Here is a 55,887-nt window from a genome sequence, read left to right on the forward strand (position 1 = left end):
CCCAGTCTGGGCACCCGCCTTCGCAGGTGAACAACTAGGCGGTGACGATTTCGGGTAGGATCGCATCGAGGAGTAAAGCGCCGGCTTCGGTAACCCGCAATCGCCCCGGCGTGTGGGCGATCAGGCCGAGCTCTTCGAGCCGCGCCACCGCCGCTAGATCCACCGGTACGGCGCCCGCGTTCAGCGCGGTGATCCGGTCCAGATCCACGCCTTCCGCCAATCGAAGCCCCATCAGCAAAGCCTCGGTCGCCCGCGTCGACGGCGTCAGCGGATCTTCGAGCTCCATCCCGTGGCCATTGCGCTCGATCGCGGCCAGCCAGTTCTCCGGCTTCTTCCGCCGCACCGTCGCCAGCCCGCCGCGGCGGCCATGCGCACCCGGCCCGATCCCGGCATAATCCTGGTACCGCCAGTAAGCGAGATTGTGGCGGCTCTCCGATCCCGGCCGCGCGTGGTTCGACGTCTCGTACGCCGGCAGCCCCGCCGCGGCGGTATCGGCCCGCGTCGCCTCGAACAGGTCGGCGGCCGAGTCGCCATCGGGGATCACGATCCGGCCTGCGAGCGCCTCGGTCGCGAACCGCGTGCCGGCCTCGATCGTCAGCTGATACAGCGACAGATGCTCCGTGCCCAGGCTCAGCGCGCGCGCGAGTTCCGCGCGCCAGTCGTCGAGCCGCTGGCCCGGCAGCGCATAGATCAGGTCGAAACTTACGCGTGGAAACACGCTCTGTGCCGTCGCCAGCGCGGCCTGTCCTTCGTTCACGTCATGCGCGCGGCCAAGGAACTTCAACGCCGCGTCATCGAGCGATTGCAGCCCCAGCGACACCCGGTTCACCCCCGCGCTTGCCAGATCGGCGAACCGTGCCGCTTCCACCGACGACGGGTTGGCCTCCAGCGTGATCTCGATGCCCTCGGCGAACCCCCACGCCTTCTCCGCCGCATCCAGCACCGCCGCGACGGTCGCCGGCGGCATCAGCGAGGGGGTGCCGCCGCCGAAGAAGATCGACTGCAGCTTCCGCCCGGGCAGCACGCGTGCTTCATGCTCCAGGTCGGTGATCAGCGCGGCGCGCCACGCGGCCTGGTCGACCTCGTCGCGGACGTGGCTGTTGAAGTCGCAATAGGGGCATTTCGACACGCAGAACGGCCAGTGGACGTAGAGTGCGAGATCCGAACCGGGGCTTGGTGTTTCGAAGACGGGCATTATCTGGCGCATATGGTCGCACGGGGCGGCCGAAGGAAGCGCAATGACGATACGGATGGGTTTGGCGGTCGCCGCGGCGTTGCTGGTTGCGGGATGCGCACAGGGGCCCGAGCGTGTCGTTGAACGTCGCGAGACCCAGGCGCCCGCGCCGCGCGGTGCCGCATTGCTCAAGACGGCGATGATGGACGGTCATAACGCCGCGCGTGCCGAGGTCGGCGTGCCGCCGCTGGTGTGGAGTGATACGCTGGCGACGACCGCGCGGGCCTATGCCGAGGAAATGACTCGGACGGGCAAGTTCGCGCATGCGCACCAGCCGCAGGACAATACGCGCGAGGGCGAGAATTTGTGGACGGGCACGCGCTATGCCTACACCTATGCCGAGATGATGGGGCATTGGGTCGCGGAAAAGCGCGATTTCATCAATGGCGTGACGCCCGACTTCAGCCGGACTGGCAAGTTCGAGGACGTCGCGCATTATACGCAGATCGTTTGGCGGAACTCGACGGCGGTCGGGTGTGCGATCGCGAGCAACAAGACCGACGATTATCTGGTGTGCCGGTACTCGCCACCGGGGAATGTGATCGGGCAGCGATCGTTCTGACTTCTGCCGGGGCGGCAACCGAACGGGCTCGATACCCGGCTATCTCCGTCATCTCGGTAACATCCGTCACCCCAGCTTTCGCTGGGATGACGGGGGCAGGGTGGGGTGACGGATGTTTGTGGGGTGTACGGTTGTTTACCCGTCAGAACACCGCGGCTTCGAGCAGTTTGAACGCCTCGTTGCGGTGGCTGATCGCGTTCTTCGTTTCGTGGGGGAGTTCGGCGTAGGTCTGGTCGTAGCCGAGCGGCACGAACACGGGGTCGTAACCGAACCCGACATTGCCACGCGGCGGCCAGGTCAGCGTCCCCTCGGCGCGGCCTTCGAACCATTCGACGTGACCATCGGGCCATGCGAGCGCGAGCACGCTGACGAAGTGTGCGCCACGGGTGACGTCAGGCCCTTTGGCGACAACCGCGTCCTCGACCTTCTGCATCGCCATCATCCAGTCGCGACCGTTCGGCGTTTCCGCCCAGTCGGCCGTGTAGACGCCCGGGTCGCCACCCAGCGCGTCGACGCACAACCCGCTATCGTCGGCGAGCGCGGGGTAGCCCGACAGGTCGGCGGCCGACCGCGCCTTCAGTTCTGCGTTCGCGAAGAAGGTCGTGCCCGTCTCGATCGGCTCCGGCAGGTCGAGTTCGGCGGCGGAGACGACTTCGAGCCCGCGGCCTTCCAGCAACGCGGCGATCTCGCGGACCTTGCCCTTGTTGTGGCTGGCGATGACCAGCTTGCCGGGCGCGAGCTTGCGGATCGCTTGCGGTTCCTTCCCCTCGGCGCTCACTTGGCGACCGCCTTGGCCTGGGCTGCGAAGATGTCCGTGCAACCGATCCGCGCGAGACGGAGCAAGCGCAACAGTGCTTCCTCGTCGTACGTCGCGCCCTCGGCGGTCGCCTGCGCCTCGGCGATGTTGCCGTTTTCGAGCAGCACGAAGTTCGCGTCCGCATCCGCACCCGAATCCTCGATATAGTCGAGGTCGAGCACCGGATTGCCCTGGTAGATGCCGCAGCTGATCGCCGCGACCTTCTGCGTCAGCGGGTCGGCGGTCAGCTTGCCGCTGGCGAGCAGGCCGTCGATCGCGAGCCGCAGCGCGACCCAGCCGCCCGAGATCGATGCGGTGCGCGTGCCGCCGTCCGCCTGGATCACGTCGCAATCGATCACGATTTGGCGCTCGCCGAGCAGCTTCAGGTCGACCACCGCGCGGAGCGAACGACCGATCAGCCGCTGGATTTCCTGCGTGCGGCCCGACTGCTTGCCCTTGGCGGCCTCGCGGTTGTTGCGCGTGTTGGTGGCGCGCGGGAGCATGCCATATTCGGCCGTCACCCATCCTTCGCCCTTGCCGCGCATGAACGGCGGCACCTTTTCCTCGACGCTGGCGGTGACGAGCACCTTGGTGTCGCCGAAGCCGATCAGGACGGAACCCTCGGCATGCTTGGTGAAGCGCGGCTCGATCGTGATCGCACGCATCTGGTCTGGGGCGCGGCCGGATGGGCGCATGATGTATTCCTAAAAGCGGGAGTGAGTGGTTGTGCGCTGCCTAGCCTTTCGTTTGGTCGCTCGCCAGCCTAGATCAAAGCGATGGCCACGCCCCCCGTCACCGAACTGACCGATCGTGCGCGCGACATTTTTCGCGCTGTCGTCGACAGCTATCTCGCCAGCGGCACGCCGGTCGGCTCGAAGACGATCGCACAGTTGACCGGCCTGAGCCTCTCGCCCGCCTCGATTCGGGGCGTCATGGGCGAGCTCGAAGGTCTCGGCTTGCTCGCCAGCCCGCACACCAGCGCGGGCCGCATGCCGACCGACCGCGGGCTACGGCTGTTCGTCGACGGCATGATGCAGGCGATGGAGCCGTCGTTCGAGGAGCGCCAGACGATCGAGGCGCGCGCCGGCGTCGGTGGTCCGGTCGAGGAGGCGCTCGCCGCGACCACGCTCGCGCTCTCCGGGCTTTCGGCGTGCGCGGGGCTGGTGATGGTGCCCAAGCGCGAACTGAAGCTGCGCCAGATCGCGTTCGTCGCGCTGTCGCCCGAGCAGGCGCTGGCGGTGCTGGTCAGCGAGGACGGCTCGGTCGAGAACCGTGTGATCGCGCTGCCCAAGGGCATGTCGGCGTCCGCGCTGATCGAGGCGGGGAATTACATGTCGGCGACTCTCGGCGGGCTGACGCTGGCGGATGCACGGACCCGGATCGAGCGCGAGCTGGCGGATGGGCAGGCGGCACTCGACGGCGCGGCGCGGACGTTGGTCGAGCGCGGCATCGCGGTGTGGAGCGAGGACGCGGATCGTCGCCCGGTGCTGATCGTGCGCGGGCAGGGGCGGCTGATCGATGCCGCCGCCGCCGCCGATCTGGACCGTGTGCGGGACCTGCTCGACGATCTCGAGGGAAAGCAGGAAGTCGCGTCGCTTTTGGACAGCGCGCGGGCGGGTGATTCGACGCGGATTTTTATCGGCGCGGAGACCAAATTGTTCGCGTTGTCAGGGTCTTCGGTCATCGCACGGCCGTTCCGCGGATTGGACGGTCGGGTGGTCGGCGTGGTCGGTGTCATCGGCCCGACGCGGTTGAACTATGCGCGCGTCGTGCCCATGGTGGATTTCACGGCTGCAACGCTCGCCCGGTTGATGGGTTGAGCCGGCCCAATTTATAGGGAAAACCATGTCCGACATCGACCAGAACACGCCTGCAGACCTGCGCGAAGAAACCGCTGAAGACTCGCCTGAGGTGGCTTCGAACGACCGCGTTGCCGAGCTCGAGAACCAGCTCGCCGAGGCAAAGCAGAACGTGCTCTACGCGCAGGCCGAGATCCAGAACGTCCGCCGCCGCGCCGAGAAGGAAGCGCAGGACGCGCGCGCCTACGCCGCCACGGCGTTCGCACGCGACGTGCTGTCGGTCGCTGACAACTTGTCGCGCGGCCTGTCGGCGATCCCGGCGGACCTGCGCGCCGACGAGAAGATGAAGGGGCTTGTTACCGGGCTCGAAGCGACCGGCCGCGAGCTGGAGAGCGTGTTCCAGCGCCACGGCATCACCAAGATCGCTGCGGAGGGCCAGATGCTCGATCCGAACAAGCACCAGGCGATGATGGAAATCCCGAGCGACCAACCTGCCGGGACGATCGTCCAGGAGATGCAGGTCGGCTACATGATCAAGGACCGCCTGCTGCGCCCCGCCATGGTCGGCGTCGCCAAGGCTGGGTGAGGTGCCGATCCCGGATCTTGGTCCGCGCCGTTCCGCCGAGGAGCGACTTCGCCTTGCGCGGGAGAAGTCCTTCATGCGGCGGATGGTCGAACGAGTCCGGAGACAGCGGCCTGGAGGCGAGGCCGACCAAGCCGCGCCAGTGACCCCCGACCGCCCGCTCGATTTGTCGGGCGGCGCGGCCGCGGCGCTGGAATTCGACGACTAGCTGAGGTTAGAAGGCGATCATGAACCAGAACCTCACCACCGATCGCCAGACCTTCGTCACGCATCTCGAATGCTCGATCACCGGCGAGCGGTATGAGGCGGACCAGCTTCACGGGCTGTCGCGCGCTGGGCGGCCGTTGCTGGTGCGCTATGATCTGGATGCGATTCGTTCGGGGATTTCCCGCGACACGATCGAGGCGCGGCCGACCGATCTGTGGCGCTGGCGCGAGCTGCTCCCGGTCCGGCATACATCCAACATCGTCAGCTTAGGCGAGATCGAGACGCCGCTCGTGCCGCTGACCAAGTCCGGCGGCCCCAACGTGCTGGTCAAGGACGAAGGCCGCCTCCCGACCGGATCGTTCAAGGCCCGCGGCCTCGTCATGGCCGTCGCGATGGCGAAGGAACTGGGCGTAAAGAAAATCGCGATGCCGACCAACGGCAATGCGGGCGCGGCGCTGGCCGCCTATGCGACGCGGTGCGGGATCGAGACGATCGTGTTCTGCCCGGACGATACCCCCGAGATCAACGTCCGCGAGATCGCGATGCAGGGCGCGCGGGTCTGGCGGGTCAACGGCCTGATCGACGATTGCGGCGCGATCGTCGGCAAGGGCGCGGCAGAGGGCCGCTGGTTCGATTTTTCGACGCTCAAGGAGCCCTATCGGATCGAGGGCAAGAAGACGATGGGGCTCGAACTCGCCGCGCAGTTCGGCTGGAAACTACCGGACGCGATTTTCTATCCGACCGGTGGCGGCACTGGCCTGATCGGGATGTGGAAGGCGTTCGACGAACTGGAAAAGCTTGGCTGGATCGGCTCGGAGCGCCCCAAGATGTTCGCGGTGCAGGCGAGCGGCTGCGCGCCGATCGTCCGCGCGTTCGAGGCCGGCGAGGAGCATGCCGAGCGCTGGGAAGATGCGAGCACCGTCGCCGCGGGGATTCGCGTGCCGAAGGCGGTCGGCGACTTCCTGATCCTCCGCGCCGTGCGGGAGTCGGGCGGGCAGGCGCTCGCAGTTGGCGATCCCGCAATCCTGAAGGCAGTAGATTCGGCGGCGAAGCAGGACGGGTTGCTGCTATGCCCCGAGGGTGGCGCGACGCTGGCGGCGTATCATCAGGCGCTGAACACTGGGTTGGTCGACGAGGACGACAAGGTCGTTCTTTTCAACTGCGCGACTGGGTTGAAATATCCGATGCCCGAGGCGCCGCAAGCGCTTGATAGAACACGACCTATCGATTTCGACACGCTGTAATCGGCGGATTTCTGCCGATCTGGTGGATCGCGATCTACCAGATCGGTGGTTGAAATTGATCCATGTTGACTGCAACGGGGCGCCCTTCTTTACAAAAAGGGTCCCTAATGCAGAAAATAGTCCAGGTCGTTTGCGTCGTGCTCATCGCGGCGGCGGTGATGTTCGGCGGGCGTTGGTACATGTACGTCGCACGCGGCTCGAGCCCGTATGACGAGGTCGGCATCGCGCTGAACGGCTATGCGCCGGGGCCGATGCGGGCGTGGGGCTGCCACAAGATGCAGGCGCGGTTCCCGGGGCAGCTGCCGCCTTATGGATGTGCCGGGGCGGACGGTCGTAGCTGGCTTTGACCAACCGTCATCCCCGCTTCGCTGGATGACGACGGGGGCGGAGGCAGTAGGTGGAACACAACCTTGAGTTCCTCCCCTGCAAGGGGAGGTGGCAGCGCGGAGCGCTGACGGAGGGGTGATCCGCTCTCGATAGGGCGATACCCCTCCGTCGCTTCGCGACACCTCCCCTTGCAGGGGAGGATCTAACAAAACGTCTCAGGCCGTCGCTAACGGCGTGAACGGCAACACCGTTTCGTACTGCTCGAGCGGCGGCGCGCCTGCCACTTTCGCCCCGGCCCGCAGCAGGAAAGCATGGCGCACGATCTCGCCCTGCTGCTCGATGCCGTAGCGATGCAGCGCGAGCCCCGGTCGGAATGCATAATCGTACCGACACCAGGGATGCCGCGCCAAGGGCAGGAACACGCCGCGCTGGTGCTGCCAGATGTGCGTCATCTCGTGGATGAATAGCCCCTGCAACGTCAGGTGAGCGTGCGCGAAATCGTCGCACCACAGGTCGCCCTTGGGGTGGAAGTGGATGCAGCCGCGCGGTGCCATCACCGTATCGCGCGGCTGAAAGAATGCCCATTTGCTCCGCGACAGGCTGACCCGAGAATAATCGATCGCACCCCCGAACACCGACGCCGCCAGCGCCGTTTCCCCCTCGGTCAGCCCGCGCTTCACTTGCCCGCAGGAGTCCCCGCCGCGACCACGTTCGCGTTGTCCAAGATCCGCGTCCCGTCTGCAAACGCAAACGTCAGCATCACGCGATCACCCGGCTTGATCCCCGAGTTCATGTCGAACAGCATCACGTGCCGCCCACCCGGTGCGAAGCTCACATCGGTGTTCGCCGGAATTTCGACTTTCGCGAGCGGGGTCATCGTCGACATGCCGCCCTTGTCCATCGTCTCGTGCATCTCAGACTTGATCGCGACGTCGGTCGTGGCCGAGATCAGCGTCGCCGGCGTAGGTCCCCCATGCACAGTAAAGTAAGCCGCAGCAGGCCGTCCGGTCACCGCGCCGAGCCGCACCCAGGCCCCGTCCACGGACAGTTCCTTCGGTTGCGAACACGACGCCAGTGCCATCGCGGCAACACCCAGTCCGAAAACGATACGCATAGGTTACCTTTCTCCGGGCCCGACCACTTGCGCATCCTATGACCGGTACAATCTTGCGGCAAGCGCGAGGCCACCTATATCGCGCCCATCATCAGAAAGGTTCCACTGCCGTAACGGGGTGGAACCGGTTTCGTATTTTCGTTTCAAGTGAGGGGCTAATCAGAACTCATGGCTAAAGTAATCGGTATCGATCTCGGCACGACCAACAGCTGCGTTTCCGTCATGGAAGGCGGCAAGCCCAAGGTCATCGAGAATTCCGAGGGCGCGCGCACCACGCCGTCGATCGTCGCGTTCGCCAAGGATGGCGAGCGACTGGTCGGCCAGCCGGCCAAGCGCCAGGCAGTGACGAACGGCGACAACACCATCTTCGCGGTGAAGCGCCTGATCGGCCGTCGCTTCGACGATCCGATCACCAAGAAGGACACCGAGCTGGTCCCGTACAAGATCTCGCGCGGGCCGAATGGCGACGCGTGGGTCTCGGCGGGCGGCAAGGATTACTCGCCGTCGCAGATCTCGGCGTTCACGCTGCAGAAGATGAAGGAAACCGCTGAGTCGTATCTCGGCGAGACGGTCACGCAGGCGGTCATTACCGTGCCGGCCTACTTCAACGACGCACAGCGCCAGGCGACCAAGGACGCCGGCCAGATCGCCGGTCTCGAAGTGCTGCGCATCATCAACGAGCCGACCGCGGCGGCGCTCGCCTACGGCCTCGACAAGCAGGACGGCAAGACGATCGCGGTCTACGATCTCGGCGGCGGCACGTTCGACATCTCGGTGCTCGAAATCGGCGACGGCGTGTTCGAGGTGAAGGCCACGAACGGCGACACGTTCCTTGGCGGTGAGGATTTCGACAACAAGATCGTCCAGTTCCTCGCCGACGAGTTCAAGAAGGCGGAGGGCATCGACCTCGCCAAGGACAAGCTCGCGCTGCAGCGTCTGAAGGAAGCCGCCGAGAAGGCGAAGATCGAGCTCAGCTCGGCACAGTCGACCGAGGTCAACCTGCCCTTCATCACCGCGGACCAGAACGGCCCGAAGCATCTGGTGAAGTCGATCACGCGCGCCGATTTGGAGCGGATGGTCGAGGACCTCGTCAAGCGTACGCTCGAGCCTTGCCGCAAGGCGCTGGCTGATGGCGGCCTGAAGCCCGAGGACATCTCGGAAGTCGTGCTCGTCGGCGGCATGACGCGCATGCCGCGCGTCCGTGAAGTCGTGAAGCAGTTCTTCGGCAAGGAGCCGCACACCGGCGTCAACCCGGACGAGGTCGTCGCGATGGGCGCCGCGATCCAGGCCGGCGTGCTGCAGGGCGACGTCAAGGACGTGCTGCTGCTCGACGTGACGCCGCTGTCGCTGGGCATCGAGACGCTGGGTGGCGTGTTCACCCGGATGATCGATCGCAACACGACGATCCCGACCAAGAAGTCGCAGACCTATTCGACCGCCGACGACAACCAGGGCGCGGTGACGATCCGCGTGTTCCAGGGCGAGCGCGAGATGGCGGCTGACAACAAGATGCTCGGCAATTTCGATCTCGTCGGCATCCCGCCCGCACCGCGCGGCGTGCCGCAGATCGAAGTCACGTTCGACATCGATGCCAACGGCCTCGTCAGCGTCTCGGCGAAGGACAAGGGCACCGGCAAGGAGCAGCAGATCCGCATCCAGGCGTCGGGTGGTCTTTCGGACAACGACATCGACCAGATGGTCCGCGACGCCGAGACCTTCGCCGAAGAGGACAAGAAGCGTCGTGCCGGCGCCGAGGCGAAGAACAACGCCGAGTCGCTGGTCCACACCACCGAGCGTCAGCTGGCGGACAACGGCGACAAGGTCGACGAGTCGCTGAAGACCGAGATCCAGGCTGCGATCGACGCGACCAAGGCTGCGGTCGAGAGCGGCGATGCGGACGCGATGACCGAGAAGAGCACCGCGCTCGCCCAGGTCGCGATGAAGCTCGGCCAGGCGATCTACGAGAAGCAGGCCCAGGCGGATGCTTCGCCCTCGGCCGATGGCGACGCGGCGAAGAAGGACGACGACGTCGTCGACGCCGAGTTCTCGGAAGTCGACGACAACCCGAAGGCGTAAAACCACTGCTCCCTCTCCCCGCTGGGGAGAGGGTCGGGGTGAGGGGCAGGCGCCTCGCAGAGAGCGCACGCTCGGCGAGCCGCCGCCCCTCATCCAACCCTCTCCCCGGAGGGGAGAGGGCTAAGAGGCACCGCAATGGCTACCCAGACAGACTATTACGAACTGCTCGAATGCGAGCGGACCGCGGATGCGGGGACGATCAAGTCGTCCTACCGCAAGCTCGCGATGAAATATCACCCGGACAAGAACGCCGGCTGCAAGGATTCCGAAGCGCAGTTCAAGGCAGTCAGTGAGGCTTACGAGTGCCTCAAGGACCCGCAGAAGCGCGCGGCCTATGATCGCTTCGGCCACGCCGCGTTCCAGAATGGCGGCGGTGGCGGTCACGGCGGTGGCGCGCAGGATTTCGGCGGCTTCAGCGACATCTTCGAGAGCGTCTTCGGCGAGTTCATGGGCGGCGCCCAGCGCGGCGGCGGTCGCTCGGCGGCCCGCCGCGGCGCGGATCTGCGCTACGACATGGAAGTCAGCCTGGAGGAAGCGTTCCACGGCAAGACGACCGAGATCACGGTTGACGTTTCCGCGATGTGCGACACGTGCGACGGCTCGGGCGCCAAGGCCGGTACGCGCGCGAAAACCTGCCAGCATTGCGGCGGTCATGGCAAAGTGCGTGCGCAGCAGGGCTTCTTCGTGGTCGAACGCGCCTGCCCGGTCTGCAATGGTGCGGGCGAAGTCATCGCCGATCCATGCCCCGATTGCCGTGGCGAAGGCCGTGTCGACAAGACCAAGACGCTGTCGATCAACGTCCCCCCCGGCGTCGACGAGGGCACGCGCATCCGCATGTCCGGCGAGGGCGAGGCGGGCGCCCGCGGCGCGCCGTCCGGCGACCTCTACATTTTCCTCCACGTTACCAAGCACAATCTGTTCGAACGTGAGGGCACGACGCTGTTCGCACGCGCGCCGATCAGCTTCACCGTCGCATCGCTCGGCGGGGCGCTGTCGATCCCCGGTCTCGACGGCCGCACTCACGAGGTGAAGATCCCCGCCGGCATCCAGTCGGGCAAGCAGCTCCGTCAGCGCGGCGCCGGCATGCCCGTCCTGCAAGGCCGCGGCTTCGGCGACCTCGTCGTCCAGATCGACGTCGAAACCCCCACGCGTCTCAGCAATCGCCAGAAGGAATTGCTCGAGATGTTCCGCGAGACGGAAACGGGCGACGAATGCCCGGCGAGCCAGGGCTTCTTCGCCAAGCTCAAGGGCGTGTTCGCCGGGGAATAAGCCGCACTACGATACCGAACAAAGGGGGGCGCAATGCTGGTATGTCTTTTCACCGCGATCGCATGTTGGCTGGTCATGGCCACCGCCCCCCAGACGCCGATCGGCAAGGCGATGCGCCGCATGCTGGTCGACCGTCCAGCGGAGCGCATGTTGCGTTTCTCTCGCGGCGACGCCGCCGTGATGTTCCTGCTGATGATGGCGGCCGCGATGGTCACGCTCGTCGGCGAAGGTGACGGTATCCGATTGCTCACCCTGGCCGCGCCCGACGTCGCGATCTGGATCACGACCTTTGAAATATCGGCCTATCTCGACATCGTCATGGCACTCGCCGCTACGGTCTCCAGTCTCCGTTTCCGTGGAGTTATGGCGCGGTATCTGGGAGTCTTCGGTCGACGCCCCGTGGCAAAAGCCCATAAGCGCGCGATCCGCTCGCGGAAAGCGCGGCCGACCATTGCCGATAACGACGATGACAGACACTGGTCTGCCGTCGCGGCCTGATCTTGGGCGGCATGAGTCCGATCTTGCCTGATCCGCAGCATCCGCCAGAATGAAAAGCGAACATCGAGGAATGACATGCGCGGACAGATTTTAGGTGTCGATCCCCGTACGGGCGAAGGGCTCGTCGCGGGGCAGGACGGACAACGCTATCGGTTCGCGCCGGAGGACTGGGCGCATCGCGGCGAACCGGCGATCGGCATCGAAGTCGATTTCGAAGCCGCCAACGACCGTGCGTTGAGCGTCTTCCCGATGCCGACCGCGCCGGGTCCACGTCGCGCCGTGCCGCCTGCCCCCGCCGTCCCGGCCAACGACCGCAACAAATACATCGCGGCGGTCATGGCATTCGTGATCGGCACGCTTGGTATCCACCGCTTTTATCTCGGTCGGACGGGCTCGGGGATCATCATGCTGGTGCTGAGCATCACGGTGATCGGACTGGTCATCAGCGCACCCTGGGCACTGATCGACATGATCCGGTATCTGATGATGTCAGACGAGGAATTTGCTGCTCGCTATCCGCGGACGCGGTAGCCGCCGTCGATCTGGTGAATTGAACTTCTTGTAGTCCTCCCCCGCAAGGGGGAGGTGGCTGGCTCTTGCCACACGGAGGGGGCGGCACGCGCAAACCTCTGTTCCGTGTCCTTTCCCTCCGTCACCTTCGGCGACACCTCCCCCTGGCGGGGGAGGATCGATTGGTCAGTTGCGATCGCGTTCCAGCTTCGTGACCTTGCCGTTCTGCGGGTCGACGTGGAACTCGTACTTGCCGCCGCGGTGCATCGCCTCGCCTTCCCAGTGGCCGTCGTCTGCCTCGATCTTCGTGACCTTGTAGCCGCGCTTGGCGAGCATCGTCGTCACCCGCGCACTGCTGATCCAGCCGCGGCCCGGTTGGTCGGCAAACGCGGGCGCGCTCGCCATCGCGGTCAGGGCGAAGGCGGCGGCGATCAGGATGGGTTTCGACATGATACGATCTCCTTGGTTAGGCGTGTTGAACGCAGGGAGATCGATTTTGTTCTAGGTCAACGACTTACGCAGGCAGATATACGCCGCGCGCAAACTCGGGCCCTAGCCGCGCCCCCTGGGAAGGGGGCGGGCGGGCCGATGGATCAGAAGGCGGTGATGACCACCCCGACCACCAGCGCTTGAGCCGCGATCGCCAGCATGGTGCTGGTCACGGTTTCGAACATGCGCATGGGTAGGTCTCCGATGCCGGAACAATATCCGGCAAGGGCGATGTATGCATAGTTGCGCGTTGTCGCAATTTTGTAACAGGTAATCGCAATTGCGTTGCGTGCAATCGCCGATCTAAACGGTGGGATTAAGCCGCGCCGAACACCCGCGCGAAGATCGTGTCGACGTGTTTCAGATGGTAGCCGAGGTCGAACTTGTCCTCCAGTTCGGCATCCGACAGCGTCACTTCCTGATCCGCCTTCAGCAACTCGAGCAGCGACAGCGCGCCATCTGAATCCCACACCTTCATCGCGTTGCGCTGCACCAGCCGATACGCGTCCTCGCGGCTCACCCCCGCCTGCGTCAATGCCAGCAGCACCCGCTGCGAATGGACGAGGCCGCCCATCTTGTTGAGATTCTTCAACATCCGCTCGGGATACACGACCAGCTTGTCCATCACCCCAGTCAACCGCGCGAGCGCGAAGTCGAGCGTGATCGTCGCGTCCGGGCCGATATAGCGCTCGACCGACGAATGCGAGATGTCGCGCTCATGCCACAGTGCGACGTTCTCCATCGCCGGCGTCACATACCCGCGGACCATCCGCGCGAGGCCGGTGAGGTTCTCGGTCAGCACCGGGTTGCGCTTGTGCGGCATCGCCGACGAACCCTTCTGGCCGGGCGAGAAGAACTCCTCCACCTCAAGCACTTCGGTGCGCTGCAGATGACGGACTTCGGTCGCGAGCCGCTCGATCGAGCTGGCGATTACGCCCAGCGTCGCAAAGAACATCGCATGGCGATCGCGCGGGATGACCTGCGTCGAGACGGGCTCGACCGACAGCCCGAGCTTGCCCGCGACATATTCCTCGACGAACGGATCGATGTTGGCGAACGTGCCGACCGCACCCGAGATCGCGCAGGTCGCGACATCCTCGCGCGCCGCCACCAGCCGCGCCCGGTTGCGCGCGAACTCGGCATGCGCCTGGGCGAGCTTCAGCCCGAACGTCACGGGTTCGGCGTGGATGCCGTGGCTGCGGCCGATCGTCGGCGTCATCTTGTGCTCGCGCGCACGGCGTTCGAGCACCACCAGCAACGCATCGAGATCGGCGATCAGGATGTCGCTCGCCTTGGCCAGCTGCACCGCGAGGCAGGTGTCGAGCACGTCCGACGAGGTCATGCCCTGGTGCATGAAGCGCGCTTCGGGGCCGACATGCTCGGCGACGTTGGTCAGGAACGCGATGACGTCGTGCTTGGTCTCGCGCTCGATCTCGTCGATCCGGTCGACCTCGAACGCGCCCTTTTCCCAGATCGCGGCGGCGGCTTCCTTGGGGACCACGCCCAGCTCGGCGAGCGCGTCGGTGGCGTGTGCCTCGATCTCGAACCAGATCTTGAAGCGCGCTTCGGGCGTCCAGATCGCGACCATGTCGGGGCGGGAATAGCGGGGGACCATGGGTTTCCTCGGGGCTGGTGAATGGCACGGTTCGTCGCGTGCTCCCCTCGGGAGACGCCTGCGGAGCGCCTAGCAGGCCATCGCCGGGGGTACAAACTGCAATGCGTTCGGCCTATATCCGCCTTCGACGGTCGATGTGTCGCAGTATCCGCTTAGTATCCCCGGGGCTGCTGCGGTGGTCGTCCAGTAACGATTTCGATTAGCCGATGGAGAATGGCAATGATCAAATATGCTCTGCTCGCAGGCGCGATGACGATTGCTGCGCCAGCGCTCGCGCAGTCCACCACGACATCGCCGCAGACTGCGCCGACGGCAACGACTGGCTCGGCCGATCCTTCGATGTCGCCCGCTCAGACCGCGCCCGGCCAGACGCCGCCCGCCCAATCTGCGCCGACCCAGTCGGGCCAGACCGCGCAGGCGACGCGGCCGGCTAGCGGCGATCAGGTCGCGCAGGTCATCGACACCGAATTCCCGACCTACGACAAGAATGGCGACGGCAAGCTCAGCACGGCCGAGTTCGGTGACTGGATGGTTGCCCTGAAGACCAAGACCGATCCGGCGACCCAGCCGGGCACGCCCGAGACGAAGAAGTGGGTCGCCGCGGCGTTCGCGCAGGCCGATACCGACAAGAACAAGTCGCTGTCCAAGCCGGAACTGACCAGCTTCCTGTCGCAGGGCTGATCTTCCACACTTTAGACACATAAAAGGCCGTCGGGTTCGCCCGGCGGCCTTTCGCATCCTTTCGCATATCGCGCTCAGATCGCGCCGGTTTGCATGATCGACAGGAAGCGCGCGCGGACATGGACTGCGGCGCGCGACATCAGACGCTGCATCCGGACATCGTAGAGATCGGCGGCATCATTGGTCCGCCGGTGTGCCATCGACCAGCCACCGAACTGACGTTCGGCGATCCGTTCGTTGTGCAGCAGGACGATGTCGTGGTGGCGATCGTCCTTCACGATCCGCGCGAACGTCGCCTCCACGCTCAGCGTCGACCCCTCGAACACCTGCAGGAAATGCACGCCGTCCGACCAGAGCAGGCCGGTTATGCCGTCGATCGCGTTGTTGTGGCGGGACTGTTCGAGGATCCCGGCCAGATCGCCCCGGTCGCCCTGTACCGTGCTCGAACTGAGATAGAGAATTTGGCGCATTGCGTCTCCGGTTCGTCACGGTAGCGAATCGATACACGGTTCGAGGCGGCGGGACGTTGCGCGAAATCAGCACCGGCGATGCACCTTTTGTTCGACGGTAATGCGGGTTGTTCGACGGTAATGCGGGAATGCGGGGGTGCTCAGATCAACCCTTGCGCGCGCAGGCTGACATGGCCGCTGGTGCCCATCACGATATGGTCGTGGACGATGATGCCCAGCCGCTTGCCAGCTTCGGCGATGGTGCGCGTGATCTCGATGTCGGCGCGACTGGGGGAGGGGTCGCCGCTCGGGTGGTTGTGGACGAGGATGATCGACGCCGAGCCCAGGTCGATCGCGCGGCGGATGACTTCGCGGACATACACCGCGGCCTGGTCGATCGAGCCCTTGCTCATCACCTCGTCGCGGATCAGCATGTTCCTGGTGTTGAGGTGGAGCACGCGGAACCGTTCGATCGCGTGATGCGCCATGTCGGCGCGGAGATAGTCGAGCAGCGCCTGCCAGTTGGCGAGCACCGGGCGGTCGCTGACTTGCGACTGCAGCAGGCGGATCGCGGCGGCATGCGCGATCTTGATCGCCGCGGTCGAGATGTCGCCCATGCCCTTCACCCGGCCGAGCGCTTCGGCATCTGCGGTGAGCACCCCGCCGATGCCGCCGAACTCGCGCATCAGGGCTTTCGCGAGCGCCTTGGTATCGCCGCGCGGAATGGCGATCGCGAGGAGATATTCTATGAGTTCGTGGTCGAGTAGCGCGTCGCTGCCGCCCTCGAACAGGCGTTTGCGGAGGCGGCCTCGATGGCCCTTCAGATCGTCGATGTCTTCGTCCGGTTCGGCCATATCGTGAAGCTAGCACATCCGCGCGCAATTGCATGACGCCCCCGCACCCGCCTATGCAGGGGGCCTGAGCGTGGCGGAGTGAGTAAGTGAGCGAGACGAGCGAGACGGGGGCCGACCCCGGGGGCGACCCTCGCCGTCCCGCGACTGCCCGCCGCGTTGCGCTGGGGATCGCGCTGCTTCTGATCGCCGGACTGATCGTGTTGTGGCTGGTGCGGAAGCCGATCGCCGAAGGGTTCATCGACCGCGAACTTGCCAAGGCTGGCGTGCCTGCGCGCTACGATATCGCTGACCTCGCGCTAGGCGGCCAGCGATTGACCAACGTCGTGATCGGCGATCCGGCGCATCCCGATCTCGTCGCCGACTGGGTCGAGACGCGGACCGGCGTCGGCTTGTCCGGACCGTATCTGGAGGGCGTGCGCGCGGGGAAGGTACGGCTGCGTGGGCTGCTGGTGGACGGCAAGGTCTCGCTCGGCGCGATCGACAAGCTGCTGCCGGCCTCGTCGGGCAAGCCGTTTTCGCTGCCTGCGCTCGATGTTTCGGTCGCCGATGGGCGGATGCGGCTGGAGACGCCGCAAGGGATCGTCGGGTTGAAGCTGGCGGGGTCGGGCAAGCTCGATGACGGGTTTCGCGGTACGCTGGCGGCGATCAGCGAGCGGCTCGACGTCGGTGGCTGCGCGATCGACCGGCTGGCCGCGACCGTGAAGCTGCGGATCGACGCGGCCAAGCCGACGATCACCGGCCCGGTTCGCGTGTCGCGGCTCGCCTGCGGGACGACGCAGGCGGACCGGATCGTGGCCGATCTCGACGTCGGCCTCTCCGCTGCGCTCGATCGCTGGCAGGGTAAGTCAACGCTCAAAACAGGCGCGGCACGTACGCCGGGTGCGACTTTGGCGAGCGCCGGGGGCACGGTCGACTTCAGCGGAACCGCGGCGGCGACCGGCGGCAAGGCGAACATTGCCGCCGATACGGTTCGCACCACCGAGGGAGGCGCGCGCCGAGTTGCGCTCGTCGGCACCTACCGAATAGGCAAGCAGATCGCGTTCGACGGACGTGTCCAGGCGAGCGGCGCCGCGGTGGCGCCGAAGCGAATCACGGGGCTGGCAGGAATCGGTGGTGCGGCCGCGGGCACCCCCGTAGCGCCGTTGGCCACGGCGATCACGCAGACGATCCAGAAGGCGGGACGCGGATTTGCCGCGGACGCCGACCTGCGGGTGCAGATCGACGGCGGACGCGGCAGGGCGGTGCTGTCCCGTCTCGCGCTCGCCTCCGCCAGCGGTGCGCGGGTGGCGCTCGGCGGCGGGAGCGGGGTCGCGTTCGGCTGGCCGAATGGCGGCGTGCGGCTCGACACAATTCTCGCGATGCGCGGCGGTGGCTTGCCCGAGGCGCGTGTCTCACTTGCTCAGGCGAAACCCGGCGCGGCGATCCGCGGTGTGGCCACCATCGCGCCCTATGCGGCGGGTGGCGCGAGCTTGGCGCTGACCCCCGTCACGTTCAGCGCGACGCCGGGCGGGGCGACCTCGGTCACGACGCGTGTCACGCTCGGGGGACCGATCGGCGCGGGAGGATCTGGCAATCGTGTCGACGGTCTTTCGATGCCGGTGTCGGCGCTGTGGAACGGTCGCGGGCGGCTTGTCGTCAACACCGGCTGCGCACCGTTGGCCGTCCAGCGTCTCGCGATATCCGGGCTGGTGCTGGATCCCTGGCGGCTGACCTTGTGCCCGGTCGATGGCGCGCTGGTGCAGGTAAATGGCGCGCGGATCGGCGGCGGCGCAAAGATAGCTGCGGCGAAGCTGGGTGGACGACTCGGCACCACGCCGATCACGCTCGCGACTGCCGGCGCGACCGTGCGCCTCGCCGATCGCGGCTTCCGGATCGAGGGCGTGCAGACGCGGATTGGCGCGCCCGAGCGTGTCACGCGACTCGATTTCAGCATCATCACCGGCCGCATGGCGGGGCAGGGCGTGGCCGGCACCTTCACCGACGGCTCGGGGCAGATCGCCAATGTCCCGCTGCTGCTCGGCGAGGCGGCGGGCGACTGGACGCTGGTCGGCGGCGCGCTGAACCTCACCGGCGCGATGGGCGTATCCGATGCCGCGCCGAGCCCGCGGTTCAAGCCGCTCGCGGCGCGTAGCGTGACGCTCGCCCTCGTGAACGGCAATATCACCGCTGCCGGCACGCTGTTCGAGCCGACCACCAATACCAAGGTCGCCGACGTCACGCTGAGCCACGCACTCGGCACCGGCATCGGGAAGGCTGACCTCAATATCCCCGCGATCGCCTTCGCCAAGGACAGGCTGCAACCCGACGCGCTCACGCCGCTCACCTTCGGCGTCATCGCCGACGTCAACGGATCGGTCAGCGGCGAGGGGCATATCGCCTGGAACCCCGACGGCGTGACCAGTACTGGCGTGTTCCGCACCGCCGGCACCGATCTCGCGGCCGCATTCGGGCCTGTCACCGGCATCGCCACCGAGATCCGCTTCACCGACCTGCTCAATCTCCAGAGCGCACCGGGACAGGTGGCGACGATCCGCACGCTTAACCCCGGCATTCCGGTCACCGACGGTACGATCCGCTACCAGACGCTGCCCGGTGCGCGCGTGCAGGTCGAGGGTGGGTCCTGGCCGTTCGCGGGTGGATCGCTGACGCTCGACCCGACGCTGCTCGACTTCTCCGCGCCGAAGGAGCGGCGGATGACGTTCCACGTCGTCAACATGGCCGCCGACCAGTTCCTCCAACAGTTCGATTTCAAGAATCTCGACGCGACCGGGATCTTCGACGGGGTCCTGCCGATGATCTTCGACGAGAGCGGCGGCCGGATCGAAGGCGGCGACCTGCGCGTCCGGCCGGGCGGCGGCACGCTCGCCTATGTCGGCGACCTCAGCCAGAAGGACCTCGGCATCTGGGCGAACATCGCGTTCCAGGCGCTGAAGTCGCTGAGGTATCAGTCGTTGCGAGTCGGCATGAACGGGCCGCTGGCGGGCGAGATGGTCACCGACGTGCGCTTCGCCGGGATCAGTCAGGGCGAGGGCGCGAAGGCGAACTTCATCGTCCGCCGCCTGCAAAAGCTGCCGTTCGTGTTCAATATCCGGATCAAGGCGCCGTTCCGCGGGCTGCTCGATTCGGCGCAGAGCTTCTACGATCCGAAGCGGCTGATCCAGCGCAACCTGCCGGCCTTGCTCCAGCAGCAGTCGGCGCCTCCTCCTCCTCCTCCTAAACCCCCGACCATTCAGCCTCCCGCAAGCAGGATCGTGCCATGACCGAAACAGGATTGAAGAAGCTGGAGCAAAGGCCGATCTTGCGCAGGATGACGAGGACGATCTTTATTGTCGGGCTGTTGGCCGCCCTGCCGGGCTGCATCAACGTGTCGGCGCCCGACAAGCCGATCGAGATCAACCTCAACATCAACGTCACGCAGGAAGTGGTCTATCGTCTCGATGGCGAGGCGAAATCGTTGATCCAGCAGAATCCGGGGATATTCTAAGATGAAGACCAAGGTCCTTATGATGGTTGCCGCAGCGGCGGCTCTCGGTGGCCTGTCTGTCGCCGCGACTGCGCAGCGCGATCCGGCCTATGCCGCGGCGCGCGCCGGTGGCGAGGTCGGCGAGCAGCCCGACGGCTATCTCGGCCTCGTCGGGGCGGCCAGCGGGGATTTGCGCGCGCTGGTCAACAACATCAATATCCAGCGCAAGTCGGCGTACACGCAAAAGGCGCAGGCGAGCGGTGCGACGGTCGAGCAACTCGCGTTCACCAGCGGCTGCAACCTGATCCTGCAGACCAACCCCGGCGAGAAGTACAAGACCCCCAGCGGTGTATGGAAGACCCGCACCGCCGGCGCCCCCGACCGTGATTCGCGCTGCGTTTGAGACTGCGCTGCTACTGAGACTGAGAGCGCTACGTAGTCGCCCCATCCCCAACTCGCCGTCACCCCAGCGAAAGCTGGGGTCTCGTGCAGCAACGGGACCGCTCCATTACCGGGATGCCCCAGCTTTCGCTGGGTGACGAATTGGGAGCGGGTGACGATTGGGGGGGGGCAGGTGACGAAGAAGGGCGCGTTCCCTTGTGGATCGAGGTCCCGGCTTTCGCCGGGATGACGAAGAGCGAGCCTTCTTCGTAAGTCCCGCCGCGATCCGGAAACCCTTCTTGGTCCGGAACAGCGATATCATCGCCCCATTAATGACACCCCTGTCACACCGGTTGACTTGCACCCCCCCCTTTTCTAAACGGACCGCGCCTTGGCGGGATCGCTCGTCGCTGCTTGCTTCCTCCCCGATGCGAAATCAGGTGGAGGAACGTGCGTGGCGGAGATCGAACCCGGACAGGACCCCCAGGGTGTTGACGATCCGCGACTTTCCGCGCTCGATGAGCGATTGCGAGAGGCGCAGCATCGGGAAACGCTCGCAAAGGGGCAGAAGGGGGCGGATGCCGAGCGGGGTTACTCGCAAGGCAATCGCGTCATTTCCGCCCTGATCGGGAGTCTCGTCGGCAGTGCGCTGATCGGCTGGTTGATAGACCGCTGGTTCGGCACTGGCCCTTGGGGGCTGATCGTGCTGCTGTTCCTCGGGATAGCGGTCGCGTTCAGGCAGATCATTCGAATTTCAGGCGAACGCCCGGAGTAACCGGGCGTTTGTCGTATCAAGACGGCAGGGATTCCACGTGGCGGCAGAACAGGGCGGCAAGATCGATCCGATGCACCAGTTCCTGATCGAGCCGGCGTTCGGCTCGCACTGGATCGTAGGTGGCTATGACCTGTCGTTCACCAACTCCGCATTGTGGATGGTGGTGACGCTGGTCGCGCTTTGGGCGTTCATGATCGGTGGCATGAAGCGCGAGCTCGTGCCCGGTCGGTGGCAGATGGCGGTCGAGGGCTTTACCGGCTTCATCTCGGGCATGCTCGAGCAGAATGTCGGCCCCGGCGGCAAGCGCTTCGTGCCCTATGTCTTCTCGCTGTTCATGTTCATCCTGTTCGCGAACATCATCGGCCTGCTGCCGTTCGGTATCGTCCCCGGCGTGCACCCGTTCACCGTGACCAGCCACATGACCGTCACCGGCGTGCTGGCGCTGATCAGCTTCGCGATCGTGCTGCTCGTCGGCTTCGGCAAGCACGGCTTCCACTTCTTCTCGCTGTTCGTGCCGAGCGGCACGCCGGCGCTGATGATCCCGCTGATCTTCGTGGTCGAGCTGATGTCGTTCCTGGTGCGTCCGTTCTCGCTCGGTCTGCGACTGTTCGTGGCGATGACTGCGGGGCATATCCTGCTCAAGGTGCTCGCCGCGTTCGTGATCAACGGTCTGAACCTCGGCGGAATGTATATCGGTCTGGTGAGCGCGCCGAGCATGCTGCTGATGATCGGCATTACGCTGCTTGAGCTGCTGGTCGCCGCGATCCAGGCCTATGTGTTCGCGTTGCTGACGTCGGTCTATCTGAACGACGCCGTAAACCTTCACTAAGTTTTCCATTACCTAACTGATTTTCAAAGGGAATTTATCATGGACGTCAACGCAGCAAAGATGATCGGCGCCGGCCTCGCAGCGATCGGCATGGGCCTCGCGGCACTCGGCGTGGGCAACGTGTTCGCACAGTTCCTCGCCGGCGCTCTGCGCAACCCGGGCGCAGCCGACAGCCAGCAGGGCCGTCTGTTCATCGGTTTCGCAGCAGCCGAGCTTCTCGGCCTGCTCGCCTTCGTCACCATGATCATCCTGGTGTTCGTCGCCTAACCACTCGGTGATTTGGCCGGGCAACCGCGCCCGGCCGGATTAACGCAGGACAGACCAATGCCCCAGATTGCCCAGATAGCCGCCACTTACGCCTCGCAGATCTTCTGGCTGCTCCTCACCTTCGGCATCCTGTATTTCGGGATCGGCAAGGGAATGGTGCCAAAGATCGTGTCCAACGTGGACTCGCGCGAAGGCAAGATCGCCGGCGATCTGGCGGCGGCGGTCGCTGCCCGTGCGCAGGCCGATACGGTCCAGGCGAACTGGCAGGCCGAAATGGACGCGGCCCGCGTCGCGGCGCAGGCCGAAACTGCGGCAGCAGCAAAGCGTGCGGCGACCGCGTTCGAGCAGCAGGTCCACGCGGCCGATGCCGAACTCGCCGAGCGTCTGGGTCATCACGATCTGGCGGTAGCGAACGCAAAGGCCGAGGCACTCTCGAACCTTCAGGGTGTCGCCGCCGAGGCAGCACAGCAATTGGCCGCCAAGGTAGCCGGCCTCCAGGTCAGCCTGGACGCGGCGACCGACGCGGTACGCAGGACGACGGCGCATGGCTAATCCAGATTCGGCCGCAAAGGTCATCCACGAAGAGGGCATGGCGCCCGAAGGTGCGATCGACAACCAGGGTATTCAGGGTCACACGACCGCGCCCGGCGGTGTCGAGCATGTCGCCGATCCGACCGCGCTCGGCCTGACCTCGACCGGCTGGGTCGCGGTGGCGATGATCGTCGTCATCCTGCTGATGATCTGGAAGAAGGTTCCAGGGATGATCGGCAAGATGCTCGACACGCGCATCGCCGGCATCCGCACGCAGCTCGACGAAGCCAAGGCGCTCCGTGCCGAAGCCGAGGCGATCCGCACCGAGTATGAGGCCAAGGCCAAGACCGCGCACGTCGAAGCCGAAGCCATGAAGGCTCACGCGCATCACGAGGCCGCGGCGATCATCGCCAAGGCGAAGGTGGGCGCCGAGGACCTGATGACCCGCCGCGCGAAGATGGCCGAGGACAAGATCGCCGCCGCCGAGCGCGCCGCGATCGCCGAAGTCCGCGCGCGGGCGGCGGATGCTGCGGCCAAGGCTGCCGGCATGTTGATCGCGGAACACCACGACGCAGCTGCCGACCGCATGATGGTCGACCGCTCGATCTCCGGCTTGGCGCGCCTGAACTAATCGGGGGCAGCGCGACTGGCGCTGCCGTTCCCCCGCGAAGGCGGGGGCCCAGGATCTCATAGTACAGCGCTCGCAACTCTGGACCCCCGCCTCCGCGGGGGAACGGTAGTTCGCCTGGCGCTTTTTTCCGTTTCTCACAGACGGCCGTCTCTTCCCGGGTTTCCGACGGCCGAGTCTCCAATATGAGCCCGTTGGAGAACATACATGTCCTGGCTCATCCTCGCGGTCGCCGTTGTCACCGAAATCTGCTGGGCGCTCAGCCTGAAATGGGCGGCCACCGTCGCGACGTGGCAAGCCTCCAGCGTCCCGATCATCCTCAGCTTCGTCAACATGGGCCTTCTCGCCCTTGCCATGCGCGGTCTCCCCGCCGGCACCGCCTACGCGATCTGGACCGGCGCTGGCGCGATCGGCGTCATCATCGGCGGCGTCATCCTGTTCGGCGACAAGGTCAGCGGCATCCAGGCCTGCTTCATGGCGCTGACCGTGGTCGGCATCGTCGGCACCAAGGTCTTCGCCCAAGGTTGACGATCTTCGCCCGCAGGGCATGAAGAAGGTTGATTCACGCGAAGGCGCAAAGGCGCGAAGAGAAGGTTTTGTTCGCGCAGAGGCGCAGAGGCGCAGAGAGCGCGGAGGTGTTGCGGTCCGGGTTGGTGTTAGGACTGCGACAGGGATCAGAAGCCTCCGGCGGTTTGAAGCGGACGTCAGCTCCAATCCCCCTTACTCTCAGCGTCCTCTGCGCCTCTGCGCGAAATCAATCTTCTCTTCGCGCCATCGCGCCTTCGCGTGAACATCACTGCCTTCCGCTGGCATAACCCCCTCGCACTCCCTAGATTCCGAAGCGATGTCCTCCCCCAATTCCCCCGACCGGTTCAACGAAGACAAATCGACGTTCGCCGTCCGCGGCGGCGGTGAGGCGCCCGACCTCGCGGCTGGCGTAGCGGCGATCCGCAACGTGCTCGACACGCTACCGATCCGCCCCGGTGTCTACCGCATGCAGGATGCGCGCGGCGACGTGCTCTACGTCGGCAAGGCGCGTGCGCTCCGGAACCGCGTTGCAAACTACGTCCAGGTCGAACGGCTCACCAAGCGCCTCCAGCGGATGGTTTCGCAGACCCGGTCGATGACGATCGTCACGACCAACAACGAAGCCGAGGCGCTGCTGCTCGAGTCGCAGCTCATCAAGCGCTATCGCCCCGCCTACAACGTGCTGCTGCGCGACGATAAGAGCTTTCCGTTCATCCTCCTGCGCGACGACCACGCCTTCCCGCGCGTCCAGAAACATCGCGGGGCGCGGCGGGCGAAGGGTAATTACTACGGCCCGTTCGCCAGCGCCGGGTCGGTCAACAACACGCTCAACGCGCTCCAGAAGCTGTTCCTCCTGCGCAGTTGCACCGATAGCTTCTTCAAGACCCGCGACCGGCCGTGCCTGTTGTACCAGATCAAGCGCTGCTCCGCGCCGTGCGTCGGCCGGATCGACGAGGCGGCGTACAAAGAACTGACCGAGGATGCGAAGGCGTTTCTCGGTGGCAAGTCGACCGGTGTGCAGGCCAAGCTCGGCGCGCAGATGCAGGCTGCAGCGGAGAACATGGACTTCGAACTCGCGGCGTTGCTCCGCGACCGTCTCCGCGCGCTCACCTTCATCCAGGGCACGCAGGCGATCAACGCGGAGGGCGTCGGCGATGCCGATATTTTCGCGATGGCGTGCAAGGACGGCCTGATCGGCATCCAGGCGTTCTTCATCCGCGGCGGCCAGAACTGGGGCCATCGCAGCTTCTTCCCGCAGCACACCAACGACGTGCCCGAGGACGAGGTGCTGACCAGCTTCCTCGGCCAATTCTACGAGGACGTGCCCCCGCCCAAGCAGATCCTGCTCGACCGCGAATTGCCGGAAGGCGCACTGCTCGTCGAGGCGTTGGGCGAACGCGCGGGCTACAAGGTCGCGATCCAGGTCCCGCAGCGCGGCGATCGCCGTCGCCTGATGGACCAGGCCACGCGCAACGCGGTCGAGGCGATTGAGCGGCGGCAGGCCGAGTCGACGACGCAGGCGAAACTCCTGCGCGAAGTCGCCGACCTGTTCGACCTTCCCGAGCCGCCACAGCGGATCGAAATTTACGACAACAGCCACATCCAGGGCACCGCCGCGACCGGCGCGATGGTCGTCGCGGGCCCCGAGGGCTTCCGCAAAGGCCAGTATCGAAAGTTCAATATCAAGAACAAGGATACCGCGCCGGGCGACGATTTCGCGATGATGCGCGAGGTCTTCACCCGCCGCTTCTCGCGCGCGCAGGCCGAAGACCCCGATCGCGATTCGGGCGACTGGCCAGATCTGGTCCTGATCGACGGCGGCAAGGGCCAGCTCAACACGGTGAAGGCCGCGCTCGAGGAGATCGGCGTCGAGGACGTGTGCCTGGTTGGGATCGCCAAGGGCCCCGAGCATGGCCGCGATGGCCGTGAGGTGTTCCACATGCTCGACGGCCGCGAGTTCCAGCTGCCGGTAAATGCTCCAGTCCTGTTCTATCTCCAGCGCCTGCGCGACGAGGTCCACCGGTTCGCGATCGGCGTCCACCGCGACAAGCGGAGCAAGGCGATCGGCGCTAGTCCGCTCGACGAGGTGCCCGGCATCGGACCCGCGCGGAAGAAGGCGTTGCTGATGCATTTCGGCACCGGCCGCGCGGTCCGCAATGCGAGTTTGCAGGACCTGCAACAGGCACCCGGCGTGTCGGCCGGAGTGGCGCAGCAGGTCTACGACTTCTACCACTCACGGTAGGGCGCCCCACCCGATCCATGCAATCCGGTTCGATTGCGCGAAAACGCAATTCAATCTTCATTACGATTTGTTACACACGGCCCCGTGACCACGCCCGTCTTTCTCACCGTCGACACCGAGTTCGCCTGGCGCCATCATGCCGCGCGGCTCGGGTGTGACGACATATACGCACGGTCGCTCGAACCCGCGGGCGTCGGGCTGAGCTACCAACTTGCCGAGCTTGCCCGGCACGAGCTGAAGGCCTGTTTCTTCGTCGATCCGATGCCTGCGCTCGTCTACGGCCTCGCGCCGGTCCGCCGCATGGTCGAGACGATCCTCGCAGCCGGGCAGGAGGTGCAGCTCCATCTTCACCCGAACTGGACCGGGGCGAGGCTCGGCGATGGCGGCGTGCGCCATGCGCGGTTCCAGCTCCACGACTACAGCCTCGCCGAACAGACCGAGCTGCTCGTTCGCGCCACCGACCTGCTGGTCGAGGCGGGGGCGCCCAAACCGATCGCCTTCCGCGCCGGAAGCTATGCCGCCAACGACGACACGCTGACCGCGCTCGGCACGCTCGGCTTCAGTTACGACAGCAGCCACAACGGTTCCGAAGCCCATGCCGCTAGCCGCATCTCGCTTCCCGTGCACCAGATCGCACCGATCCGGCCGTCCCCCGACAGCGACCTGATCGAAGTCCCCGTCACCGTGATCGAGGACAAGCCCGGCAAGGCCCGCACCTTCCAGCTCTGCGCGCTGTCGGCGGGCGAAAGCTACGACGCGCTCGAACACGCCGCGGTATCGCACCATGCCGCGGTGACGATCGTCAGCCATGGCTTCGAACTGGCCAACCGCCGTGGCACCCGCGCCAATGCGGTCCACGTGCGTCGTTTCCAGGCGCTGTGCGGCATGCTCGCCGAAATGCGCGACGTCCTCCCGACATATCATTTCGTTGATCGCCCGCCGCTCGCGCTCGACCATGCCGACGTGCCGCTCGCGCCCGATCAGTTGCGGACGCGCTGGCGCCAGGCGGAGCAACTCTGGTCGAACTGGGTCTCGGAACGGTCTCGGCTGCGGCGACGGTAATGGTTGAAACGCTGTCGTTGCGGTTTCAGGTCGGCGCGCGAACGCTGGCTGCGATCCCGAGGCGATTGGTGCGCGTATCGATTTCGCTCGATGCGGTAATTGGCGGGGTTCGCTCCGCGCTGCCGCCATTGCCGGTCGACGCGGACGGCTATCTGGTGACGTCGTTGCCCGAGACGATGCTGGCGGGTCTAGACACGCAGGGCCTGCGCGCGTTCGTTCGCCAGCGCTATGTCCGGTATCATGTCGATCTGGCGGCGGGCGAGGCGGCATGGCTCGCGACGTTATCGGGGAGCGCGCGATCGGGCATCAGGCGCAAGGCGAGGAAGCTGGCCTTGGCGAACGGCGGTGCGCTCGATATCCGCGGCTATCATACGCCTGCGTCCTTCGCCGTGTTCTATCCGCTCGCCTACGCCGTCTCCGCAACGACGTATCAGGCGCGATTGCTGCGGTCGGGACTGCCCGAAGACGCCGAGTCGGTACGGCACCTCCAGGCGTGCGCGGCGGCGGATGCGCTGCGGGCATGGCTGTTGTTCCTGGATGGCGAACCAGTTGCCTATCTGTGCTGCACCGCGGACGGAGGGTCGCTGCGCTACGACCATGTCGGTCACGATCCTACGCATAACGCGCTGTCGCCCGGCGCGGTGCTCCAGGTGGAGGCGTTGCGCGAACTTTTCGCGGAGGCGCGGTTCGCCCGGTTCGATTTCACCGAGGGCGAAGGGCAGCACAAGCGGCAATTCTCGACCGGTGGCACGGCGTGCGTCGACGTGCTGCTGCTTCGCCCGACGCCGGCGAATCGCGTGACGGTGGCGGCATTGCGGACGTTCGACGCGGCGATGGCCTCGGCCAAGCGCGCGGCGACGCACCCGATCGTGGCAAGGCTCGCAAAGAAAATACGCCGCTAGAGGCCCCGCGACGTTCGATTGTCGCAACCTACACGCGTCGATCGCACGCCCCTCCCTCTCGCGATGCGAGAGGGCTAAGAGAACGCCATGCATCTTCGCGCAGCCGCCATCGTCGTCGCCGTCCGCCAGCATGGCGAGCATGGCGCGATCGTGCGGGCGCTGACCCGCAACGACGGCGTCCAGCCCGGCTATGTCCGCGGCGGCCGGTCTCGCGCGATGCGGCCGGTGCTGTTGCAGGCCAACGTCATCCAGGGCGAATGGCGCGCGCGAACGGGGGAGCAACTCGCGTCGCTGACTGCCGAGCTGATCCACAGCCGCGCGACGCTCCACCACGAACCGCTCGCGGCTGGTGCGCTCGAATGGGCGACTGCGCTCACGGCGGCGGCGCTCCCCGAAGCGCAACCCTATCCCCAGATCCACGACGCGCTCGACGGCGTGCTCGGCGCGATCGAGGCGGCGCCTTCGGCACGCGGATGGGCGGCGGCACTCGTGCGCTACGAACTGCTGGTGCTGGCGGAACTCGGCTTCGGGCTCGACCTCGATCGTTGCGTGGCGAGTGGCGTGGAGGACGACCTCGGCTTCGTCAGTCCCAAGAGCGGCGGCGCAGTCTCGCGCGGGGCCGCGTTCGGATACGAGGCCAAGCTGTTGCGATTGCCACGATTTCTCATCATCGGCGGTGAAGCCGAGTGGCCCGACGTGTTCGACGGCCTGCGCCTGACCGGTCATTTTCTTGCCCGCGACATCCTCGTCGATCGTCGCGCGGATCCGCTTGCGGCACGCGACCGGCTGGTGGATCGCCTCAAAAGGGCGGTTGCGTGAGCGCGCATCGCCCGGCAAGGGCGGCGGCGGAGGAACGCACATGCCCTTGATCGCGATACTGGCCGGCGACGGCATCGGACCCGAAGTCACCGCGGAAGCGCGCCGCGTGCTCGACACGCTCGGTCTTGACCTCACCTATGAAGCGGGACTCGTCGGTGGCGCCGCGTACAAGGCGGTCGGCCATCCGCTCCCGCCCGAGACGCTGGAACTCGCGAAGCGCGCGGACGCGATCCTGTTCGGCGCGGTCGGCGATCCCGATTGCGACAATCTCGAGCGTCATCTTCGCCCCGAACAGGCGATCCTCGGCCTCCGCAAGGCGCTCGGCCTGTTCGCGAACCTGCGCCCCGCCAAATTGTTTGCCGGTCTGGAGGATGCGTCTGCGCTTCGCCCCGAGATCGCGCGCGAGATCGACATGGTCATCATTCGCGAACTGACCGGCGATGTCTATTTCGGCGCCAAGGGTTTCCGCACCACTGCCGACGGCCTGCGCGAAGGCCATGACGAGATGCGCTACGACGAACGCGAGATCGCGCGCATCGCCCGCGTCGGCTTCGAGACCGCACGCACCCGCAAGGGCAAATTACTGTCGGTCGACAAGGCCAACGTGCTCGAGACCTCGCAGCTCTGGCGCGATGTCGTGATCGAGGTTTCGGCCGAGTATCCCGACGTCAAGCTCAGCCACATGTACGTCGACAACGCAGCGATGCAGATGGTCCGCAAGCCCGGCCAGTTCGACGTGATCGTCACCGGCAACCTGTTCGGCGACATCTTGTCGGACGAAGCGTCGATGTGCGCGGGCTCGATCGGCATGCTGCCGTCCGCCGCGCTCGATGGCACCGGCCGCGGCATGTACGAACCGATCCACGGCAGCGCGCCAGACATCGCCGGGCAGGGCAAGGCCAATCCGTGCGCGGCGATCCTGTCCGCCGCGATGATGCTGCGGCATTCGCTGGGGATGCCCGAAGCCGCCGACCGGATCGAGGCTGCGGTCGCGGCCGCGATCCTCGGTGGTGCGCGCACGCCCGATCTCGGCGGCACGCTGACCACCGCCGCGATGGGCGACGCCATTCTTGCCAAGCTCGGCTGACCTGATGATCGCCGACCTTCTCGAACTCGCGGTCGTCATCCCGACGTTCAACGAGAAGGCCAATGTCGCGACATTGGTCGCCAAGCTCGATCAGGCGCTGGTCGGGCGAAACTGGGAGGCGATCTTCGTCGACGACGACAGTCCCGACGGCACCGCCGATGCCGCACGCGAGATCGGCCGGCTGGACAAGCGCATCCGCGTGATCCAGCGGATCGGTCGCCGCGGGCTGTCGTCGGCGTGCATCGAGGGCATGTGCGCCACCGCCGCGCCGGTCGTCGCCGTGATCGACGGCGACTTGCAGCATGACGAGACGCTGCTCCCGGCGATGCTCGACCTGCTCAAGGGCGACGGGTCGGCAGAGGGCGCGCTGGATGTCGTGGTCGGCTCGCGCTTCGTCGTCGGCGGCTGCACGGGCGAGTGGGACAGCGACCGCGTGGCCAAGTCCGCGCTTGCGACCAAACTGTCGCGGCGCGTGCTGAAGGCCGATCTCAGCGATCCGATGAGCGGGTTCTTCGCGATCCGTACCGATGTCGTCCGCCGGCTTGCGCCCGATCTGTCGGCGATCGGCTTCAAGATCATGCTCGACCTGCTGACCGCCTCGCCGACGCCGCTGCGCTTCGTCGAGCTGCCCTACACGTTCCGTTGCCGGACCGAGGGCGAGAGCAAGCTCGATCACGTGGTCGCGATGGAATATCTCATCGCGCTGTACGATCGGATGTTCGGCCGCTTCGTGCCGGTGCGGTTCGCGATGTTCTCGGCGATCGGCGTGCTTGGCGTCGGCATCCACATGGTCGTGCTGACTGCGCTGTTCCTTGGTCTCGGCGCCGGTTTCGTGTTGGGCGAGATCGTCGCGACGCTGGCCGCACTGACCTTCAACTTCTTCCTTAACAACGCGCTGACCTATCGCGATCGCCGCCTGAAGGGCTGGCGACAACTGGCGGACGGCTGGGTGTCGTTCGCGGTGATCTGCTCGGTCGGCGCGATCGCCAATGTCGGCATCGCCGCGTTCCTGTACGAAATGCGGGACGGCGCCTGGGCGGCGTCGGCACTGGTCGGCGTGCTGGTCGGCGCAGTGTGGAACTACGCGCTGTCCTCCAAATTCACCTGGGGGCGGTACTAGGTCGCGCCCTTCGGGTGTGCTCCTGGCTGTCCCCGGGCTTGTCATCGCCGCTCCCCCCCGGCAAAGCGGCGCGCATGAAGCGCAAGACCGGCCAGGATCGTTCGATCACCCAGAATTGGCGTCCCGCGACGCGCGCCATCCGCGGCGGCACCGCCCGCAGCGAATATGGCGAGACGTCGGAGGCGTTGTTCCTCACCTCGGGCTATTGCTACGACAAGGCGGGCGACGCCGCGGCGCGCTTTGCCGGCGAGCAGGAGGGGATGACCTATTCCCGCCTGCAGAACCCGACCGTGCAGATGCTCGAGGAGCGGATCGCGCTGCTCGAAGGCGCCGAGGCGTGCCGGACGATGGCGACCGGCATGGCGGCGATGACCGCCTCGCTGCTATGCCAGCTCCAGACCGGCGATCACCTCGTCGGCGGGCGCGCGGCGTTCGGCTCGTGCCGTTGGCTCACGGACACGCTGTTGCCGAAGTTCGGGGTCGCCACGACGATCGTCGATGCGCGCGATCCACAGGCGTTCCTCGACGCGGTTCGCCCTGAAACCAAGGTGTTCTTCTTCGAGACGCCCGCCAACCCGACGATGGACATCGCCGACCTCAAGGCGATCTGCGACATCGCGCGCGAGCGCGGCATCACGACGGTGGTCGACAACGCGTTCGCGACGCCGGCCTTGCAGCGGCCGATGGAATTCGGCGCGGATGTCACTGCCTATAGCGCGACGAAGATGATGGACGGGCAGGGCCGCGTGCTCGCCGGCGCGGTTTGCGGAACCGAGGATTTCATCACCAATACGTTGTTGCCGTTTACGCGCAACACCGGGCCGACCTTGTCACCGTTCAATGCGTGGGTGGTCCTCAAGGGCCTCGAAACGCTCGACCTGCGTATCCACCGCCAGTCCGAGAACGCGATGAAGGTTGGCCAATTTCTCGAAGGCCGTGTGCCCCGCGTGCTGCACCCCTTCCTGCCGAGCCATCCGCAGCACGAACTCGCCATGCGCCAGATGGACGCATGCGGGCCGATCTTCGCGTTCGAGGTCGAGGGCCGCGAGCAGGCGCATGCGTTGCTCGATGGTCTCGAACTGGTCGATATCTCGAACAATATCGGCGACTCGCGCTCGCTGATGACGCATCCCGCCTCGACTACGCACGCGAGCGTCTCGCCCGACAAGCAAATCGAGATGGGGGTGACTGAGGGGTTGTTGCGGATCAACGTCGGGCTCGAGGATGCGCAGGACGTGATCGACGATCTCGACCAGGCCCTGAGGCAGGCGGGCCTGTGAAAGCGCTGTTCCCCAACGCGGCGACGACCGATGGGGTGACGGTGCGCGTGTCGGTCAGCTACCTGCCCGAACAGTCCGAGCCCGAGCGTGGCCGCTGGTTCTGGGCGTATCACATCCGCCTCGAGAACGAGGGCACGGACACCGTCCAGCTGCTCACCCGCCACTGGGTGATTACCGACGGTCGCGGCGCGCGCCACTCGGTCGAGGGCGAAGGCGTGGTCGGCGAACAGCCGGTGATCGAACCGGGCGCGAGCTTCGACTATGTCTCGGGCTGCCCGCTCGCGACGCCATCGGGCGCAATGCAGGGGACATACCGCATGGTCCGCGAGGACGGCGCGATCTTCGACGTCGAGATCCCCCGCTTCTCGCTGTTCGCGCCCGCGGTGCTGAATTGAAGCGCACGCATCTTCCGCTCAATGGCCTGCGCGTACTCGACGCGGCGGCGCGGCATCTGTCGTTTACGCGTGCTGCGGACGAACTGGCCGTCACGCCAGCGGCGGTTGGTCAGCAGATCCGTGCGCTGGAGGATACGCTGGGCGTAGTCCTGTTCCGCCGCACTACGCGCGGGCTCGAACTGACGCCCGAGGCGGAGGCAGGGCTTGGCGCGCTGCGTGGCGGGTTCCTGCAGTTCGAGGAAGCCGTGCGGGCGATGCAGGCCGGGCAGTCTTCGAAGTCGCTGACGATCGCCGCGCCGCGCGACCTGACCGAGAAGTGGCTGATGCCACGGCTTGCGCAGATCGCCGAGGCGGATCCCGAACTGCGGTTCGTGCTGATCACCGCAGACGAGAATGTTGATTTCACCGAAGCCAATCTCGACCTCGCGATCCGCTGGGGCGATGGTCCTGGCGAGCATGAGGGGGAAGCGCTCGAATCCGAGGGCATGGTGACGATCGCCGCGCCCGGCAGCGATAGCGAAGCCGCGATCGCATGGTCCGGAGAGGATGGCGTAGCGCTGGTCCGCGTAACGGATGCCGGACTCGCGATCGACGCAGCAGCGGCAGGACTGGGTCGCGCGACGGTTCCCGAACTGCTCGCGCGCCGCGATCTCGCACAGGCCCGCGTCCGGCTGATCGGCGAGTCGCAGCCGTCGAAGGGGGGATACTGGCTGGTCGCCCCGCTCCCGCAGTGGCGCCAGAAGAAAGTCCGCGCGCTTGTGGATGCCCTGACCGCGTGAGGCAACCTGGACGCAGACCGCGTCGCGCCGGGGTGTCACCGGTGCTGAAGACGCGGCGGCTGCGGCTGCGGCCGCTCGTCGAGGGCGATGCGACCGCGTTGCACCCGATGCTCGCCGATGCGGAACTGATGGCCTATTCCGCCGACGGCCCCTTGGGCTCGGTCGACGACGTCCGCACCTACCTCGCCGAAGAGGCCGCGCCGGGCAACCAGCGTACCTGGGCGATCACCCGCACCGGCGACGATCGCGCGATCGGCTGGGTCTCGGGCAGCGAGGCCGACGGGGCAGGGGTGACGGAGATCGGCTTCATCCTCGCGCGCGAGGCTTGGGGGCGGGGAATTGCGCGCGAGGCGGTCAGCGCAGTGATCGATCGGTTATTTGCAGAGGGGCGAAATCGGGTGTTCGCGGATGCCGACACCGAGAATACCGCGTCGATCTTGTTGCTGGAGCGATTGGGCTTTCGGCGTGAACGGTTGTTGCGAGATGAGTGGGAGACACATTTGGGTCTGCGCGACAGCCTGATCTACGGGCTGTGCGCGGATAGCTGGCAGGCGGCTGGGCGGGCTTAACTGCAAACCACGCCGTATTGATGTCCACCACCCCGGCGAAGGCCGGGGCCCAATTGGTCAGGTGGATATAACGGAGCGATATCCTCCGTTAGCAGCGTTTCCCAATTGGGCCCCGGCCTTCGCCGGGGTGGTGGTTTTAACTGAGGCCTAGGCCTACCGCGCCGCCAGCAACGCCAGCGCCCGCCCCATCAGCCCCGCGAATCGAACCTCGTTCACGCCGTCATCAGCCCGATGCCAGTTCCCGGTCGCCGCATACCAACGCCCGTCCTTCGCCTGCACCAGATAGTTCAGCGTCAGGACCCCAGGCTCGCCACCGCCCTTGAACCCGACATACCCAAACCGCTTGGCAATCGCCGGATCGACCCCCGCATTCACCGCCAGCACCGCCCGGGTCGTGGCATCCGCTCCGCGCAACCGATCGAGCAGCCCCGCCATCGCCGAGGGACTCGCAAACCACTCGACGCTGTCGATCGCCACCGGCTTGCCCGCGAACACGCTGGGATCGAGCTTGGCCGTCGCGATCTTCACCGCATTGTCGACCAGCAGCGCGCGGCGCTCGTCCACCGAGCCCGCCGCCCACGCCTTCATCAATGCTGGATCGCCCTTCAACGCGAACATCTCGCGCGTCGTCATCACCGGCACGCTGCCGCCGGCCGACGCCGCCATGGCGTCGACCTTCGCGCGCCCGAGCGTCGTCAGCAGCGTATCCGTCGCGGTGTTGTCGCTGATCGAGATCATCAGCGTCGCCAGCGTCTGCACCGTCACCGGCGACTCCGCTGGCCAGGTCTGCAACACGCCTGAGGGCAGCGACGGCGCGCCCACCTTCATGACATCCGTCCAGTGCCGCTCTTCCGCGGCCACCTGCCGCGCAAGTTCGGCCAGTATCCAAAGCTTGAACGCAGACCCGAGCGGTGCGGTGACATCCGCACGGTATTCGAGGATCGGCGCAGGCTTGCCCTCGCCAAGCGCATACAGTCCGAACCCGCTGGCCCCCGGCAGCGCGCGAAACTCCGCTTCGACCTTGGCGAGGCTATCGTCGCGTGCACCCGTACCCGTGATCAGCAAGCCGGTGGCCGCATGCGGCGCACCCGGATCCAGAGCCAAGCGGACGCTCGCCGTTCCTCGTTCGTAACCGACGACTAGGTTCGCCGACCACGCCGACGTTGCCGTCAGCGATTCGATCTTCTGCGGCGCGCCGAGTGTCGCCTTCAGCTTCTCGACGATCGTCGCGAACTGCGCCTTCGGCACCTTGTCGCGGAAGCTTGCCGCAAAATACGCGTCATACGCGCCACGCCCGTCGAGGATCGCGACCAGCGCATCGGCCTTTGTCCGCAGCACCGGATCGGCCACCGCACCCTGCGCCACCGCGCCGACCGGCAGCAACGCCACCACCAACGCCATCAGCCAGAGTGCCAGCCCACGCATCAGTTCTTCAGCTTCCACCCGCTCTTCAGCAACCGGTAGCAGAGCGTCGCCAGCGCCAGATCGATCAGCAGGATCACGATGCCGCCGATCATCACGGGCGAGTCGGCAATCCCGAGGAATCCGTAGCGAAAGCCCGAGATGATGTAGAAGAAAGGGTTGGCATGGCTGAACGCGCGGAACGCCGGCGCGAGCTTGTCGACCGAGTAGAACGTCCCCGACAACAGCGACAATGGCGCGATCACGAAGTTGGTGACGGCAGCCGCATGATCGAACTTGTCCGCCCAGATGGAGGTCAGCACGCCGAGCAGCGCGAGGAACACCGCACCCAGCAACCCGAACCAAACGATCGCCAGCGGCGCATGCGGCGTCACGTGCACGCCCGGATACAGCGCCATCGCCGCCCAGACGACGATCCCGACGATCACCGCGCGAGTCACCGCGCCACCGACTAGTGCTGCCAGCAATTCACCCGTGGACAAGGGCGGCTGGAGATAGTCGACGATCGTGCCCTGCATCTTGCCCACCAGCAGCGAGAAGCTCGCATTGGCGAACGCCGGCCCCATCATCCCCTGCGCGATGATCAGCCCCGGCGCGATGAAATCGGCGAACGCGACGATCTGGCCGTCGACCGGCACCGGGCTTTTCGCGCCGGTCGCGATGGTGAAGACGATCAGAAACAGGAGGGTGGTGATCGCCGGCGCCCACACCGTCTGAAGCTGCACCTTGAAGAACCGGCGCACCTCCTTGATATAGAGGGTTCGCGATCCCTCCCAGTTCACGCTCTTTATGACGGGAACGCCGGGGGCGGATCGCACCGCCGAATGGATTTCACCGATTGGGGGCTGGCTGCTCATAGGGGTTGCGGGTAATCGCTGCCGCCGCTGCCCGCAACCCGGCTGAACAAGACTGAGGAACGAACATGTCCTGGACCGACGAGCGCATCGAGACGCTCAAGACGATGTGGGAGGCGGGCCAGACCGCCAGCCAGATCGCCGAAGCCCTGGGTGGCGTCAGCCGCAACGCCGTCATCGGCAAGGCGCACCGCCTCGAGCTGCAGGCGCGCCCGTCGCCGGTGAAGCCGAACGATCCCGAGGCGAAGGCGGCGGCTGCGGCTGAAGCATCGGCGGCTGTTGCAGCGGCGCCCGAGCCGGTCGCGGCGCCGGAACCGGTCGAGGCCCCCAAGCCCGCACCGGCCGCACCGCCAGTTGCTGCGACCAAGCCCGCCGCGCCCGTCGAGCCGGAGCCCGTTGCCGACGAGGACGACGAAGACGAGGATGAAGACGAGGCTGCTCCCGTCATTGCCGCGCCTGTGCGTGCGCCGCAGCCGATCTTGCGCTCGGTAGGTCCTGGCGGATTCCTTCGCCAGGCACCCGGCGAGCAACAGCCGCCGAGCACGCCTGCGCCGCCGCGTCGCCTGGTGCCTGCCAAGCCGTCGCCCGAAATGGCCAACAAGACGAGCCTGCTCGAGCTGAACGACCGGATCTGCAAATGGCCGCTGGGTCATCCGGGCGAGCCCGACTTCCACTTCTGCGGCAAGGCGGTGAACCCGGGCTTCCCGTATTGCGTCGATCATTGCGGGCATGCGTACCAGGCGCAGCTGCCCCGCCGTGATCGCCGTCCGACTCCACCGTTGCCGTTCGGCGGTCCGCGGCCGAGGTGAGGCGCAGGGCGGCCTGCGCCAACTTGGCGCAGGACTCGCCCAAGCCCGGCCGGCGCGGCTAGCCGCGGCCGACGACATGGGCTTTGCCCATGGCTAGCGTGATTTAAAAAGGCCGCTTCCTCGGGTGAGGAAGCGGCCTTTTTCAAAACTGCTACCACCTCAACTTCAAGAGGCATCACCCCGGCGAAGGCCGGGGCCCAATTGGAAAGGTCGCGGTTACCGAGCGCTTCGCCCGTTTAGCAACGTTTCCCAGTTGGGCCCCGGCCTTCGCCGGGGTGGTCCGTGTGTTTGCTGGCGAGCACCCTTACCTTGTTCTCCCGCGAAGGCGGGAGCCCAGTCTGGGTCCCCGCCTTCGCGGGGAAACAAGCTTCGGCTGGTAACGGGCGACCGTCACCTCGGAACATACCGGGCAGGACGGACGCCAAGGCTCAGCGAACAAGAAAAGGCCGCTTCCCTACTCAGGAAGCGGCCTTCTTCATATCACGCTAGCCATGGGCGAGTCCGCTGCCAGCGTGGCAGCGGCCGCCCTTTGCCTTAAAACCTAAACGCAGCCGTGCCGCGCAGGCTGTGCCAGCGGAAATCCTCGGAGTTGCGACGGAAGTCGGTGCCCGACGCGTTGCCGCGCGTGAAGGGGCCACCGGCCGGGCCACCCGATGCACGGACGCGGTAGTCGTTGTCCTGATACTGGTGGTACTGGTATTCCAGACCGACCGAGAAGTTCTTGCCCAGCTTCTGCTCGATGCCGCCACCGCCGACGATGCCCCATTCCTTGCTGTCGCCGTTGCTGGTGAAGGTGTTGGCGGTATTGCCGGTCGTGAAGCTGTTGTCGATGTTGGCATAGCCCACGCCGAACGTGCCGTAGAACAGCGTTGTGTTCGCCGCATAGCCAAGACGGCCGCGTGCCGATGCTTCCCACTTCAGGTCGCGCGTCATCGTGTAGAAGGCAGGCGTGGTGCTGAACGCGGAAACGCTGTCGCTGATCTCGTTCTTGCCGAACTCGCCGACCACGCCGACGACGATGTTGCCGCGCTGGTAGTCCGCGCCGACCCGCGCCGAATAGCCGATGCCGTTCTTGTCGCTACGGCAGCCACGGCCACCGGCGGCGGGCGCGGTGTTGCTGGTCGCGCGACCGTTGCAGAAGCCTGGCGAGAACGCGTTGGCGGCGGTCGCAGTCGAGATGGTGTCGCCGAAGCCGCCATCCAGATTGCGATCGAATGCGATCGTCTCGCCATTGTCGTTGGGCTGCACGTCATAGCCGAACGAGCCGCCGACATAGACGCCGCTGAACGGCGCTTCGTCGGTTACGTCCTGCGCCATGGCTGGCGCTGCGAAACCCAGTGCGGCAACGCCTGCAAGCGCCACCATCATCGTCTTGTTCATATTCACTCCCGGAAACTTCATGACAGGTTTTTCATAAACGGCCGATCGCGGGAAAATTATCCCGCTGTCGCAACAATCTGGATCAGTGTGACTTTCGGGTGACAGGGAGAACAAACAGAGCCTGTGGCTTTGTCCGACGCCTGCGGCTACGCTCCCGCCATGGCTGAAGATCTGTTCGCGTCCCCCGGCGCACCCGGCGCCGGCAAAACCGCCGCCAATACCTATGACGCCTCCTCGATCGAGGTGCTCGAAGGCCTCGAACCCGTCCGCCGCCGCCCCGGCATGTATGTCGGCGGCACCGACGAGCGCGCGCTGCACCATCTCGCCGCCGAGGTGCTCGACAACGCGATGGACGAGGCGGTCGCCGGCCACGCGACCCGGATTGAAGTCACGCTGGAGGCGAACAACCGCCTGACGATCGTCGACAACGGCCGCGGCATTCCAGTGGATCCGCATCCTAAGTTTCCGGACAAGTCCGCGCTGGAGGTGATCCTCTCGACGCTCCATTCGGGCGGCAAGTTCGCGGGCAAGGCGTATGCGACGAGCGGCGGCCTGCACGGCGTCGGCATCAGCGTCGTCAACGCGCTGTCGTCCGACACCGTCGTCGAGGTCGCGCGCGATCGCCAGCTCTACCGCCAGCGCTTCGCCAAGGGACTGACGCTCGGGCCGATCGAGCATCTGGGGGCCACGCCCAACCGTCGCGGCACCAGCGTCGCGTTCACCCCCGATACCGAGATCTTCGGCACCGAACTGAACTTCAAACCGCAACGCCTCTACAAGCTCGTCCGCTCGAAGGCGTATCTGTTCGCGGGCGTAGAGATCCGCTGGCATTGCACGCCCGACCTGATCGCCGACGACACGCCCGCGCAGGCCGTGTTCCAGTTCCCCGGCGGCCTCGCCGATCACCTCCGCGACCAGATCGCCGGCCGCGAATGCGCAACGTCCGACTTCTTCTCCGGCTCGCAGGATTTCCCGAGCGCGAACGGCGAAACGCAGGGCCGCGTCGAATGGGCCGTCGCGTGGCCGTTGTGGAGCGACGGATCGTACAGCTGGTATTGCAACACCATCCCGACCCCCGACGGCGGCACGCACGAACAGGGCCTGCGCCAGGCTCTCGTCCGTGGCCTGCGCGCGTTCGGCGATCTAGTCGGCAACAAGAAGACCAAGGATATCAGCGCGGACGACGTCATGGTCGGCAGCGAACTGATGCTGTCGGTCTTCATCCGCGAACCGCAATTCCAGAGCCAGACCAAGGACCGCCTCACCAGCCCCGAAGCCGCCGGTCTCGTCGAAAAGGCGGTACGCGATCATTTCGATCATTTCCTCAGCCACAACATGGAGCGCGGCAAGGCGCTGCTGAATTACGTGCTGGAGCGGATGGACGAACGCCTGCGCCGCAAGCAGGAACGCGACGTGAAGCGCAAGACCGCTACGTCCGCGCGGAAATTGCGCCTGCCCGGCAAGCTGACCGACTGCTCGGCCAACTCGCCCGAGGGCACCGAGTTGTTCATCGTCGAAGGCGATTCGGCGGGTGGTTCGGCCAAGCAGGCGCGTGACCGAAAGACCCAGGCGATCCTCCCCATTCGCGGGAAAATCCTCAACGTCGCGTCAGCGACTAGCGCGAAGATCTTCGCCAACCAGGAAATCGCCGACCTGACGCTGGCACTCGGCTGCGGCACCCGGAAGGACTGCACGCCGGATACGCTGCGCTACGAACGCATCGTCATCATGACCGACGCAGACGTCGACGGCGCGCACATCGCGACGCTGCTGATGACGTTCTTCTTCCAGGAGATGCCCGAACTCGTCCGCCGCGGGCACCTCTACCTCGCCCAGCCACCGCTCTACCGCCTCACCGTCGGCACCAAGAGCGTCTACGCGCGCGACGACGCCCACCGCGCCGAACTTGAACGCACGGTGTTCAAGGGCAAGAAGGTCGATGTCGGCCGCTTCAAGGGCCTCGGTGAGATGAACCCGAGCCAGCTCCGCGAAACCACGATGGACCCGGCGACGCGCGGCATGCTCCGCATCACGCTCCCGCAGGAATACGAAGAGCGCGCGCAGGTGAAGGACCTCGTCGACCGCCTGATGGGCAACAACCCCGCGCACCGCTTCGCCTTCATTCAGGAGAATGCGGGGCGGATGGACGAGGAAGCGATCGACGCCTGAAATCAGTCCGCGGTAAAATTTCTAAGACGCAGGATCTGCCGGTCGCTATCGACAAGATAGATCGGATCTCGATGAAACGATCATCTTGCGCTGCAGATCGGCGAGCATACACTGTAATAATCGAGGCGCATCCGCCGTCGGATAAAGGGGGTATGCTCATGATCCCATTAGCGTTCGTTCTGCTCCAGTCGGCCATATCAGGGCAAGCTGCCTCCCCCCCGCCGCAGCCTTCGGTCCCGCTTGCGCAATCTGCCGACGCCAAGGGAAAGACCATCGTGGTCGTCGGTCGCAGAGTCGAGGACAGCGAACGCACGCTGGCGGCCTGTATCGCCCGCCAATGTCCGCCCAAGGAAGAGATCGACGCATCGCTGGCCCATGCGGAAAACCAGTTCATCGCGGGCGATTATCCCGAGGCGCAACGCACGCTGGCGAAGGCGCGCGGACGCAACATGCGATACAGGAAGGAGCTTCCGGTCGAGGTCGGCGATCTGCTGCGCGCCAGCGGCCGGATGCTGGCGCTGAACGGGCAGAGGGACGCTTCGCGGATCACCGCCATCGATTCGCTCGACGCGCTGAAAAGCGGTCTTCCCTCGACCGATCGCCGCATCTTCATCCAGCGCCTCGCGGTGGCCGACGCGTTCGCCAAGGATGGTCGGTTCATTGCTGCACGGGACGTCTACGCTAAAGTCGCGCACCAAGCGGACGCCGCGGGCGACATTCGTGTCAAAGGCTATGCGCTGTTTCGTATCGCGGGCATGTATACGGCGATCGCGCCGGTCGTGCCGGCCTATCGGCAGACCGCCTTGGACGCGCTCCGCCGGATCGACGAAACGACCGAACCCGATCTCGCGCCGTTTCGCGACGCGGCGAAGCTCTTGCGGTGTAGGATGCAGGATATCGGCGGCGCCAAGGACGGACGCGCTTGTATCCAAGCGTCGGACACGGACCGGGTTGCGAGAGCCGAGCTGGTCTATGCGCCGTCGATCGATCTGAACAATTGGCGGCAGGAGAACCCATCGACCGTGGCGCGGATCAACGGCGATGCGACTCCGCAATGGGCTGATGTCGCATTCTGGGTGAGACCCGATGGAACGGTTCGCGACATCGATACCATACGCACGTCGCCTAACGTCGACGGGCGGTGGATGAACGTGGTGACCGAGGCGCTTGGTAAGCGCATGTATAGGCCCTTGCAACTCGCGCCGTCCGATCCGGGGCTAAGGCGCATAGAGCGGTACTCGATCGTCTATGATGTCGTTGCGGCGAAGGGAACGCGCATCCGCGTGCGATCGTCCGTTCCGCATATCGAGATACTCGATCTGACGGTCGAGCCGGGAATGAGCTGACCCACAAGGGTGTCGGCATGCACGCCGGGGCTCGTTCATGGCAGCAAGGACGACGTACAACATAGTTCCGATTAGGGTCTGCGGTCCGTGCGCTGCTCAAGCGGTGTTGCCCCCGGCGTCGCGCGCTCGTATCAGGCTGTTCGGGCGGCCGCTAAGGGTCGCCCTCGCTGTTTGAAGGAGCTGCCGTCGTGACCATCACCCCGCTCATGCCCGTCTATCCGCGGTGTGGCGTGCGTCCGGTCCGAGGCGAGGGCGCGTACCTCTTCGGTGAGGACGGCCAGCAATATCTCGATTTCGCGAGCGGCATCGCGGTCAACGCGCTCGGCCACGCGCATCCGCACCTGACCAAGGCGATCGCCGAGCAGGCTGCGACGCTGATGCACGTGTCGAATCTGTACGGGTCGCCGCAGGGCGAGCATCTCGCGCAGCGCTTGGTCGATAACACGTTTGCCGACACGGTGTTCTTCACCAATTCGGGTGCGGAAGCGGTCGAGTGCGCGATCAAGACCGCGCGGCGCTATCATTTCGCCAATGGCAATCCGCAGCGGCATACGCTGATCACGTTCGACACCGCGTTCCACGGGCGCACGTTGGGGACGATCTCGGCGACCAACCAGGCGAAGATGCGCGACGGGTTCGAGCCGTTGCTGCCGGGGTTCGCCTATGCGAACTTCAACGATCTCGAAGGCGCGCTGGCGCTGATCGACGACAACACTGCGGGTTTCCTGGTCGAGCCGATCCAGGGTGAGGGCGGCATCCGCCAGGCTAGCCCGGAGTTCCTGACCGGTCTGCGGAAGGCCTGCGACGAGCACGGCCTGTTGCTTGTGCTCGACGAGGTCCAGTGCGGTTACGGGCGGACGGGCAAGTTCTTCGCGCACGAACTGTACGGCATCACGCCCGACATCATGTCGGTCGCCAAGGGCATCGGTGGCGGTTTTCCGCTCGGCGCATGCCTTGCGACAGAGGAAGCGGCCAAGGGCATGGTAGCGGGCACGCACGGCTCGACCTATGGCGGCAACCCGCTGGCGATGGCGGCGGGCGAGGCGATCCTCGACGTGATCCTCGAGGACGGGTTCCTCGACAACGTCACGGCGATGGGCGACCGGTTGCGGCAGGGGCTCGAGCAGATGATCCCGAACCATGATCACCTGTTCGACAGCGTCCGCGGCACCGGGCTGATGCTCGGGTTGAAGCTCAAGAGCGACAGCCGCGCGTTCGTCGCGTTCGCGCGCGACCATCACAATCTGCTGCTGGTGTCGGCGGGCGAGAACGTCATTCGCATCCTGCCGCCGCTGGTGATCGACGAGAGCCATATCGCCGAGTGCATTGACAAGCTGTCGACCGCCGCGCGCGTGTACGTGCCCGCTGCTGACGATTGACTTAAATCCTCCCCGGTCGGGGAGGGGGACCATGCGAAGCATGGTGGAGGGGGATCGCCCCGAAGTGTTGCGTTCGTGGAGGCCCCCCTCCACCATTCGCTATGCGAACGGTCCCCCTCCCCGTGCCGGGGAGGATATTATGACCCGCCATTTCCTGAATCTCACCGACGCCGGCGCCGACGGCATCGCCGCGATGCTGGCCGATGCGCTCGACCGTAAAGCCGCACGCGCGGGCTTCCCCAAGGGCCGCGCCGATGCCGATGCGCCGTTCGCCGGCCACACGCTCGCGATGGTGTTCGAGAAGAATTCGACGCGCACGCGCTTCTCGTTCGACATGGCGATCCGCCAGCTCGGCGGCACCTCGATCGTGTCCGACGCGGGCTCGATGCAGCTCGGGCGTGGCGAATCGGTCGCCGACACCGCGCGTATCCTGTCGGGCTATGTCGACGCGATCATGATCCGTACCGACGATCACGCCAAGATCGAGGAGATGGCGCATTATGCCTCCGTCCCGGTCATCAACGGCCTGACCGACGCGTCGCACCCGTGCCAGATCATGGCCGACCTGCTGACGATCATCGAGAGCGGCAAGGCGCTCCCCGGTCTCAAGGTCGCGTGGCTGGGGGATGGCAACAACGTGCTTCACTCGCTTGTTGAAGCTGCAAGCCTGATGAAGTTTCAGATTTGGGCTGCGTGTCCGAAGGGTTACGAGGCCGATCCCAAAGTCATTGCGGCCGCTCGTGATCGTGTACGCGGAACTGACGCGGCTGATTTTATCACGACAACTGAAAGTCCTTCGGCAGCCGTCGAGGACGCGGACATCATTGTTACAGATACCTGGATCTCGATGGGGCAAACGGATTCGGAGACGAAACTGAAGGCTCTGACGCCGTACCAGGTCGACGCGGCGCTGATGGCGCTGGCCAAGCCCGACGCGAAGTTCCTCCATTGCCTTCCCGCACACCGCGGCGAGGAAGTGACGACCGAGGTTATCGACGGTCCGCAGTCGCTAATCTGGCAGGAGGCGGAGAACCGTCTCCATGCGCAGAAGTCGGTGCTGCGCTGGTGTTTTGGACAGATCGGTTGACGCGCCGGCGGTAATACGTCGTTTACGCCACCGCGCCCCACGTCATCCCAGCGAAAGCTGGGATCTCCCGGTTCGAGGCACGACGCCCGCCAACGGGGATACCTCAGCTTTCGCTGGGGTGACGGACGCGGGGCGGGGTGATGGATGGGAGATCGGGTTGACCCGCCGCCTTCGCTCCCCATCTTCTCACCGATGAACGACCCCAACATGACCGACCTCGACCGCGCGCTGGCCTTCGCGATCCCTGCACGAAGCGCGCGCGGCCGGATCGTCCGGCTCGGCACCGCGCTCGACGAGGTACTCGCCGCCCACGCCTATCCCCCCGCGATCGAGAAGCTGCTCGCCGAGGCGCTGACGCTCGCGGCGCTGATCGGCTCGACGCTCAAGGACGCCAGCGGCCAGCTGACGATGCAGACGCGGACCGACAACGGCGTCGTTCAGCTGCTCGTCTGCGATTACCGCGGCGGCGAAGTGCGCGGCTATATCGAATACGACGCGGACAAGCTCGCCGAAGCCCCCGCCGAGCCGTCGCTGTTCGCATTGTTCGGCGCCGGTTATCTGGCGATCACGTTCGACATGGCAAGCAGCAACGAGCGCTATCAGGGCATCGTGCCGCTCGACGGCGATACGCTGTCTGAGGCCGCGCAGAGCTATTTCACGCAGTCCGAGCAGATCCCGACGATGGTGCGCACCGGCATGGCGAAGGGCCCGGATGGGCGCTGCGTCGCCGGCGGGTTGTTCCTCCAGCATCTGCCAGAGGGCGAGGGTGGGCGCGAGCGGTTGCATACCAAGCTCGACCATCCGGAATGGGAGCATGTCGCGACGCTTGGCTCGACGATGAGCGTGGAGGAGCTGACCGATTCGACGCTGCCGCTGGAGACCTTGGTGTGGCGGCTGTTCAACGAGGAAGAGGACGTCCGCATCCTCGCGGATATCCCGATCGTGCGCGGGTGCCGCTGCGATCCGGGGTATATCAAGGGCGTGATCTCGAAATTCCCGATCGAGGAACGGCGCTCGATGGCGGACGAGACCGGGTTCATCGTCGTTGACTGCGCGTTCTGCGCGAAGAAATTCCCGGTGCCGGTGGAGGGGTAAAACCCTCTCCCGCTCGGGGAGAGGGAGGGGCCCGCGACGCAGTCGTGGGAGGGTGAGGGCATGAGGCTCGGGACACCAATCCCAACTACCCCTCACCCTTCCGCAGCCAAGCGGCTGCTCCTCCCTCTCCCCGGAGGGGCGAGGGGAAGGCAGGTGTTAACGCGATCTTTACCTCTCTCCGTTACTCCTGATCACGTGCTTTTATTCGGCACGTTTTTTCTCCCTTGTGGCGCTTCGTGCGCCAACCTCAGGGCTGCTCCACCGGGGCGGCCCTTTCTTTTTGCGCGCCGCTGGCCTAGCGCACTCCGCATCATGACATCTCCTGCTCCCTTTGCGGTCGCGCTCGTTTCGGGCGGGCTCGACTCGATGGTATCCGCCGCGATGGCGCGCGAATCCGGCCAGCGCCTGCTCGCGCTGTCGTTCGACTATAACCAGCGCCACCGCGTCGAACTCGCCGCCGCGCGGCGGATCGCCGATGCGCTCGGCGCCGAACGCCACATCGTCCTGCCGATGGACCTGTCCGCATTCGGCGGCTCCGCGCTGACCGCCGATATCGACGTGCCGAAGGACGGCGCGGGCACCGAAGACGGCGGCGGCATCCCCGTCACCTACGTGCCTGCGCGCAACACGATCTTTCTCAGCCTCGCGCTCGGCTGGGCCGAAGCGGCGGGCGCGCGCGACATCTATATCGGCGTCAACGCGCTCGATTATTCGGGCTATCCCGATTGCCGTCCCGAGTTCATCGCCGCGTTCGAAGGCCTTGCCGAGCTCGCCACCAAGGCGGGCGTCGAGGGCGATCCGTTCCGCATTCAGGCGCCGCTCCAGCACATGACCAAGGCGGATATCGTCCGCGAAGGCACGCGCCTCGGGCTCGATCTCGGGTTGAGCTGGTCATGCTACGATCCGGCGCCTGGCTCGCTGCATTGCGGCGAGTGCGACAGCTGCTGCCTCCGCGCGAAGGGTTTCGACGAGGCGGGGATCGCCGACCCGACGCGCTACGCCGTGAAGCCGGCCTGACGCGATGAGCTACGCCGTCAAGGAGATGTTCCTGACGCTCCAGGGCGAGGGCGTGAATGCCGGCCGCCGTGCGGTGTTCGTGCGATTTGCCGGCTGCAACCTGTGGTCGGGCCGCGAACAGGACCGCGCGACCGCGGTCTGCAAGTTCTGCGATACCGAATTCGTCAGCACCGATGGGCTCGGCGGTGGCAAGTTCGCCGATGCGCAAGGTTTGGCGGCGGCGGTTGCGGGGTTCTGGGGTGAGGGAGCGCGCGACCGGTTCGTCGTTCTAACCGGTGGTGAGCCGATGCTCCAAATCGACGACGCGATCGTCGATGCGCTGCATACGGAGGGTTTCCGGATCGCGATGGAGAGCAACGGGACGATCGCCGCACATCCCGGCATCGACTGGGTCTGCATCAGCCCCAAGGCGGGCAGCATCGTCGTGCAGCGCACCGGCGACGAATTGAAGCTGGTCTGGCCGCAGCCCGGCACCGATATCGACGATGTCGAGACCTGGGATTTCGCGAACCTGCTGCTCCAGCCGCTCGACGATCCTCGGGCGGACGCGAACCGCGAGGCGTGCGTGGAGATGGTGATGCAGCGGCCACAATGGCGGTTGTCGTTGCAGACGCACAAGCTGCTGGGTCTGCGCTGAAAATTCGAAGGGTGCTACGTACGGTGCGTCATTTCTTCCCGTCCGTCATCCCAGCGAAAGCTGGGATCTCCCCGCGTGACTCTCGTCGTCCGCCCCACGGGATACCCCAGCTTTCGCTGGGGTGACGGTAGAAGAGTGAGGGTGAAAATCGTCCGGTAAGGAAGCGACGTTACCGCCCGGCCATCCCGACCCCAACCGGCGGCCAGTTCTGCGCGCCGCATTTCTTGACGACCCATTCGCCCTTCTTGTCCCAGCAGATCGCATCGAGGCGGACGATCGGTGCGGTCTGGTCGCGGCCGATATAGCGGGGGAAGCGCTGTTCGCCCCACGGGATCAGGCTGTTGCGAAGCTCGCGCGAGCGCGCCAACGCGACCTCGGAGAAATGCCCGCGTGGCGTGAACACCGCGTCGCGGCCGATCGACCCGGCCGTCTGGCAAAAGCCGTATTGCGCGGCAACCGTGGCAAAGCTCGAATAGGTGCGCGTGCCGAACTGGTCGAGCGCGGTCTGTCCGGCCTTGGGGCCCGCCGCCTTGTTCACGCGCAGGAAGTATTTCGTCAGCGTGTCGAACGATCCCTTCAGCTCCTCGCCGTGATCGGCCAGGATCGAATTATAGTTTGGCACGGTCAGCAGGGTCGGCTCGAACTGGCATTGCAGCGCTGCCACGTTCAGCGCGGCGCGCATGTGCCACACCAGCGCAGCCCGCATTTCCGCCGAGGTCGCACCGGGCAGGGCCTGCCCCAGATCGGACTCCTCGCCGGTCACCGCCGCACCCGAAAAATCGCGCGACTGCAAAAAGAACTGCGCCGACGCGGTCTGCGCCACAGCCAGCCCACTCGACGCCACGCAAAGCGCGAGCGCGGTACGCAACACCTTCATTCCAACCTCCCCAGGGGCATTCCAAGTGATCGAATCTAAAGCGTTTCTAGGAAACTCCCAAGCGATTTTAACCTTTTCGGATGATCGAAGGCACGCCGTATGCAGCAAGCCACGGAACTCGATTCGCCGCATCCGAAACGATCCTCGTGCTCGGCTGCCGATGCTGAGCGGACGCGTAGCTGATCCTTCCCCGCCGAGGGAAGGATAGCGCCCTACAACGACAAAGGGCCGCCCGGTTGCCCGGACGGCCCTTCACGTCGTGTAATTCCGGTTGGAGACCGCCCGCCGAAACGGGCGGTCTCCCAGGAGATTACATTGCGTTGTTGGTCATCATGGTGTCGTTCGACATCATCGTGTCGTTCGCCATCATGGTGTCGTTGGCCATCATGCCACCGTTCATCGTGCCGTCGACGGCAGTCATGTTGTCGGTCATGGTGTCCATGCCCTCGGTGGCGTTCATGTCGGTGACCATCGTGTTGTCGGTCGTCGTCTCGGTCTTGGGACCGCAAGCCGAAACGGCGAGTGCTGCGCTGGCGATCAGCGAACCGGTCAGGACCTTGGAAATGAGTGCACGCATGTGGAAGCTCCCTAGATAGAGGATTTGGCTGGCTGCTCGCCCTTAATACCCAAATCGTAGTGGACATTAATCCGATAACGCTTTGCCCTCAAGCCTCGTTTTCCTGAGGACAAGAAACTGTTTCAAGGAAAGCATCGGCCGTCAACGCCAGGGCGGCGTCGAAAGTTGCAAGGTCGGCCGAAATACCAAGCGATTGCAGGCTGGTAACGCCGTACTCCGGCAGGCCACACGGCACGATGCCACCGAAGTGCGACAGGTCGGGGGCGACGTTCACCGAAAAGCCGTGGAGCGTCACCCAGCGCTTCACGCGCACGCCGATCGCGCCGATCTTCGCTTCACGGCCCCGATCGAGCGTCCAGATGCCGACCCGGCCATCTACCGCGAATGCCTCGACGCCAAGTTCTCCGAGCGCCGCGATCACCCAGGATTCGAGCGCGTGGACGTAGCAGCGGACATCGCGGCCGCGCTTGGTGAGGTCGAGCACGACGTAACCGATCCGCTGGCCCGGCCCGTGATAGGTATATTTGCCCCCGCGCCCGGTTGCGATCACCGGAAAGCGCGCGTCGATCAGGTCGCCCGGCTCGGCGCTGGTGCCCGCGGTGTAGACCGGCGGGTGCTCGAGCATCCACAGCAACTCGCGCGCCTCGCCCGCGCCGACCGCCACCGCGCGTGCCTCCATCTCGGCCAGCGCGTCGGCATAGGGGGTGAGGCCGGCGCTGGTGCGCCATTCGATATCGGAGAGGGGCAGGGTGGTCACGATCCCCAATTGCGCACCCGTGCGTCGAGTTGCAACCTGTGGTCAAGCGCGGGGGCTTGGGCTAACCCGCGAGCCGAGATCAGCGGGGGAGCAAGACGCATGGTGAAGATGGGGACGGTCTGGGATCGCACGGTCGAAGTGCTCAACGGGCGCACCGGCATGATCGCGCCGATCGCGCTGCTCGGCATGGTCGTGCCCAGCGTGATCCGCGACGGCTATGTCGCGTTCTCGACGCCCGGGACGATCAGCTTTGCCCTGGTCGGCAGCGTGCTGGCGATCGGGGCGCTGGTCGCGATGCTTTGGTCGCAACTCGCGATCGTCGCGATCGCGACCGATCCCGCCACCGATGCCGCATCCGCACGCCGCCAGGCTGGTGCGCGCGTGTTGCCGGCGCTCGGCATCACCGTGCTGATCACGCTCATCGCGGTGCTCCTCGTCATACCGCCGGTCATCGTGCTGATGTCCTCGTCAGGAACGATCCCTTACGTCGGATTCTCTGCTGCTGGCAGTGCGATGCTTCGTACGGCGCCGTCGCAAGGCCGTGCCGCGCAGTTCGCCATACTGTACTTCTTCGTGTTGACGCTGGTGGTGATCTGGATCGGCGCGCGACTGGTGCTGCTCAACGCGGTCATCGTCAACGAGCGCCGCGGGGTCGGTGCTATCCGCCGCTCCTTCCAGCTGACCAAGGGGCTGACGTGGCGGATCATCGGCGTGCTGATCCTGTTCGCGATCGTCATGCTCGTGTCCACCTGGGCCGCGCAGTCGGTGACCGGGATCATCTTCCGCCTCGCGCTCGGTGCGAAGGGCATTGCGACCGCGACGTTCCTGTCGGGCGTCGTCGCCACGATCGTCACCACCGTCTTCACCGCGCTCGCCGCGGCCTTCACCGCGCAGCTCTACGTCGCGGTCAGAGAGAAACTTCCCCAGGAATGAAATCCCCGATGAAGCTCGATTTCGCGACCGTCCTCACCGATGCCTGGACGTTGTTCAAGCGCGACCGCGACCTGTTGCTGCGGATCGCCGCGCCGTTCCTGTTCCTGCCCGCGTTCGCGCTAGCCTTGGTCGTGCCCGATCCGCCGATGCCGGTGGCGGGGGCGGGCGACAACGAGGCGCAGGCGATGGCCTGGGCCGACGCGGTGCAGACCTGGGCGGGCGCGCATGGCGGCTGGTATCTGCTCGCTTATGTGACGAGCTTTTTCGGCACGTCGCTGTTCTACGCGCTGTATCTCGATCGCGATCAGCTCGACCTGCGGGGGGCGCTGGCACGCTGTTTGAAGATATTCCCGCGCTTCCTGCTGGCGATGGTGATCGTGTCGCTGCCGGCGGGGGCGGGGCTGTTGCTCTATGCGATTCCCGGCCTCTACATCCTCGGCCGGACGATGCTGACCGGGCCGGCGCTGTTTGCCGAAGCCCCGCTTGGCGCCTTGGGGGCGATCCGCCGCAGCTTGACGCTCAGCCGGGGCTCGGGGCTGCCGCTGATGGGGTTGGCGGCGTTCAGCTACATCAGCGGCTGGATCGCCGGCGCGCCGTTCATGATGCTCGATCGCGCCTTGCGCGAAGCCGGCGAACCCAACCCGGTGGCGCTGGCGATCGTCGATGCGGGTGCCGCGGTGGCGGCAATGGCGGCCGGCATCGCGATGGCGCTGATCGCGATCTCGGCTTACCGGCGCCTGGCGCGGTAAGGGGCGAGCCTCAAAGCTAGTCCGCAAGAAGCATCACAACTGCTCCTACCGCCTCCTTGTTCTCCCGCGAAGGCGGGAGCCCAGTCTGGATCCCCGCCTTCGCGGGGAAACAAGTCTTTTGCCTACCCCCGCTTGGCGAGATACGGGATTTGCGGCGCAGTCTCGAGCGGCAGCAACCCCGAAGCGCGAGGATCCGGAAACGTCTCGATCGTCCGCTTCACCGCCACGAACCCCTGCGCCCGATAAAACCCCAGCGCGCTAGGATGATCGAGCGTGCAGGTATGCAGCCAGACCCGCTCCACTCCCTTGGCCCAGGCCCGCGCGCAAGCCTCCGCCATCAACCACCGCCCATGACCTTGCACCGCAAGCTCCGGGATCAGCCCGAAATACGAGATCTCGCACGCACCCGCCGCGCGAAAATCGAGTTCGAGCATCCCGACCTCGATCCCCGCCGGATCGAGTACCGCATACACCGCGATCCCCGGATCATGGACGATCATCGCCAGCACATCGTCCGCCATGACCAGTCGCGAGAACCACAGCCACGGGCTCCCTACCCGCCGGAACAGCGCGCGGTATTTCTCCAGCGCCGGCCGCTCCCACCGCACTAGCCGCAACCGTGACCCCGGGCTCGGCCGCAGCGGCGGCCGCTTGCGCATCTCCAGCGTCGTGACGATCGTCGCGAGGACGTCGTCGGCAACCGGGATCAGCGCCATCTCAAGACCATGTCGCGCGGGGCGGCAGGCTCATCAGGATCGCGTCGATATTGCCGCCGGTCTTCAGCCCGAACAACGTCCCGCGATCATAGACGAGGTTGAACTCGGCATAACGCCCGCGCCATTCGAGCATCCGCGCCTCGTCGGCGGCATCGAACGGCATGTCCATCCGCCGCCGCACGATCCGTGGATAGGCCTCCAGAAACGCGTCGCCGACATCGCGGGTGAAGGCGAAGTTGGTGTCGAAATCGCCGTCGAGGTGATCGAAGAAAATCCCGCCGACGCCGCGGCCGACCTTCCGGTGCGGGATGTAGAAATAGGTCTCCGCCCATTCCTTGAAGCGCGGGTAATGTGCCGGATCATGCGCGTCGCACGCCGCCTTCATCGTCGCATGGAAGTCCGCCGTGTCCTCCTCGATCGGCAATGGCGGGTTTAGATCGCCGCCGCCGCCGAACCAGCGCTTGGTGGTGTTGAGGAAGCGGCAGTTCATATGCACCGCCGGCACATGAGGATTGGTCATGTGCGCGACCAGGCTGATCCCGGTCGCGAAGAACCGCGGGTCCTCGCCCGCGCCGTGGATCGACTTGGCGAAGTCGCCCTCGAAGGTGCCGCCGACGGTCGAGACGTTGACGCCGACCTTCTCGAACACGCGGCCCTTCATCACGCCCATCACGCCGCCGCCGCCGGGTTCGCCCGACGGATCGATCCGGTCCCACGGGGTGTATTCGAACGAAGCGTCGGACCCCGCCTCCCGCTCGATAGCCTCGAACTCCGCGCAGATGCGGTCGCGCAGGGATTCGAACCAGTGGCGGGCGGCGGCTTGCTGGGGGTCGAGTTCGATCATGGGGGCGTCATATCGGCTGACAGCGCGGCATGAAAGTTCTTCGATCCTCCCCTGCAGGGGGAGGTGGCAGCCCATCGGGCTGACGGAGGGGTGACCCGCCATCGAGAGGGTGTCACCCCTCCGTCTGGCAAGTGCCAGCCACCTCCCCTTGCAGGGGAGGATCTTACGCCGGCCAGCCGCCGGTCTGCCGCAGGGCCTCCGCCGCCACGATCCCGGTCGCCACGGAGATGTTCATCGACCGCAACCCCGGCCGCATCGGGATCAGCACCCGCACATCCGCCCGCGCATGCACTTCATCAGGAACGCCAGCCCCCTCGCTCCCCATCAGCAGCACGTCGTCCTCGCGAAACTCCGCCACATCCAGCCGCACCGCGCCCTTCGTCGTCAGCAACACGATCCGCCCGCGAACCTGCCCCAGGAACGCGTCCCAATCGACATGCCGCACCACGTCGACCACGCCGACATAGTCCATCCCCGAGCGCGCGACGGCCTTGTCGCTCCAGGTGAATCCCATCGGTTCGATCAGGTCGACGCCAATCCCCATGCACGCGGCGGTCCGCAGGATGGCGCCGACATTTCCGGCAATATCGGGCTGATAGAGGGCAATACGCATACCCGATCCCCTAGCGCGCCGAGCGCCGGACGGTAACCCAAAGCAAAATGCAGTTGGCAAACCGTCGTCCCGCCGTCTATCAGATCGCAGCCTCCGTGGGGACGGTCGGGCGGACTGGGCATATGGTTTCGCGAAACCGAAAGCCCAGTCGGCCACGAAAAAAATAACGTGCAAGGGCGAGATGAATGGCGACAGTCGACGACATGGTTCCTCCCGGCGAATCGCCAGAGCCGTTTCACGAAGAGGCCCATGACCCTCGCCGCCGTGATTTCATCAATATCGCAGCCGTTTCCTTCGCCGGTGTCGGCGCAGTCGCGATCGTCCTGCCGCTGATCAACCAGATGAACCCGAGCGCCGACGTGCTCGCGCAGTCGACCACCGAGATCGACCTGTCGAAGATCCTCCCCGGCCAGGCGATCAAGACGTCGTTCCGCAAGCAGCCTTTGTTCGTGCGCAACCTGACGCCGAAGGAAATCTCGGAAGCCGACGCGGTCGACATCTCGACGCTGCGCGATCCGCAGACACTCGAGCAGCGCACCAAGGCGGGCAAGAAGAACTGGCTGATCACGCTGGGCGTCTGCACGCATCTCGGCTGCGTCCCGCTCGGCGCGGGCGAGGGCGAGAACAAGGGCCCGTTCGGCGGCTATTTCTGCCCGTGCCACGGCTCGGCCTACGATACCGCCGCGCGCATCCGTAAAGGCCCCGCTCCGTCGAACCTCCACGTTCCGGACTATGCCTTCAACTCCGACACCGTCGTCACGGTAGGCTGAGGAAAACACCATGAGCTTTCCCTGGGCCAAGCAATACGAACCGAAGCTGCCGCTGACGCGGTGGCTGGATGAGCGGCTTCCCGTTCCCCGGCTCGTCTACAACTCACTCGGCGGCGGCTATCCCGTCCCGCGCAACCTCAATTATTTCTGGAACTTCGGCGTCCTCGCCGGCGCCGCGCTGGCGATCCAGATCGTCACCGGCATCGTCCTCGCGATGCACTACGCCGCCAACGGCGCGGTCGCGTTCGACTCGGTCGAGAGCATCATGCGCGACGTCAACGCCGGCTGGTTCCTGCGCTACGCCCACGCCAACGGCGCCTCGATGTTCTTCATCGTCGTCTACACGCACATCTTCCGCGGGCTCTATTACGGCTCGTACAAGGCACCACGCGAGATGGTGTGGCTGCTCGGCGTGGTCATCTTCCTGCTGATGATGGCGACCGCGTTCATGGGCTACGTGCTTCCCTGGGGCCAGATGAGCTTCTGGGGGGCGCAGGTCATCACCGGGTTCTTCTCGGCGATCCCGCTGGTCGGCGACACCATCCGCATCTGGCTGCTGGGCGGATTCGCGCCGGACAACGCCGCGCTCAACCGCTTCTTCTCGCTGCATTACCTGCTGCCGTTCGTGATCGCAGGCGTCATCATCCTGCACATCTGGGCGCTGCACATCCCCGGCTCGAACAACCCGACCGGCGTCGACGTGAAGGGCGAACAGGACACCGTTCCGTTCCACCCCTATTACACGGCGAAGGACGGCTTCGGGCTCGGCATCTTCATGCTGATCTTCGCCAGCCTGCTGTTCTTCTTCCCGAACTATCTCGGCCACCCGGACAATTACATCCCGGCGAACCCGCTCTCGACGCCCGCGCACATCGTCCCCGAATGGTATTTCTGGCCGTTCTACGCGATCCTGCGCGCCTTCACCGCGGACTTCATCCTGCCGGCAAAGCTCTGGGGCGTGCTGGCGATGTTCGGCTCGATCCTGCTGCTGTTCTTCCTGCCCTGGCTCGACAGCTCGCCGGTGCGTTCGATGAACTATCGTCCCAAGGCGCGGATCGCGTTCTGGGTGCTGGTCGCCGACATCCTGATCCTAGGCTATTGCGGCGGTGCACCGGCGACGGCGACCTACGTGATCCTGAGCCAGATCTGCGCAGCCTATTACTTCGCGCATTTCCTGATCATCCTGCCGCTGATCTCGCGATCCGAGCGCCCCCGGCCGTTGCCCAACTCGATCACCGAGGCCGTGCTGTCCAAGCATGGTGGCACGAGCCCGGCCCAGACCGCGCTGTCGACGGCGTCCGCGCCGCACGCCGCGCACTGATACGAACTAGAGGACACACACATGGTTCGTCTCATCGCATCCTTCGTCGGCGCGGCCTTCGTGCTGGTGCTCGGCATCGCGCTGTTCGGCAGCGTCTACGGGGCCGTCACCGACCCGGTCGCGGCGACCGCCGAGAGCGAGTATCACCTCCATCCGAAGGAGCTCGAGCTCGCTTCGAACGGCGTGTTCGGCAAGTTCGACCGTCGCCAGCTCCAGCGCGGCTTCCAGGTCTACAAGGAGGTCTGCGCTGCCTGCCATTCGCTGCGCCTCGTCTCGTTCCGAGACCTGCAGAAGATCGGCTATTCCGAGCCCGAGGTTAAGGCGATCGCCAGCCAGTGGGTGATCGAGCAGCCGTCGATCAACCCGGAGACGGGCGAAGCGGCAACGCGGAAGAACATCCCGTCGGACCGCTTCCCGCTGCCGTTCGCCAACGACGTCGCCGCGCGCGCCGCAAACAACAACGCGCTGCCGCCCGACCTGTCGCTGATGACCAAGGCGCGTCACGATGGCGGCGCGTACATCCACTCGCTGCTGACCGGCTATCAGCCGCAGTCGGCGAAGATGTTGAAGG

At 65.7% G+C, this 55,887-nt stretch carries 60 protein-coding genes (1 of these 60 only partly in view); 42 read left to right on the forward strand and 18 right to left on the reverse strand.

From position 1 onward, the window contains the following. Positions 1-34: 34 nt before the first annotated feature. On the reverse strand, positions 35-1,195 hold the full coding sequence (hemW, locus tag VH567_RS16525; protein ID WP_423327329.1) for a radical SAM family heme chaperone HemW: 1,161 nt from the start codon (positions 1,193-1,195) through the stop codon (positions 35-37). Positions 1,196-1,238: 43 nt separating this feature from the next. Here hemW and VH567_RS16530 point away from each other — a divergent pair, with 43 nt between their 5' ends. Beyond that, entirely contained in the window at positions 1,239-1,796 is a 558-nt protein-coding gene (locus VH567_RS16530; RefSeq protein WP_423327330.1) for a CAP domain-containing protein, read from the forward strand. A gap of 142 nt (positions 1,797-1,938) precedes the next feature. Here VH567_RS16530 and rdgB read toward each other — a convergent pair whose 3' ends face one another. Then, positions 1,939-2,574, reverse strand: a complete 636-nt coding sequence (gene rdgB, locus VH567_RS16535) for an RdgB/HAM1 family non-canonical purine NTP pyrophosphatase (protein WP_423327331.1) — start codon at positions 2,572-2,574, stop codon at positions 1,939-1,941. Continuing rightward, on the reverse strand, positions 2,571-3,287 hold the full coding sequence (rph, locus tag VH567_RS16540) for a ribonuclease PH (RefSeq protein WP_056055360.1): 717 nt from the start codon (positions 3,285-3,287) through the stop codon (positions 2,571-2,573). Before rph ends, rdgB begins: the two co-directional genes overlap by 4 nt. Positions 3,288-3,368: 81 nt before the next feature. On the opposite strand from rph, the gene hrcA reads away from it, so the two are divergent. From hrcA to VH567_RS16560, 4 genes are all read left to right on the forward strand, one after another. Continuing rightward, complete coding sequence (hrcA, locus tag VH567_RS16545) at positions 3,369-4,412, forward strand: heat-inducible transcriptional repressor HrcA (protein WP_423327332.1); 1,044 nt, start codon at positions 3,369-3,371, stop codon at positions 4,410-4,412. A 25-nt stretch (positions 4,413-4,437) separates the two neighbouring features. Continuing rightward, positions 4,438-4,977 carry a nucleotide exchange factor GrpE gene (gene grpE / locus VH567_RS16550; protein WP_423327333.1) on the forward strand — a complete coding sequence of 180 codons (540 nt, stop codon included), beginning with the start codon at positions 4,438-4,440 and terminating at the stop codon, positions 4,975-4,977. Between the two features lie 224 nt (positions 4,978-5,201). Further along, positions 5,202-6,425, forward strand: coding sequence for a threonine synthase (locus VH567_RS16555; RefSeq protein ID WP_423327334.1), 1,224 nt, complete (start codon positions 5,202-5,204; stop codon positions 6,423-6,425). Between the two features lie 107 nt (positions 6,426-6,532). After that, positions 6,533-6,772, forward strand: a complete 240-nt coding sequence (locus VH567_RS16560) for a hypothetical protein (RefSeq protein ID WP_423327335.1) — start codon at positions 6,533-6,535, stop codon at positions 6,770-6,772. A 195-nt stretch (positions 6,773-6,967) separates the two neighbouring features. Here the strand turns inward: VH567_RS16560 and VH567_RS16565 are convergent, their stop codons facing one another. Both VH567_RS16565 and VH567_RS16570 read right to left on the reverse strand, forming a co-directional pair. Continuing rightward, positions 6,968-7,432 carry a vgr related protein gene (locus VH567_RS16565; RefSeq protein WP_423327336.1) on the reverse strand — a complete coding sequence of 155 codons (465 nt, stop codon included), beginning with the start codon at positions 7,430-7,432 and terminating at the stop codon, positions 6,968-6,970. After that, positions 7,429-7,866, reverse strand: a complete 438-nt coding sequence (locus tag VH567_RS16570; protein ID WP_423327337.1) for a copper chaperone PCu(A)C — start codon at positions 7,864-7,866, stop codon at positions 7,429-7,431. Before VH567_RS16570 ends, VH567_RS16565 begins: the two co-directional genes overlap by 4 nt. A 168-nt stretch (positions 7,867-8,034) precedes the next feature. Between VH567_RS16570 and dnaK the strand changes: the two genes are divergently transcribed. The 4 genes from dnaK (at position 8,035) to VH567_RS16590 (ending at position 12,240) form a co-directional block, all read left to right on the forward strand. Next, positions 8,035-9,942: a molecular chaperone DnaK gene (gene dnaK / locus VH567_RS16575; protein ID WP_353448245.1), complete on the forward strand. Its 1,908-nt coding sequence runs from the start codon at positions 8,035-8,037 to the stop codon at positions 9,940-9,942. A gap of 135 nt (positions 9,943-10,077) precedes the next feature. Beyond that, a complete protein-coding gene (dnaJ, locus tag VH567_RS16580) occupies positions 10,078-11,211 on the forward strand; it encodes a molecular chaperone DnaJ (protein WP_423327338.1) in 1,134 nt (377 codons plus the stop codon). 33 nt (positions 11,212-11,244) lie between these two features. Then, positions 11,245-11,709, forward strand: coding sequence for a hypothetical protein (locus tag VH567_RS16585; protein ID WP_423327339.1), 465 nt, complete (start codon positions 11,245-11,247; stop codon positions 11,707-11,709). A gap of 75 nt (positions 11,710-11,784) precedes the next feature. Then, complete coding sequence (locus tag VH567_RS16590; protein WP_423327340.1) at positions 11,785-12,240, forward strand: TM2 domain-containing protein; 456 nt, start codon at positions 11,785-11,787, stop codon at positions 12,238-12,240. 165 nt (positions 12,241-12,405) lie between these two features. Here the strand turns inward: VH567_RS16590 and VH567_RS16595 are convergent, their stop codons facing one another. Both VH567_RS16595 and purB read right to left on the reverse strand, forming a co-directional pair. Continuing rightward, positions 12,406-12,669, reverse strand: a complete 264-nt coding sequence (locus VH567_RS16595; protein ID WP_423327341.1) for a PepSY domain-containing protein — start codon at positions 12,667-12,669, stop codon at positions 12,406-12,408. Positions 12,670-13,024: 355 nt separating this feature from the next. Further along, on the reverse strand, positions 13,025-14,323 hold the full coding sequence (purB, locus tag VH567_RS16600) for an adenylosuccinate lyase (protein ID WP_423327342.1): 1,299 nt from the start codon (positions 14,321-14,323) through the stop codon (positions 13,025-13,027). A 219-nt stretch (positions 14,324-14,542) separates the two neighbouring features. Between purB and VH567_RS16605 the strand changes: the two genes are divergently transcribed. Beyond that, entirely contained in the window at positions 14,543-15,004 is a 462-nt protein-coding gene (locus tag VH567_RS16605) for an EF-hand domain-containing protein (protein WP_423327343.1), read from the forward strand. A gap of 74 nt (positions 15,005-15,078) precedes the next feature. Here VH567_RS16605 and VH567_RS16610 read toward each other — a convergent pair whose 3' ends face one another. Together VH567_RS16610 and radC are read right to left on the reverse strand one after the other, a co-directional pair. Further along, on the reverse strand, positions 15,079-15,474 hold the full coding sequence (locus tag VH567_RS16610) for a BLUF domain-containing protein (protein ID WP_423327344.1): 396 nt from the start codon (positions 15,472-15,474) through the stop codon (positions 15,079-15,081). Positions 15,475-15,614: 140 nt separating this feature from the next. Further along, entirely contained in the window at positions 15,615-16,307 is a 693-nt protein-coding gene (gene radC, locus VH567_RS16615; protein WP_423327345.1) for a RadC family protein, read from the reverse strand. Between the two features lie 86 nt (positions 16,308-16,393). Between radC and VH567_RS16620 the strand changes: the two genes are divergently transcribed. The 19 genes from VH567_RS16620 (at position 16,394) to VH567_RS16710 (ending at position 33,964) form a co-directional block, all read left to right on the forward strand. Next, positions 16,394-19,567 carry an intermembrane phospholipid transport protein YdbH family protein gene (locus tag VH567_RS16620; protein ID WP_423327346.1) on the forward strand — a complete coding sequence of 1,058 codons (3,174 nt, stop codon included), beginning with the start codon at positions 16,394-16,396 and terminating at the stop codon, positions 19,565-19,567. Beyond that, positions 19,564-19,791 (forward strand): YnbE family lipoprotein, encoded by a 228-nt coding sequence (locus tag VH567_RS16625; protein WP_423327347.1) that lies wholly within the window; start codon positions 19,564-19,566, stop codon positions 19,789-19,791. The genes VH567_RS16620 and VH567_RS16625 overlap by 4 nt, the downstream gene beginning before the upstream one ends. A 1-nt stretch (position 19,792) precedes the next feature. Next, positions 19,793-20,173, forward strand: coding sequence for a YdbL family protein (locus VH567_RS16630; RefSeq protein ID WP_423327348.1), 381 nt, complete (start codon positions 19,793-19,795; stop codon positions 20,171-20,173). A 432-nt stretch (positions 20,174-20,605) separates the two neighbouring features. Beyond that, entirely contained in the window at positions 20,606-20,926 is a 321-nt protein-coding gene (locus tag VH567_RS16635) for an AtpZ/AtpI family protein (RefSeq protein WP_132737613.1), read from the forward strand. Between the two features lie 70 nt (positions 20,927-20,996). Continuing rightward, complete coding sequence (locus tag VH567_RS16640; protein ID WP_056056028.1) at positions 20,997-21,755, forward strand: F0F1 ATP synthase subunit A; 759 nt, start codon at positions 20,997-20,999, stop codon at positions 21,753-21,755. 39 nt (positions 21,756-21,794) lie between these two features. Continuing rightward, on the forward strand, positions 21,795-22,022 hold the full coding sequence (locus VH567_RS16645; RefSeq protein ID WP_031394300.1) for a F0F1 ATP synthase subunit C: 228 nt from the start codon (positions 21,795-21,797) through the stop codon (positions 22,020-22,022). A gap of 57 nt (positions 22,023-22,079) precedes the next feature. Further along, positions 22,080-22,574, forward strand: coding sequence for an ATPase (locus tag VH567_RS16650; RefSeq protein WP_107961470.1), 495 nt, complete (start codon positions 22,080-22,082; stop codon positions 22,572-22,574). Between the two features lie 37 nt (positions 22,575-22,611). Continuing rightward, entirely contained in the window at positions 22,612-23,184 is a 573-nt protein-coding gene (locus VH567_RS16655) for a hypothetical protein (RefSeq protein WP_423327401.1), read from the forward strand. A gap of 204 nt (positions 23,185-23,388) precedes the next feature. Further along, the gene (locus VH567_RS16660) at positions 23,389-23,709 is read left to right on the forward strand and encodes a DMT family transporter (RefSeq protein ID WP_423327349.1); all 321 of its coding nucleotides are present in this window, start codon (positions 23,389-23,391) and stop codon (positions 23,707-23,709) included. 316 nt (positions 23,710-24,025) lie between these two features. Then, positions 24,026-25,951 (forward strand): excinuclease ABC subunit UvrC, encoded by a 1,926-nt coding sequence (uvrC, locus tag VH567_RS16665; RefSeq protein ID WP_423327350.1) that lies wholly within the window; start codon positions 24,026-24,028, stop codon positions 25,949-25,951. 84 nt (positions 25,952-26,035) lie between these two features. Further along, complete coding sequence (locus tag VH567_RS16670; RefSeq protein WP_423327351.1) at positions 26,036-27,013, forward strand: polysaccharide deacetylase; 978 nt, start codon at positions 26,036-26,038, stop codon at positions 27,011-27,013. Then, positions 27,013-27,915 carry a GNAT family N-acetyltransferase gene (locus tag VH567_RS16675; RefSeq protein WP_423327352.1) on the forward strand — a complete coding sequence of 301 codons (903 nt, stop codon included), beginning with the start codon at positions 27,013-27,015 and terminating at the stop codon, positions 27,913-27,915. Before VH567_RS16670 ends, VH567_RS16675 begins: the two co-directional genes overlap by 1 nt. Before the next feature lie 87 nt (positions 27,916-28,002). After that, the gene (gene recO / locus VH567_RS16680; RefSeq protein ID WP_423327353.1) at positions 28,003-28,734 is read left to right on the forward strand and encodes a DNA repair protein RecO; all 732 of its coding nucleotides are present in this window, start codon (positions 28,003-28,005) and stop codon (positions 28,732-28,734) included. A gap of 40 nt (positions 28,735-28,774) precedes the next feature. Continuing rightward, positions 28,775-29,821 (forward strand): 3-isopropylmalate dehydrogenase, encoded by a 1,047-nt coding sequence (leuB, locus tag VH567_RS16685; RefSeq protein WP_423327402.1) that lies wholly within the window; start codon positions 28,775-28,777, stop codon positions 29,819-29,821. 7 nt (positions 29,822-29,828) lie between these two features. Then, positions 29,829-30,941 carry a glycosyltransferase family 2 protein gene (locus VH567_RS16690; RefSeq protein ID WP_423327403.1) on the forward strand — a complete coding sequence of 371 codons (1,113 nt, stop codon included), beginning with the start codon at positions 29,829-29,831 and terminating at the stop codon, positions 30,939-30,941. Between the two features lie 74 nt (positions 30,942-31,015). Then, a complete protein-coding gene (locus tag VH567_RS16695) occupies positions 31,016-32,221 on the forward strand; it encodes a trans-sulfuration enzyme family protein (protein ID WP_423327354.1) in 1,206 nt (401 codons plus the stop codon). After that, the gene (apaG, locus tag VH567_RS16700) at positions 32,218-32,616 is read left to right on the forward strand and encodes a Co2+/Mg2+ efflux protein ApaG (RefSeq protein WP_423327355.1); all 399 of its coding nucleotides are present in this window, start codon (positions 32,218-32,220) and stop codon (positions 32,614-32,616) included. The genes VH567_RS16695 and apaG overlap by 4 nt, the downstream gene beginning before the upstream one ends. Beyond that, entirely contained in the window at positions 32,613-33,395 is a 783-nt protein-coding gene (locus VH567_RS16705; protein ID WP_423327356.1) for a LysR family transcriptional regulator, read from the forward strand. The genes apaG and VH567_RS16705 overlap by 4 nt, the downstream gene beginning before the upstream one ends. Positions 33,396-33,436: 41 nt before the next feature. Then, a complete protein-coding gene (locus tag VH567_RS16710; RefSeq protein WP_423327357.1) occupies positions 33,437-33,964 on the forward strand; it encodes a GNAT family N-acetyltransferase in 528 nt (175 codons plus the stop codon). Positions 33,965-34,117: 153 nt separating this feature from the next. On the opposite strand, the gene VH567_RS16715 is transcribed toward VH567_RS16710, so the two are convergent. Beyond that, on the reverse strand, positions 34,118-35,389 hold the full coding sequence (locus tag VH567_RS16715; RefSeq protein WP_423327358.1) for a serine hydrolase: 1,272 nt from the start codon (positions 35,387-35,389) through the stop codon (positions 34,118-34,120). Beyond that, positions 35,389-36,243 (reverse strand): ABC transporter permease, encoded by an 855-nt coding sequence (locus tag VH567_RS16720; protein WP_423327359.1) that lies wholly within the window; start codon positions 36,241-36,243, stop codon positions 35,389-35,391. Before VH567_RS16720 ends, VH567_RS16715 begins: the two co-directional genes overlap by 1 nt. 65 nt (positions 36,244-36,308) lie before the next feature. On the opposite strand from VH567_RS16720, the gene VH567_RS16725 reads away from it, so the two are divergent. Then, positions 36,309-37,049, forward strand: coding sequence for a GcrA family cell cycle regulator (locus VH567_RS16725; RefSeq protein WP_423327360.1), 741 nt, complete (start codon positions 36,309-36,311; stop codon positions 37,047-37,049). Between the two features lie 534 nt (positions 37,050-37,583). Here VH567_RS16725 and VH567_RS16730 read toward each other — a convergent pair. Next, positions 37,584-38,429, reverse strand: a complete 846-nt coding sequence (locus VH567_RS16730) for an outer membrane protein (protein ID WP_423327361.1) — start codon at positions 38,427-38,429, stop codon at positions 37,584-37,586. Between the two features lie 159 nt (positions 38,430-38,588). On the opposite strand from VH567_RS16730, the gene parE reads away from it, so the two are divergent. The 7 genes from parE to queE all read left to right on the forward strand — a co-directional run bounded on the left by parE (position 38,589) and on the right by queE (position 47,159). Next, positions 38,589-40,598 (forward strand): DNA topoisomerase IV subunit B, encoded by a 2,010-nt coding sequence (parE, locus tag VH567_RS16735; protein ID WP_423327362.1) that lies wholly within the window; start codon positions 38,589-38,591, stop codon positions 40,596-40,598. Positions 40,599-40,873: 275 nt separating this feature from the next. After that, on the forward strand, positions 40,874-41,944 hold the full coding sequence (locus tag VH567_RS16740) for a hypothetical protein (RefSeq protein ID WP_423327363.1): 1,071 nt from the start codon (positions 40,874-40,876) through the stop codon (positions 41,942-41,944). A 188-nt stretch (positions 41,945-42,132) separates the two neighbouring features. Then, positions 42,133-43,323 carry an aspartate aminotransferase family protein gene (locus VH567_RS16745; protein WP_423327364.1) on the forward strand — a complete coding sequence of 397 codons (1,191 nt, stop codon included), beginning with the start codon at positions 42,133-42,135 and terminating at the stop codon, positions 43,321-43,323. A gap of 139 nt (positions 43,324-43,462) precedes the next feature. Further along, positions 43,463-44,410 (forward strand): ornithine carbamoyltransferase, encoded by a 948-nt coding sequence (gene argF / locus VH567_RS16750; RefSeq protein WP_423327365.1) that lies wholly within the window; start codon positions 43,463-43,465, stop codon positions 44,408-44,410. A 192-nt stretch (positions 44,411-44,602) separates the two neighbouring features. Continuing rightward, positions 44,603-45,505 carry an Hsp33 family molecular chaperone HslO gene (locus tag VH567_RS16755; protein WP_423327366.1) on the forward strand — a complete coding sequence of 301 codons (903 nt, stop codon included), beginning with the start codon at positions 44,603-44,605 and terminating at the stop codon, positions 45,503-45,505. 312 nt (positions 45,506-45,817) lie between these two features. Continuing rightward, positions 45,818-46,522: a 7-cyano-7-deazaguanine synthase QueC gene (gene queC / locus VH567_RS16760; RefSeq protein WP_423327367.1), complete on the forward strand. Its 705-nt coding sequence runs from the start codon at positions 45,818-45,820 to the stop codon at positions 46,520-46,522. 4 nt (positions 46,523-46,526) lie between these two features. Further along, entirely contained in the window at positions 46,527-47,159 is a 633-nt protein-coding gene (gene queE, locus VH567_RS16765; protein WP_423327368.1) for a 7-carboxy-7-deazaguanine synthase, read from the forward strand. A 169-nt stretch (positions 47,160-47,328) separates the two neighbouring features. Here the strand turns inward: queE and VH567_RS16770 are convergent, their stop codons facing one another. The 3 genes from VH567_RS16770 to lipB all read right to left on the reverse strand — a co-directional run bounded on the left by VH567_RS16770 (position 47,329) and on the right by lipB (position 49,370). Continuing rightward, complete coding sequence (locus tag VH567_RS16770) at positions 47,329-48,036, reverse strand: hypothetical protein (protein ID WP_423327369.1); 708 nt, start codon at positions 48,034-48,036, stop codon at positions 47,329-47,331. A 310-nt stretch (positions 48,037-48,346) separates the two neighbouring features. Beyond that, positions 48,347-48,613 carry a hypothetical protein gene (locus tag VH567_RS16775; RefSeq protein ID WP_128455324.1) on the reverse strand — a complete coding sequence of 89 codons (267 nt, stop codon included), beginning with the start codon at positions 48,611-48,613 and terminating at the stop codon, positions 48,347-48,349. 88 nt (positions 48,614-48,701) lie between these two features. After that, on the reverse strand, positions 48,702-49,370 hold the full coding sequence (gene lipB / locus VH567_RS16780) for a lipoyl(octanoyl) transferase LipB (protein WP_423327370.1): 669 nt from the start codon (positions 49,368-49,370) through the stop codon (positions 48,702-48,704). A 99-nt stretch (positions 49,371-49,469) separates the two neighbouring features. Between lipB and VH567_RS16785 the strand changes: the two genes are divergently transcribed. Then, the gene (locus VH567_RS16785) at positions 49,470-50,303 is read left to right on the forward strand and encodes a hypothetical protein (protein ID WP_423327371.1); all 834 of its coding nucleotides are present in this window, start codon (positions 49,470-49,472) and stop codon (positions 50,301-50,303) included. Positions 50,304-50,311: 8 nt separating this feature from the next. Beyond that, positions 50,312-51,052 (forward strand): hypothetical protein, encoded by a 741-nt coding sequence (locus VH567_RS16790; RefSeq protein ID WP_423327372.1) that lies wholly within the window; start codon positions 50,312-50,314, stop codon positions 51,050-51,052. Between the two features lie 122 nt (positions 51,053-51,174). Here the strand turns inward: VH567_RS16790 and VH567_RS16795 are convergent, their stop codons facing one another. The 3 genes from VH567_RS16795 to VH567_RS16805 all read right to left on the reverse strand — a co-directional run bounded on the left by VH567_RS16795 (position 51,175) and on the right by VH567_RS16805 (position 53,225). Beyond that, positions 51,175-51,768: a GNAT family N-acetyltransferase gene (locus VH567_RS16795; protein ID WP_423327373.1), complete on the reverse strand. Its 594-nt coding sequence runs from the start codon at positions 51,766-51,768 to the stop codon at positions 51,175-51,177. Between the two features lies 1 nt (position 51,769). After that, positions 51,770-52,612 carry an oxygen-dependent coproporphyrinogen oxidase gene (gene hemF / locus VH567_RS16800; protein WP_423327374.1) on the reverse strand — a complete coding sequence of 281 codons (843 nt, stop codon included), beginning with the start codon at positions 52,610-52,612 and terminating at the stop codon, positions 51,770-51,772. Between the two features lie 163 nt (positions 52,613-52,775). Continuing rightward, the gene (locus tag VH567_RS16805; RefSeq protein ID WP_423327375.1) at positions 52,776-53,225 is read right to left on the reverse strand and encodes a tRNA (cytidine(34)-2'-O)-methyltransferase; all 450 of its coding nucleotides are present in this window, start codon (positions 53,223-53,225) and stop codon (positions 52,776-52,778) included. Between the two features lie 203 nt (positions 53,226-53,428). On the opposite strand from VH567_RS16805, the gene petA reads away from it, so the two are divergent. The 3 genes in view from petA to VH567_RS16820 are tightly spaced (at most 21 nt apart) and all read left to right on the forward strand, a layout consistent with a single transcriptional unit that may run on beyond the window. After that, on the forward strand, positions 53,429-53,995 hold the full coding sequence (gene petA, locus VH567_RS16810; protein WP_056489394.1) for a ubiquinol-cytochrome c reductase iron-sulfur subunit: 567 nt from the start codon (positions 53,429-53,431) through the stop codon (positions 53,993-53,995). Between the two features lie 10 nt (positions 53,996-54,005). Continuing rightward, positions 54,006-55,316, forward strand: a complete 1,311-nt coding sequence (locus tag VH567_RS16815) for a cytochrome b (protein ID WP_423327376.1) — start codon at positions 54,006-54,008, stop codon at positions 55,314-55,316. Between the two features lie 21 nt (positions 55,317-55,337). Then, positions 55,338-55,887, forward strand: partial view of a cytochrome c1 gene (locus VH567_RS16820; protein ID WP_423327377.1) — the 5' portion only. It continues 293 nt past the right edge of the window; the window shows 550 of its 843 coding nt (coding positions 1-550); it begins with the start codon at positions 55,338-55,340; its stop codon lies off the right edge, out of view.

The organism is Sphingomonas sp. 4RDLI-65, from assembly GCF_049472435.1.
In the GTDB taxonomy this organism is placed as follows: Bacteria; Pseudomonadota; Alphaproteobacteria; order Sphingomonadales; family Sphingomonadaceae; genus Sphingomonas.

Coding starts and splice junctions, on each gene's coding strand:
- hemW (WP_423327329.1), bottom strand. CDS start 1,195: ATGCCCGTCTTCGAAACACCAAGCCCCGGTTCGGATCTCGCACTCTAC.
- VH567_RS16530 (WP_423327330.1), top strand. CDS start 1,239: ATGACGATACGGATGGGTTTGGCGGTCGCCGCGGCGTTGCTGGTTGCG.
- rph (WP_056055360.1), bottom strand. CDS start 3,287: ATGCGCCCATCCGGCCGCGCCCCAGACCAGATGCGTGCGATCACGATC.
- hrcA (WP_423327332.1), top strand. CDS start 3,369: ATGGCCACGCCCCCCGTCACCGAACTGACCGATCGTGCGCGCGACATT.
- grpE (WP_423327333.1), top strand. CDS start 4,438: ATGTCCGACATCGACCAGAACACGCCTGCAGACCTGCGCGAAGAAACC.
- VH567_RS16555 (WP_423327334.1), top strand. CDS start 5,202: ATGAACCAGAACCTCACCACCGATCGCCAGACCTTCGTCACGCATCTC.
- VH567_RS16560 (WP_423327335.1), top strand. CDS start 6,533: ATGCAGAAAATAGTCCAGGTCGTTTGCGTCGTGCTCATCGCGGCGGCG.
- VH567_RS16570 (WP_423327337.1), bottom strand. CDS start 7,866: ATGCGTATCGTTTTCGGACTGGGTGTTGCCGCGATGGCACTGGCGTCG.
- dnaK (WP_353448245.1), top strand. CDS start 8,035: ATGGCTAAAGTAATCGGTATCGATCTCGGCACGACCAACAGCTGCGTT.
- dnaJ (WP_423327338.1), top strand. CDS start 10,078: ATGGCTACCCAGACAGACTATTACGAACTGCTCGAATGCGAGCGGACC.
- VH567_RS16585 (WP_423327339.1), top strand. CDS start 11,245: ATGCTGGTATGTCTTTTCACCGCGATCGCATGTTGGCTGGTCATGGCC.
- VH567_RS16590 (WP_423327340.1), top strand. CDS start 11,785: ATGCGCGGACAGATTTTAGGTGTCGATCCCCGTACGGGCGAAGGGCTC.
- VH567_RS16595 (WP_423327341.1), bottom strand. CDS start 12,669: ATGTCGAAACCCATCCTGATCGCCGCCGCCTTCGCCCTGACCGCGATG.
- purB (WP_423327342.1), bottom strand. CDS start 14,323: ATGGTCCCCCGCTATTCCCGCCCCGACATGGTCGCGATCTGGACGCCC.
- VH567_RS16605 (WP_423327343.1), top strand. CDS start 14,543: ATGATCAAATATGCTCTGCTCGCAGGCGCGATGACGATTGCTGCGCCA.
- VH567_RS16610 (WP_423327344.1), bottom strand. CDS start 15,474: ATGCGCCAAATTCTCTATCTCAGTTCGAGCACGGTACAGGGCGACCGG.
- radC (WP_423327345.1), bottom strand. CDS start 16,307: ATGGCCGAACCGGACGAAGACATCGACGATCTGAAGGGCCATCGAGGC.
- VH567_RS16625 (WP_423327347.1), top strand. CDS start 19,564: ATGACCGAAACAGGATTGAAGAAGCTGGAGCAAAGGCCGATCTTGCGC.
- VH567_RS16630 (WP_423327348.1), top strand. CDS start 19,793: ATGAAGACCAAGGTCCTTATGATGGTTGCCGCAGCGGCGGCTCTCGGT.
- VH567_RS16640 (WP_056056028.1), top strand. CDS start 20,997: ATGCACCAGTTCCTGATCGAGCCGGCGTTCGGCTCGCACTGGATCGTA.
- VH567_RS16645 (WP_031394300.1), top strand. CDS start 21,795: ATGGACGTCAACGCAGCAAAGATGATCGGCGCCGGCCTCGCAGCGATC.
- VH567_RS16650 (WP_107961470.1), top strand. CDS start 22,080: ATGCCCCAGATTGCCCAGATAGCCGCCACTTACGCCTCGCAGATCTTC.
- VH567_RS16655 (WP_423327401.1), top strand. CDS start 22,612: ATGGCGCCCGAAGGTGCGATCGACAACCAGGGTATTCAGGGTCACACG.
- VH567_RS16660 (WP_423327349.1), top strand. CDS start 23,389: ATGTCCTGGCTCATCCTCGCGGTCGCCGTTGTCACCGAAATCTGCTGG.
- uvrC (WP_423327350.1), top strand. CDS start 24,026: ATGTCCTCCCCCAATTCCCCCGACCGGTTCAACGAAGACAAATCGACG.
- VH567_RS16675 (WP_423327352.1), top strand. CDS start 27,013: ATGGTTGAAACGCTGTCGTTGCGGTTTCAGGTCGGCGCGCGAACGCTG.
- recO (WP_423327353.1), top strand. CDS start 28,003: ATGCATCTTCGCGCAGCCGCCATCGTCGTCGCCGTCCGCCAGCATGGC.
- leuB (WP_423327402.1), top strand. CDS start 28,775: ATGCCCTTGATCGCGATACTGGCCGGCGACGGCATCGGACCCGAAGTC.
- VH567_RS16695 (WP_423327354.1), top strand. CDS start 31,016: ATGAAGCGCAAGACCGGCCAGGATCGTTCGATCACCCAGAATTGGCGT.
- VH567_RS16715 (WP_423327358.1), bottom strand. CDS start 35,389: ATGCGTGGGCTGGCACTCTGGCTGATGGCGTTGGTGGTGGCGTTGCTG.
- VH567_RS16720 (WP_423327359.1), bottom strand. CDS start 36,243: ATGAGCAGCCAGCCCCCAATCGGTGAAATCCATTCGGCGGTGCGATCC.
- VH567_RS16725 (WP_423327360.1), top strand. CDS start 36,309: ATGTCCTGGACCGACGAGCGCATCGAGACGCTCAAGACGATGTGGGAG.
- VH567_RS16730 (WP_423327361.1), bottom strand. CDS start 38,429: ATGAACAAGACGATGATGGTGGCGCTTGCAGGCGTTGCCGCACTGGGT.
- parE (WP_423327362.1), top strand. CDS start 38,589: ATGGCTGAAGATCTGTTCGCGTCCCCCGGCGCACCCGGCGCCGGCAAA.
- argF (WP_423327365.1), top strand. CDS start 43,463: ATGACCCGCCATTTCCTGAATCTCACCGACGCCGGCGCCGACGGCATC.
- VH567_RS16755 (WP_423327366.1), top strand. CDS start 44,603: ATGAACGACCCCAACATGACCGACCTCGACCGCGCGCTGGCCTTCGCG.
- queC (WP_423327367.1), top strand. CDS start 45,818: ATGACATCTCCTGCTCCCTTTGCGGTCGCGCTCGTTTCGGGCGGGCTC.
- queE (WP_423327368.1), top strand. CDS start 46,527: ATGAGCTACGCCGTCAAGGAGATGTTCCTGACGCTCCAGGGCGAGGGC.
- VH567_RS16770 (WP_423327369.1), bottom strand. CDS start 48,036: ATGAAGGTGTTGCGTACCGCGCTCGCGCTTTGCGTGGCGTCGAGTGGG.
- VH567_RS16775 (WP_128455324.1), bottom strand. CDS start 48,613: ATGCGTGCACTCATTTCCAAGGTCCTGACCGGTTCGCTGATCGCCAGC.
- VH567_RS16785 (WP_423327371.1), top strand. CDS start 49,470: ATGGTGAAGATGGGGACGGTCTGGGATCGCACGGTCGAAGTGCTCAAC.
- VH567_RS16790 (WP_423327372.1), top strand. CDS start 50,312: ATGAAGCTCGATTTCGCGACCGTCCTCACCGATGCCTGGACGTTGTTC.
- VH567_RS16795 (WP_423327373.1), bottom strand. CDS start 51,768: ATGGCGCTGATCCCGGTTGCCGACGACGTCCTCGCGACGATCGTCACG.
- hemF (WP_423327374.1), bottom strand. CDS start 52,612: ATGATCGAACTCGACCCCCAGCAAGCCGCCGCCCGCCACTGGTTCGAA.
- VH567_RS16805 (WP_423327375.1), bottom strand. CDS start 53,225: ATGCGTATTGCCCTCTATCAGCCCGATATTGCCGGAAATGTCGGCGCC.
- petA (WP_056489394.1), top strand. CDS start 53,429: ATGGTTCCTCCCGGCGAATCGCCAGAGCCGTTTCACGAAGAGGCCCAT.
- VH567_RS16815 (WP_423327376.1), top strand. CDS start 54,006: ATGAGCTTTCCCTGGGCCAAGCAATACGAACCGAAGCTGCCGCTGACG.